Below are 56,096 nucleotides of genomic sequence, written 5' to 3' on the forward strand. Positions count from 1 at the left end.
GCAGTGGGCGGCGCCGCCCGCACCTCCGGCACCGCCGGTGCCGCCATGGCCACCACCGCCGCCGTCCCCACCCACTCCGGCGTTGGGGATGCCCCCGGCGCCCTCATGCCCGGCACCGCCACGACCGCCGTTTCCGCCGGCGCCGCCCACGCCGCCGTTGCCGGAATGGCTACCGCCGGCGCCGCCCGCACCCCCGGCACCGCCGTTACCGCCGTCAGCCCCGCCGACGCCGACAGTCAGACCGTTGGAGCCGTCTCCGCCGGCGCCGCCCGCGCCTCCGGCGCCGCCGTTGCCATCGGTGCCGCCGGTGCCGCCGTCGCCGCCGCGCCCCCCATTTCCGGCATGGCCCACAGCGGTCAGCGTGTCGAACCCGTCTCCACCCTTGCCGCCGTTGCCGCCGGAGGCGGTGGCACCGCCGGACCCGGCCTGGTGAGCGCCGTTGCCGTCCAGGCCGCCGGCCCCGGCCGACCCCGCGTTACCGCCGGAACCGCCGCGACCTCCATCGGCTTGCACCGATGAGATGCCGGAAGAGCCGTCACCGCCGTTGCCGCCGTCGCCGGCCGCGCCGCCGAACCCGCCGGCGCCGACCACACCGAGCACCGCCGCGCCGCCCTTGCCGCCGGCACCTCCGTTGCCGCCTTCGCCGCCGTTACCGCCGGCACCGATCGCGCCGCCACCGAGCACCCCGGAGCCGCCGTGGCCGCCGGCACCGCCCGCCCCGCCGGCACCACCGGCGCCGCCGTCGCTGAACCACGACGTGGTGGCCCCGCCGGCCCCGCCGTTTCCACCGTGACCGCCCGCCGTGCCGTGCTCACCGAGCGCGGCCAAGCCGTTGAAGCCATGGCCGCCGCGGCCCCCGGCGCCGCCTGCGCCGCCGTTGCCGAACAGCCAGCCCGCACCCGCGCCCCCGGCACCACCGTTGCCGCCGTCGGTTGCCGGCCGGCCGAGCACGATGTTGTCGTAGCCGTTGCCGCCGGCGCCGCCGTCACCGCCGTTGCCCATGACCGATCCGCCGGCGCCGCCGTTGCCCCCGGCGGTGCCGTTGACGCCGGTCAGCAGGCTGTCGTAGCCGTGACCGCCCGCCCCGCCGTCACCGAAGAGGCCGGCGTTGCCGCCGTTGCCGCCGGCCACCCCCGGCAGCAGGCTGTCGTAGCCGTCGCCGCCGTCACCGAGCCACAGCCCGCCGTTGAAGCCGTCCGGGTGCAGGGCGTTGCCGTCGGCACCGTCGCCGATCAGAAATTGGCCGGCCATGGTGTTGATGAAGCCGGCAGCGACGAGACCGAAGGGGCTGTTGATCCACGACTCGACGGCCTCGTGCAGTGGCGTGTAGACCCACTGGGCATAGAACCCCGCGAGGTCCGGCGGGTAGGACGCCGCCGCGATACCGAGCTCAGCCCAGTCCGGCTCGGCGCCGGCGGTCGGCGCGGGCGCCGGGCTGAACAGTTCTGCGAACCAGTCGAGGTCGAACGCGTCCGCGCGGGCGGTGGGCGTGCTCGTCACGGCCAGCAACGCCGCCACGGCCGCGCCACCGACCGAGCGGCGCCGCTTCGCGCTGTGTTTCCCGCCGGCCATGTGCCCTCCCGCCCGTCGCCGAATCTCCGCGACGTGGGACATTATCAAAGCCTGAGATGACTGAGCGAATTCTTGGCAATGTGGCAGACTCGATCAGGTTGTGCGCGGTCAGGCCGACTGCCGCCACAGCAAAAGCCCAGAAAATGCCTGATTGACGCTGCGGCTACGCCGCCAGCACCGCGTCCAGCGCGGAGTAGAACAGCCCCAGCCCGTCGTCGCTGGGACCCGTCAGGGCTTCGATGGCGTGTTCGGGGTGCGGCATCAGGCCCACGACCCGGCCGTTGGGCGAGCTCACCCCGGCGATGTCACGCAGCGAGCCGTTGACGTTGTCCAGGTAGCGGAACACCACCCGGCCCTCGCCCTCCAGCTCGTCGAGCACCTGCCGGGAGGCCACATAGCGACCCTCGCCGGACTTCAGCGGCACCAGCAGGTCGGCGTCGGCCTCGAACCGGGACGTCCAGGCCGTGGTGTTGGAAGCCACCCGCAGCCAGACGTCGCGGCAGACGAAGTGCAGACCGGCGTTGCGGGTCAGCGCGCCGGGCAACAGTCCGGCCTCGCACAACACCTGGAAACCATTGCAGATGCCCAGCACCGGCAGACCGCGGCCGGCCGCCGCGATGACCTCCCCCATCACCGGGGCGAATCGGGCGATCGCGCCGGCGCGCAGGTAGTCGCCGTAGGAGAAACCGCCGGGGACGACGACCGCGTCGACCCCCTTCAGGTCGGCGTCGGCGTGCCACAGGTTGACCGGTTCGGCACCGACGAACCGGACGGCGCGCACCGCGTCGACGTCGTCGAGGGTGCCGGGGAAGGTGATCACACCGACCCGGGCGCTCACGGCGTCTCCCGGCTGACGGTCCAATCCTCGATCACCGTGTTGGCCAGCAGTGTCTCGGCGATCTCGGCCAGCGCGGCGTCGTCGACCGAATCGTCGACCTCGAGTTCGAAGCGCTTGCCCTGCCGCACGTCCGACACGCCGGTGTGCCCGAGCCGGGAAAGCGCCCCGACAATCGCCTGCCCCTGCGGGTCGAGAATCTCGGCTTTGGGCATCACGTGCACAACCACCCGGGCCACGCGCGCTCCTACTGTCGACGGGGAATCGGTCGCGTCAACAATACCGATGCCCGTCCGCGGCGCCGGAGCGCACAATCGAAGGCATGCGACTGACCCACTTCGGCCACTCCTGCCTGCTCGCCGATTTCGTCGACACCACGGTGCTGTTCGACCCCGGCAACTTCTCGCACGGCTTCGAGGGCATCACCGGGTTGTCGGCCATCCTGATCACCCATCAGCACCCCGACCACGTCGATGTGGAGCGGCTGCCGGCCCTGCTCGACGCCAATCCGGACGCGGCGCTCTACGCCGACCCGCAGACCGCCGCCCAGCTGGGACCGCCGTGGCGAGCTGTGCACGCCGGGGACTCCTTCGACCTCGGCTCACTGCGGGTGCGCGGGGTCGGCGGCCAGCACGCGGTGATCCATCCGGAGATCCCGATGATCGACAACATCTCCTATCTCGTCGGCGACGCCGGGCACCCGGCCCGGTTGATGCACCCCGGCGATGCGCTGTTCGTGCCGGACGAGCCGGTGGATGTCCTGGCCGCCCCGGCCGCGGCGCCCTGGATGAAGATCTCCGAGGCGGTGGACTACCTGCGCGCCGTGGCGCCGCGCGCCGCGGTGCCGATCCACCAGGGCATCATCGCCGCCGACGCCCGCGGTATCTACCACGGCCGGCTGGCCGAGATGGGGCGCACCGACTTTCAGGTACTGCCCGCCGAGAGCGCCGTCGCCTTCTAGGTGCCTTCCTACCGCCGAACGTGAAGTTAGCTTCACGCTGAGGCGTCGAGCGTGAAGTTACCTTCACGCTCGGCGGGGGTGCGGCTGGCGCGGGCCCACGCTAAGCGATATCGGCGGCGGCGCCCCGGCCGGCGGCCCGCCCGGAGAAGATGCACCCACCCAGGAAGGTGCCCTCCAGCGCCCGGTAGCCGTGCACCCCGCCACCGCCGAAGCCGGCCACCTCGCCGGCCGCATACAGCCCGTCGATCGGCTTGCCGTCGCCGCCCAGCACCCGCGAGTCCAAATCGGTCTCCAAGCCGCCCAACGTTTTCCGGGTCAGGATGTGCAGCTTGACCGCGATCAGCGGCCCGGCGGCCGGATCGGTCAACCGGTGTGGGGCCACCACCCGGCCCAGCCGGTCACCCAAGTAGGCACGCGCACCACGGATCGCGGTGACCTGACCGTCCTTGCTGAACCGATTGGCCACCTCGCGGTCGCGGGCGGTGACCTGGGCGGCCACCGTCGCGTAGTCCAACGGAACCACGTCGGGCAGATCGTTCATGCGCAAGACCAGATCGCGCAGCGAATCGGCATGGACGAAGTCCACCCCGCGGTCGACGAACGCCTGCACCGGTGGCGGCGGCCCCGACCGTACCCGGGACGCGACCAGCTGACGCAGGCTACGTCCGGTCAGGTCCGGGTTCTGCTCCTGACCCGACAGCGCGAATTCCTTCTCGATGATCCTGCGGTTCAACACGAACCAGGTGTAGTCCTGCCCGGAGCGGGCGATGTGCTCCAAGGTGCCCAGGGTGTCGAAGCCGGGATACAGCGGCCCGGGCAGCCGGGCGCCGGTCGCGTCCAGCCACAGCGGCGACGGGCCGGGAATGATCCGGATACCGTGGCCCGGCCAGATCGGGTCGTAGTTGGTGATGCCCTCGGTGTAGTGCCACATCCGGTCCCGGTTGATCACCCGCCCGCCGGCCGCCTCGGTTATGCCGATCATCCGGCCGTCGACGTGGGCGGGCACGCCGGCCAGAAGCTGGGCGGGGACGCGGCCCATCCGCTCCGGCCAGTTCTGGCGCACCAGGTCGAGGTTGCCGCCAATGCCGCCACTGGTCACCAGCACGGCGGAAGCACGGAACTCGAACTCCCCCACGATGGTTCGCGACGACGCCACACCGCGTGGCGCGGACGACGGTTCCAGGACGCTGCCCCGCACGCCGGTCACCCGGCCCTCTTCGACGATCAGTTCGTCGACCCGGTGCCGGTGGGCGAAGCGGACTCGCGACCGGCCCCGCAGCCGGCCCGCGAAGATCTCGACCAGGGCGGGCCCGGTCCCCCAGGTGATGTGGAACCTAGGCACCGAATTGCCGTGCCCGATCGCCCCGTATCCGCCGCGCTCGGCCCAACCGACCAACGGGAAGACCTTCAGCCCGCGCGCGGTCAGCCAGCTGCGCTTCTCACCGGCGGCGAAGTCGACGTAGGCGTGCGCCCATTGGCGCGGCCAGTGGTCGCACGCACGGTCGAAGCCCGCGGTACCCAACCAATCCTGCAGTGCCAGTTCATGGCTGTCGCGGACGCCGAGCCGCCGCTGTTCGGGGCTGTCGACGAAGAACAGGCCCCCGAAGGACCAGAACGCCTGACCGCCCAGGTTCGCGCTGTTCTCCTGGTCGAGTATCAGCACCCGCTGGCCGCGTTCCACCAGTTCGCAGGCCGCCACCAGGCCGGCCAGACCCGCCCCGACGATGATCGCGTCGGCGTCCGCCTTACCGCTCATGGCGTTCCAGGGTAACGACTCAGGCACTCAGCCCGGAGGCCACATCGACCGCGACCGGCCACCGGTAGCGCTCCGGCCGGCAGCCGTGTCCCAGCGCCGCATCGACCGCATCCAGCATGGCCGCCACGACGGCCGGTTCGCTCAGCTGACGAGCGCCCACCGACAGCCGCACCACGCCGCCGCGGCGTGCGATGCGTTCACTGGTCGCCACCACCATCCGGCACCACCAGGGCGTGGTCAAAAACCCGGCCCCCACGCCGATGACCCGGGCCCGCACGGTGCGGTCCAACACCAGATCCGTCACCGTATGCAGCCCGGCGAGCAGGCGGAACCCGTTGCGCGGCAACGCCTGCACTGTTCCTGCTGACACGGTCCAGCCGGGCGCGGCGAACAGCCGGGTGCGCAACCCCAGGTGCTCGAGCACGCGGTCCGCGCCGAGCAGCCGCAGGTTGGCCTCGTGGGCGCCCAAGGTGGCGAACTCGCCGCGGCGCTTTTTGGTGGCGGCCTCGTCAAACCCGTGCAGGACGATGGCGGCCCCCTCGACCCGCCGGCGCACCAGCCAGTCGACGGTACGCGGGTCGCGGTCCAGCCGATAGTCGGCCCCCAACCGCGGCGCCACCAGCAGCGATACCGGTACCCCGCGGGCGTCCAGCTGCGCGCAGAACGCCTCGGTGTCGGCGCGGGTGCGTTCGCCGATCCCCGAGACGGAGACGATCAGCTCTCCGGTCACCTCACCAGTGTGGCCGGTGCAGGTGTCCGGGCGGTGACATAGAGGAAGACGTCAGCTAGCCCTACGGGGTCATCCGGCGACGGCTGTGGTTGGCCGGGTCGGTGCTGTTGGCGATCGCCTGCAGTCGCGCCAGGTCGCGGGCATGCAGGTCCGGCGCCTTGGCAAGGGATTCCAGCAGCAGGTCGGCCTGCTCCCGCAGTGCCGGAATGTGTTCGGTGCGGCCCTGTTCTTCGACGTGGACGACCAGCATCCGCAGCACCCGCAGGATTGTCGCCGCGACCAGGGGCTGAGACGGTGCGACCTGACGGAGCTGATCGAAGCCGTGGGCGATGTACTCCTTGGCGTTAAGACCCCACGGCCGCAGCAGTACCCGCCCCTCCGAACCGGCCACCGCCACCAACGGCAACGGCACGACCAGCAGTCGGCGCAGCAGGCTGCCGACGCGCAGGGTGGCCTCCACCGCGGTGGTCGGGTCGTTGATCGCCGAGCTCAGCGCGCGCAGGCCGATGTCGACGAGCTGCCGGAACGCGAAGTCGATGTCCTCCTGCATGGTGCGGCTGTCGCTGACGGCGATCGCGCGGGTCAGCTTCTGGCGCACCCGGTCCGGGTGAGCCGGCGGCGGCCAGATCGTGACCAGCGGCTGGCCGAGGTGGATGTAGGCGCCGACGCGGGTGTCCAACCGGATCGTGGTGTTCGGTGGAATGGCGGCCAACAGCCGCTGGGTGTCGACCCGGCTGATCCAGCCGTTGCCGGGCGAGGTCAGCCGCAGCGCCTCCGGCGGAGCCTCCATGTCGGTGTCGGGGGCCGGCTGCTCGTCGGCCGCGGCGGCCACCACGGTGTCGATCACCATCGAGCCCTCCGCGGCGATCTCGCGCACCACCTGACCGACCTCGAGCCGATGGGCCAGGTGGTCGACGTGGGCGATGATGGTGATCACGGTGACGATCGTCAGCACGACGGCGATGGTCACCGTCACCGGCGGAGCGGGCAGCGGCGAAGAACCGTCCAGATCCGGCAGGCTCAGCACGCAGTAGACGAATGTCGCGACCAGCAGGCCGATCACCACTTGACTGAGCCGGTCGCGGATGAACCAGCGCATCACCCGCGGCGAGAGCTGCGAACTCGCCAGCTGCAGGCTCACGATGGTCAGCGAGAAGATGACCCCGGCGGTGGTGATCGTTGCGCCGGCGATCGTGGACAGCAACGTGGTGGCCACTCCGCTGTCCATCTTCAGCAGAAAGCGGGGCGACGGGCCGATACGATGGTCGGCCGCACGGCAGAGAATGGCCAGCAGCATGCCGCCGAACACGATCAGCAGCGGCAGGAGGAACAGGCTCTCGCGGAACCTATAGGCCAGCGCCAACGCCCTAACACTCGGGAAGCGCTCCGAGCGGGTGCGCATCAGTTCGGCAGTACGGCCTCGATGGCGGCGATCACCTCGGGCGCGTCCGGCACCGTGGTGGGCCGGAACCGGTTGACCACCACGCCGGAGGGGGCGAGCAGAAACTTCTCGAAGTTCCATTGCACGTCACCGGCGGAACCGTCGGCGTCAGCGGTCTTGGTCAGCTCCGCGTACAGCGGGTGGCGGTCATCGCCGTTGACGTCGGTCTTGGCCAGCAGCGGAAAGGTCACCCCGTAGGTGGTGGAGCAGAAGGTCTGGATCTCCTCGGGCGTGCCGGGCTCTTGGCCCATGAACTGGTTGCAGGGCACGCCGAGCACCGTCAGCCCGCGGTCGGCGTAGTCGCGGGCCAGCTTCTCCAGGGCGCTGTACTGCGGGGTGAGCCCGCATTTGGAGGCGACGTTGACGACCAGCACCGCGCGGCCGGCGTAATCCGCCAGCGAGGTGGGGCGCCCGTCGAGGGTGGTCAGGGGGATATCAGCGAGGCTCATGGCCGCGAGGTTACCCGCAGCCGGCCGTCGCCAGCAGCCAGGCGTATTGGAACGCGATCTCCTTCCAGCGTTCGTAGCGCCCGGAGATGCCGCCGTGGCCGGCGTTCATCTGCGTCTTGAGCAGCACCGGATTGGCGTCGGTCTTGGTTTGCCGCAGCGCCGCAACCCACTTCGCCGGCTCGACGTAATACACCCGAGTGTCGTGCAGCGACGTCATCGCCAGGATCGGCGGGTAGTCCCGGGCGGTGATGTTCTCATAGGGCGAGTAGGACTTCATGTAGAAGTAGACGTCTTTGTCGTCCAACGGGTTTCCCCACTCGTCCCACTCGGTGACGGTCAACGGCAGCGACGGGTCCAGGATGGTGGTCAGCGGATCGACGAACGGAACTTGGGCCACCACGCCGGCGAACAGTTCCGGTGCCACGTTGGTAGCCGCGCCGACTAACAGCCCCCCGGCGCTGCCGCCCATCGCCACCAGATGCGCCGGCTTGCAGACGCCAGCCCCGATCAGATGCCGGCCCGCCGCCACGAAGTCGGTGAAGCTGTTCTTCTTCTCCAGCAGCTTGCCGTGCTCGTACCACGGCCGGCCCAGCTCGCCGCCGCCGCGGACATGCGCGACGGCGAACACCATGCCCCGGTCCAGCAGGGACAGTCGGGCGATCGAGAACTGCGGGTCCTCGCACATCTCATAGGCACCGTAGCCGTAAAGCAGTGCGGGAGCAGGCAATTCAATACCGGCCCGGTGCACGACCGACACCGGGACTCGGGTGCCATCCTCGGCATAGGCCCAGTCCCGGTACTCGACGTAGTCTTCTCGGCGGTATTCGCCGAGCACCGGCTGCTCCCGCAGCAAGGTGCGTTCGCCGGTCGCGAAGTCGATGTCATAGATCCGCACCGGGGTGATGAACGAGGTGGTGCCGACCCGGAGTTTCGGGCCATCCCAGTTCGGGTTGGCCCCCAGGCCCGACGAAGCCAGTTCGGTATCGAAGGTGATCTCCTGCGGCGGCAGGTACTCGCCGTCGCTGCCGATCGGCCACAGCTGAAGGCGCGGCAGCCCCTCGGCTCGGTAGCCGACGACGAGGTGGTGCGCGAAGGCGTCCACCGAATCGAGCCGCACATCATCACGTCCGGCGATCAGAATCTGCTGCGCAGACGGGTCGTCCACCGGGGCCTGCGCCAGGGTGAAGTTGATCGCACCATCGTTGTGCAGGATGAGAAACCGGTCCCGGCCGTCGAGGATGGCGTGCTCCACCGAGTACTCAACGCCTTCGCGGCGGGGCAGCACCACGGTGAACGGCGCCTGCGGGTCGGCCGCGTCGGCGTAGCGGACCTCGGAGGTGATCGACGATCCCGCCGCGATCAGCACATAGGCGTCGCTGCGGGTACGCCCCACCGACAGCCAGAACCGTTCGTCGGTCTCGTGGTAGACCTGCTCGGCGGGTTGGCCGGCGCCGATCCGGTAGCGCCACACGGTGTCCGGGCGCCAGGCCGCGTCGACGGTGACGTAGTAGACCGTGCGGTTATCGGTCGCCCAGGTGACTCCGGCGCCGATTCCGGTGATCTCGTCGGGCAACAGCTCACCGGTGCGCAGGTCGGAGAACCGCAGCGTGTACCGCTCGTCACCGACGACGTCGACGGAGTAGGCCAAGATGTTGCCGTCCGGGCTGACGCTGGCGGCGCCGAGCGCGAAGAAGTCATGGCCCTGCGCCTCGGCGTTCTGATCCAGCAGCACTTGCTCGCCGGGGATCTCGGTGGCCTCATCGAGCAGGGGCGGGTCCCAGTCGTCGGGAGACCGGACGGGACAGCGGCATTGGACGCCGTACTGCTTTCCCTCGAAGGTGCGCCCGTAGTACCACCAGTCGCCACGGCGGGCGGGCACCGACAGGTCGGTCTCCTTGGTGCGGGCCTTGATCTCGCCGAAGATGCTCTGCCGCAACGGTTCCAGGTGCGCTGTCGCCGCGTCGGTGTAAGCGTTCTCGGCTTCTAGGTGAGCGAGCACCGCCGGGTCGGACTTGTCACGCAGCCATTCATAGGGGTCGACGAAGACATCCCCATGGTGGGCACGGGTGGTTTCCACCCGCTTGGCCGAAGGGGGATCCGGCAGCGTCTGCGTGACGTCGGTCATGCCCCGGGGCCGACCCAGTCATCGAAGGACAGACCGGAGATTCGTTCATAGGCCTCGACATAACGGGCACGGGTGGCATCGATGACGTCGTCCGGCAGCGGCGGGGGCGGTTGGCTACCGGCCCGATCCCAGCCGGATTCCGGGCCGGTAAGCCAGTTGCGCACGAACTGCTTGTCGAAGCTCTCCTGCACGACCCCGGCCTGATAGTGGTCGGCCGGCCAGTACCGCGACGAGTCGGGGGTGAACACCTCATCGGCCAGCACCAGATTGTCGTGTTCGTCGAGGCCGAACTCGAACTTGGTGTCGGCGATGATGATTCCCTTCCTCAGGGCGTGGTCGGCCGCCTGCACATAGGTCTGCATGGTGCGGTCGCGCAGCTGGCCGGCCCGTACCGGTCCGACCAGCTCGATCACCTGCGCGAACGAGATGTTCTCGTCGTGTTCGCCGATCTCGGCCTTGGTGGCCGGGGTGAACAGCGGGTTGGCGAACTTGCTGGCCTCCACCAGGCCCGGCGGCAGCGGGATGCCGCATACCGAGCCGCTGCGCTGGTAGTCCAGCAGGCCCGAGCCGGTCAGGTAGCCGCGCGCCACGCACTCGATCGGCATCATCTGCAGCTGGCGCACCACCAGCGCCCGGCCCAGCACCTCCTCGGGGATACGCGGGTCATCGGGGGGGCCGGCCAGGTGGTTGGGCGCATCGACCAGGTCGAAGAAGAAGACGCTCATCGCGGTCAGGATGCGGCCCTTGTCCGGGATCTGGCTGTCCAGGATGTAGTCGAACGCCGAGATCCGGTCGGTGGCGACGAACAACAGGTGCTTGTCGTCGATCCGATACAGTTCGCGGACTTTGCCGCTGGCCAGGTGCTGGTAATCGGAGAGCGCGGGACGCGACATCTGGCCAGCCTAACCGCTGGTCGTGTGCTGGGATCAACGACATGACTTCCCGGTTGCTGCCCTACGCCACTACCCCCGGCCGCCTGTTGGCCCAACTGTTCAGCGACGCCGTCGTCGCGGCATGGACCTTCCTGTGGGTGCTGGTGGCCCTCGCGGTGCACGGGGCGGTGGCCGCCATCGCCGGAGTCGGGCGGCAGTTCGAGCGGGGCGCCAACGGGGTGGCCGAGAGCCTGGCCTCGGCCGGGCACAGCGCCGATCGCATACCGCTGGTGGGCGATGCGGTGAGCAAGCCACTCACGGCTGCCGGGGAAGCGGCGGTCGACATCGCCGGTGCCGGCCACAGCCTGGACACCACCGCCGGCTGGCTGGCCTACCTACTGGCGATCGCGGTCGCCGCACCGCCGATCCTGGCGGTGGCGATGCCCTGGCTGACCTTGCGGCTGCGGTTCTTTCTGCGCAAGCGGGCGGTGCTGACACTGGCCGCGACCCCGGCCGGTGAACAGCTGTTGGCGTTGCGGGCGCTGACCAACCGGCCGCTGGGTAACCTCACCGCGGTCAGTCCCGATCCGGTCGGGGCGTGGCGGCACGCCGACCCGGCCGTGATCGGCGGTCTGGCCGCCCTCGAGTTGCGCTCGGCGGGCCTGGCCCGGCGCGCCCCTGCGCGATAGCCGCGCGGGAGAGTTCGCGCCGGAACCGCAGCAGCCCGGCGACCACCACGATCACCCAGGCCGTCAACGCATTCCAGAAGAACACCAGCGCCACCGTGTTCAGCGCAGGCATCCGGAGTTCGGCGGACATCGCGCCGGTGGCCACCGAGTACATCCCCAACGGGAAGACCAGAGCCCACCACGCGCCGGTGAGTTGCAGCACCGCCGGACGCCGGTTGACCCGGTGCAGCACGAAGTAGATCAGCGGCGGAATCCATCCGCTGGCTGCCACCCACGTCACGATCGTGACCGCACGCACCGGCCCGCCCAGCCAATCCGCTGTCACCGCGTGGATGGTGTCGCCGGCCAGGGTGGCGATCGCCAACGCCCCCATCAGGATCCAGTCGTCGGGCGCGAACCCCTCGCGGTCCTGGCGTTCGACGGCGGTGCGCCACAAGATCAGCCAGGCCATCACGGCGTAGATCGCGATCGCCAGCAACCACGCCGCCACCGCCGCAGGCGCCCACCCGCGATCACCGGTGTGCCGGGCGACCTGCGCGGCGACGATAGCCAGCCCCGACGTCCCGACGCTGGCCAACTCCCAGGCCCCGTGGGCATGGCCGCGCAACGGGACCAGCCCGCGTGCAACCATGTTGCGGCCGGTCAGGATGGCCAGCGCCAGCCATGCCGTCAGCGCCACTACGCCCAGCCCGCGCGCCACCACCGGGTGGGCGACCAGCCGGGAATCCAGGACGGCGCACGCGGCCACGAAGGTGAACAGCCGCAGCGTCACGTCGGGGTCGCGAAGATCCCAGCGCGGGGCGGCGCGCACGGCGGCCGGCGTGAGGACCACCAGCACGACGGTGGCCAGCACCCCCAAAGTGTCCGAGAGCCAACGATAGTGGTGGTCACGCGCGGCGATCGAGAGTATGCCGGTGGCCATCACGACCGCGAACGCGTCCGGTGCCGGCAACCTGGTCACGGCCGCAGTTCCACCATCATGTGGCGCATGCCGGTGTGCCGGTTGCTCCGGGTCCATTCCACCGGTGCCACCACCGCCACCTCGCCGAACCGGCTCAGCAGCTCCTCGTAGAGCACCCGCATCTCCAGGCGGGCCAGATGCGCCCCCAGGCAGAAATGCGATCCATGACCGAACCCGATGTGGGGATTGGGTTTTCGGGTCACATCGAACTCATCGGCCCGGTCGAAGACGGCCGGATCGCGATTCGCCGAGCCCTCCCACACCAGTACCTTCTGGCCGGCTTGGATGATCTTGCCGCCCAGCACCGCCCGCCGGGTGGCCGTGCGCCGCTTCGACGGGGACGGTGAGGTCCAGCGGATGATCTCCTCGATGGCGGTGGGCAGCAGACCGAAATCGCCACGCAGCGCATGCCATTGGTCGGGGTGCTGAGCCAGCGCCAGCAGGCCGCCGGCGAGGGCGTTGCGGGTGGTCTCCGCGCCGGCGCTGAACAGCAGCTGGAAGAACAGATACACCTCCAGGTCGGTGAGCTGCGGGTCAGCAGAGTTGGCCACCACCGACAGCATGTCCTCGCTCGGCGCGGCCCGTTTGGCCGCGATGAGTTCTCGGCCGTAGGTGTAGACCGGGTTGTCGGCGTCCGAGCTCGACAGTCGGGGAACCACGGCCGCGCGCGAACCGCGGAAGTCGAAGCTGGGCTCGATCGCCTCGAACAACCAGTGCCGGTCGGCTTCGGGCACACCGAGCAGGATGCAGATCATCTGCATCGGCAGCTCGGCGGCGACCTCGACCAGGAAGTCGAACGGCACGCCCGGCTCAACCGCGTCCAGCAGCAGCCGCGCACGACACCGCAGATCCTCTTCCACGCGGCGGATCATCCGCGGCGTCAGACCCGAGCTGACCAGCCGGCGGACCTCGGCGTGCCCGGGGTCGTCCATCATGTTGAGCAGCCGGCCGGCGATCGGCAGGTCTTGCAGCACCGTGCCGCCGAATGGTCTGGAACCGCCGGTCACCGAGGAGTAGGTCTGGTTATCGCGCAGGACTTCGAGGGTTTGGGCGTGGCTGGCCACCGACCAGAAGCCCTGGGCGTCTGGGGTGTGCGCGGTGGGCTCGTGCCAGTACACCGGCGCGAATTGGCGGTGCAGCGCGAACAGCTCGTGCGGGAAGCCGCTCGCGAAGTTGTCCAGATCGGTGAAGTCGATCGTCGCGAGCTGCTGGACGCTCATCGCCGGTTAGAGAATCGCGCCCGGGGTGTAGGCGGCCGCCTCGGGATACCGCTCGGCCAGTTCGCTCACCGCGGCCGCGACCTGGTCGACCTGGTCGGCGGCCGCGCCGGTGAACGCCTGCCGGTCGGCGATGGCGGCCTCCAGCGCGGCCCGGTCCAGCGGCAGCCGCTCGTCGGCGGCCAGCCGGTCCAGCAGGTCGGGTTCGGCGCCGCGTTCGCGCATCGCCAGGGCGACGGCGACCGCATGTTCCTTGATCACCTCGTGGGCGGCTTCGCGGCCCATGCCGGCACGCACCGCGGCGATCAGCACCTTGGTGGTGGCCAAAAACGGCAGGTAGCGGTCCAGTTCGCGGGTGATCACCGCCGGGTAGGCGCCGAACTCGTCGAGCACGGTCAGAAACGTCTCGGTCTGTCCGTCGAGGGCGAAGAACGCATCCGGCAGCGCGACGCGGCGCACCACCGAGCAGAACACGTCGCCCTCGTTCCACTGGGCACCGGCCAGCTCGGCGGCCATCGACGCGTAGCCGCGCAGCACCACCTGCAGGCCGTTGACCCGTTCGCAGCTGCGGGTGTTCATCTTGTGCGGCATCGCCGAGGAGCCCACCTGGCCGGGTGCGAAGCCTTCGGTGACCAGTTCGTGTCCGGCCATCAAGCGGATGGTGTGGGCCAGCGAGGACGGGCCGGCGCCGAGTTGCACCAGGGCGGAGACGACGTCGTGGTCCAGCGAGCGGGGGTAGACCTGACCGACGCTGGTGAAAACATTTGAGAAGCCCAGAAATTCGGCGACCCGCCGTTCCAGCTCGGCCAGTTTGGCGGTGTCGCCGTCGAACAGGTCCAGCATGTCCTGAGCGGTGCCCATCGGCCCCTTGATGCCGCGCAGCGGGTAGCGGTCGATCAGTTCGCGCACCCTGCTCAGCGCCAGCAGCGTTTCCTCGGCGGCCGAGGCGAACCGCTTGCCCAGCGTGGTGGCCTGCGCGGCGACGTTGTGGCTGCGTCCGGCCATCACCAGCTCGCGGTAGGCCACCGCGTGCCGGGCCAGGCGGGCCGCCACCGCCACCCCGTGGTCGTGCACCAGCTGCAGCGACTGGCGGATCTGCAGCTGTTCGACGTTCTCGGTCAGGTCGCGGCTGGTCATCCCCTTGTGCACGTGCTCGTGGCCGGCCAGCGCATTGAACTCCTCGATGCGGGCCTTCACGTCGTGGCGGGTGACCCGCTCACGCGCGGCGATCGACGCCAGGTCGACGTCTTCGAGGACGGCTTCGTAGTCGGCGATCGCCTGTGCGGGCACGGGCACACCCAGTTCGGCCTGGGCGCGCAGCACCGCCAGCCACAGCCGGCGTTCGGCGACGATCTTGGCTTCGGGCGACCAGATGTCGGTCATCGCGGTGCTGGCGTAGCGAGTCGCCAGGACGTTGGGGATGCTCACGGGCAATCAGCCTAGAGCGCGTGCAGGATGTCCTCGACCCGGTCCTTGGCGTCGCCGAACAACATGGCCGAGTTCTGCCGGAAGAACAGCGGGTTCTGCACGCCGGCGTAGCCGGATGCCATGGAGCGCTTGAAGACGATCACGTTGTCGGCTTCCCAGACGGTCAGCACCGGCATACCCGCGATCGGGCTGGACGGGTCTTCGGCGGCAGCGGGGTTGACGGTGTCGTTGGCGCCGATCACCAGGACGACGGACGTGTCGTCGAAGTCATCGTTGATCTCGTCCATCTCCAGCACGATGTCGTAGGGCACCTTGGCCTCGGCCAGCAGCACATTCATGTGGCCGGGCAACCGGCCGGCGACCGGGTGGATGCCGAAGCGCACGTTGATGCCGCGCTCGCGCAGTTTGCGGGTGAGTTCGGCGACACCGTACTGGGCCTGCGCGACGGCCATCCCGTAGCCCGGGGTGATGATCACCGAGTCGGCGCCGGCCAGCAGCTCGGCGACCCCTTCGGCGGTGATCTCGCGGTGCTCGCCGTAGTCCTTGTCGTCCGAGGGGCCGGCCTCGATCCCGAACCCGCCGGCGATCACCGAGATGAACGACCGGTTCATCGCCTTGCACATGATGTAGGACAGGTAGGCACCCGAGGAGCCGACCAGCGCGCCGGTGATGATCAGCAGGTCGTTGGAGAGCAGGAAGCCCGACGCCGCCGCGGCCCAACCGGAGTAGCTGTTGAGCATCGAGACCACCACCGGCATGTCGCCGCCGCCGATGGAGGCCACCAGGTGCCAGCCCAGCGCCAGCGCCAGCACGGTGACCACGATCAGCAGCCACAGCTGCGGTGAGTACACGAACCACACCGTCAGCGCGACGAACGCCACCACGGCGCCGACGTTGAGGAAGTTCTTGCCGGGCAGCATCAGCGGGTTGGACTTCATCCGCGCCGACAGCTTGAGGTTGGCCACGATCGAACCGGTGAAGGTGACCGCACCGATGAACACCCCGATGAACACCTCGGCGGAGTGGATGCCGAACATCCCCGAGGCGGCCAGTTCCCGGGCCGCCGAACCACACGGGCGGTTCTCGACGTGCAGGTAGCCGTTCCAGCCGACCAGCACGGCGGCCAGACCGACGAAGGAGTGCAGCAGTGCGATCAGCTCGGGCATGCCGGTCATCTCGACCACCTTCGCCCGCCACAGCCCGATCGCCGCGCCCACCACGGTGGCCCCGATCAACAATGCCAGCCCGACCGTCCCGATGCCGTGATGCACGGCCAAGGCAATCGTCGCTGCCAGCGCCACCGCCATGCCAACGATGCCGAAACTGTTGCCGGCCTTGGATGTTTCGTGCTTGCTCAGCCCGGCCAGCGCCAGGATGAACAACAGCGCCGCGACGATGTATGCCGCCGAGGCGGCGGTGTCAACAGAGAACATAAGCGGGGTCTACTCCAACTTTTCAGGCGTCTTGGGCAGGCTCTAGCTGCGGGAGAACATGGCCAGCATGCGGCGGGTCACCGCGAAACCACCGAAGATGTTGATGCTGGCCAGCAGGATCGCCGCGGCCGCCAGCGCCGTGATCGCCGGGTCGTCGTGGCCGATCTGCAGCAGCGCACCGACCACGATGATTCCCGAGATGGCATTGGTCACCGACATCAGCGGCGTGTGCAGCGCGTGGTGCACATGCCCGATCACGTAGTAGCCGATCACAATCGCCAGCGCGAACACCGTCAGGTGCACCTGCAACGCCGCGGGCGCCAATGCCACCAGCGCGAACAACACCGCCGCCGCCGAGACCACCAATCCCAGCCGGCGCGCGGGCGACATCGGCGCCTTCGACGCCGGCGCGGCCACCGGGACCTCGGCGGCCTTGGCCGGCGCGGCCGAGACCTGCACCGGCGGGGGCGGCCACGTCGATTCACCGTCGCGCACCACAGTCATCGACCGCTGCACCACGTCGTCGAAGTCGAGCACCAGCTGGCCGTCCTTGCCCGGCGTCATCAACTTCATCAGGTTGACCAGGTTGGTGCCGTAGAGCTGCGAGGCCTGCGCGGGCAGCCGCCCGGCGAGATCGGTGTAGCCGATGATCGTCACCCCGTTGTCGGTGACGATCGCCTGGTCGGCGACCGTGCCCTCGACGTTGCCGCCGTTGGCCGCGGCCATGTCCACGATCACGCTGCCCGGCTTCATCGACGCCACCATCTCGGCAGTGATGATCCGCGGCGCGGGCTTACCCGGAATGAGCGCGGTGGTGATGATGATGTCGACGTCTTTGCACTGCTCGGAATAGAGCTCCGCTTCCCGAGCCTTGTAGTCGTCGCCCATCTCCTTGGCGTAGCCGGTCGCCGAGACCTCCGCCTCGGGGTCCTCGATCGACAGGTATTCCCCGCCGAGCGATTTGACCTGGTCGGCCACCTCCGGACGCGGGTCGGTGGCGCGCACGATCGCCCCCAGGCTGCCGGCCGCACCGATCGCGGCCAGCCCGGCCACCCCGGCACCGACCACCAGCACCTTGGCCGGCGGCACCTTGCCGGCGGCGGTCACCTGACCGGTGAAGAAGCGGCCGAAGACATGGGCGGCCTCCACCACGGCGCGGTAGCCGGCGATGTTGGCCATCGAGCTCAGCACGTCCAGTGACTGCGCCCGCGAAATCCGGGGCACCGCGTCCATCGACAGCGCCGTGATCGGCCGGCGGGCCAGATCCTCCACCCGGTCCGGGTTGAGCGCCGGCGCCAGCAGGCTGATCAGCGTCGCGCCCGGCTTCATCCCGTCCAGCTGCTCGGTCGAGGGTGCGTTGACCCCGAAGACGATGTCAGCGGCGCGGGCGTCGCCGATGGTCGCGCCGGCGTCGACATACGCTTGGTCGGTGAACGACGACGCCTCACCGGCGCCGGCATCGACCACCACGTCGTAACCGAGCTTGGTCAACTGCGCGACCGTCGCCGGCGTCGCCGACACACGCGTCTCCCCGGGCTGCGCCTCGGATAGGACACCGATATTCATGCCGTAGCTCTCCGCATTCGCTTCTCGTAGGCGTTTCTAGGCGTGTTGACACCCTCGGTTACCCGCCAGTAGCAAACTGGCGACAAAGGGGTCGCCGCAGCATACCGTGTGAGCTTCTCAGGCTGACACGGCGCGTTGGTCCAACGGCGCGAGCAGGTCGATGACATCGATGACCGCCGCGCGGGCAACGGTCCGCGGGCCCTGGCGATCATCGACCAGGGCCGCCATCACCGCCCCGTCGACGAGGCAGACCAGGGCGTATGCCATCTCCACCCGGGCGACCCGCCCGGAACGTTCGACGGCTTCGGTGACGGCGTCGGACCGCTGGTGCAGGATGCGGCGCTGGATTTCGCGCAGGGCGGGCTGCCGGGCGCAGATGATGGACCGCTCATACCGGGAGATGAGCTGCTCGGTGAGTTGCGGGCCGTTGCCCGGGTTCTCTTGCGACCCCACCAACAGATCCACCAGCATGTCAGCGGTGGTCTCGGCGCTACGCCGCCGCCGCGACAGCCCGGCGATGCGGGCGCGCAACTGGGCGACCTCCAACATCCCGATATGTTCGACCGCACTGGCGATCAGGTCGTCCAGGGAGGAGAAGTAGTAGGTAGTCGACGCCAAGGGGAGACCTGCGCGCTGCGCCACCGCGCGGTGCCGCACCGCCTCGAACCCGCCCTCACGTAAGAGCTCGGCGGCCGCGCTGATCAGCGCATACCGCCGGCGCTCCCCCTTGGGCGTGACCGCTGTCATCACGCCTAGAGATGCTGCCAGCACAGCTATCGCCGCATCATGGGTTTCCGCCTTTTCGCACAAACGGCCCCCGCTGGCATGATGACCGCCATGCCGGAGTTGAGCCGACGGGCGGCGCTGCGCCTCGGGGCGGCGGTGGGGGCTTTCTCTTCCTGGGGAGCGGGCGAGCTGCTCAGCGCTCGGCCCGCGCGGGCCACCCCGGCGCTTCCAACGATGACAACCGGCTCATTCCCGTCTGCGGCGCGCGGCGGCATCACCACCAACTGGGCGATCGCCCGTCCACCGGGACAGACCGAGCCACTGCGTCCGCTGATCGCGTTGCACGGCAAAGGCAGCGACGCCGCGACGGTGATGGCCGGCGGCGTGGAGCAGGGACTGGCCGAGGCGGTCGCGGCCGGGCTGCCGCCGTTCGCGGTGGTGGCCGTCGACGGCGGCGGCAGCTACTGGCACCGGCGCGCCACCGGGGAGGACTCCGGCGCGATGGTGACCGACGAGTTGCTGCCGCTGCTGGCCGACCAGGGCCTGGACACGTCCCGGGTAGCGTTCATCGGCTGGTCGATGGGCGGATATGGCGCACTGCTGCTCGGGGGCCGCCTCGGTGCACGCCGGACGGCGGCGATCTGCGCAGTAAGCCCGGCACTGTGGCTGTCGCCCGGCGCCACCGCACCCGGGGCGTTCGACGGCGCGACGGACTTCGCAGCTAACTCGGTCTTCGGGATGCCGGCTCACGCGTCGATCCCGATCCGGGTGGACTGTGGAACCTCTGATCCGTTCTCGTCGGCGACCCAGGCCTTCATCGATCAGCTGCCCCATCCTCCGGCAGGCGGGTTCTCCCCCGGCGGCCACGATGGGTCGTTCTGGAGTGCCCAACTTCCGGCCGAGTTGACCTGGATCGCCCCACTCCTGGCGGCCTGAGCCCCGAGTCCACCTGAATTGGGCATTTCTCAGGTTACGGAGTCAAGAACGCCTGTCGGGGTTCCGTAATCCAGTCGAACCGTCCCGTGAATTCGCCAATCAGTCCGCAATTCCGCCGCATTTTCCGGTCTTTTGGAGTCATTTGGCCGGTTTACTGGTGGCAAATCCCTTGTGTGACGAAGAACACTCGGCGTAAATTCGCAAGCGTACTCATAAGTAACTCACCTGTTTCTGGGCCCGGCACGAACAGATTGGAAGACTGTGATGACGAATCGACGGATGCAGGCGGTCGCTGTTGCCGCCACCGCGGGTGGCGGACTCCTGACTGCAGCATTCCTGCAAGCCGCAGTCGCTACCGCCGCGCCCGGTGCGGACGCCTTCACCATCGACGGCACCACCTTCGACCCCTTCACCACCGACAGCACCGGCACCCAGACCGAGGGCTTCGACCTGGTGGGACCACTCAACCTGGCTCCGCCGCTGCTGGGGCTCGGTGGCGGCAAGGCTCTCGGCATCCTGAACCTCGCCCCGCAGAGCTTCGATCTCTACAACGGAACCACGTCGCTCGGCACCGTCGACACCAACGAGACCGTCTCGACCCTGCTTGGCCTGCACAACACCGCGTTCACCGTGCTGAGCAGCACCGCCGCCGACGGCGTCGACGCCTCGCAGCTACCGGTGGAGGGAACGGTCTACGACGTGCTCAACCTGGGCGGCGGCTTCTACAACGTCTACGTCGCGACCCCCGGCGAGCACGGAACCGTCACCGACACGCTGGTGACCCCGTTCGGCAACACCGATCTGAGCGCGCTGTTCGCCGGCATGAACGCCGCCAACCCGCTGCAGCCCGGCGACGCCTTCGCCGCGCTGCAGGCCGGCGACAGCAGCATCGGCGACGACGCCTTCACTATCGGCGGCTTCACCTTCAACCCGTTCAGCACCGGGACCGACGGCACCGTGACCGACGGTTTCACCCCGGTGGACTCCCTCGCCAGCATCCCGCCGCTGTTGAACCTCGGCGGCGGCCAATTGACCCTCAGTACGTCGTTCCCCGAGGCCCAGCCGCAAGCCTTCGCTCCCCAAGACTTCGAGGTCTACAGCGGCACCGGATCGGAGGCCACCGAGCTCGGCAGCGTCAAGACGGCGGTGGACGTGACGAACCTGTTGGGCATGACCAACACGCAGTTCATCGTCCAGGGTGTCACCGCGGCCGACGGGGTGGACGCCGAAAAGCTGCCGGTGCTGGGATCGGTCTACGACGCGTTCAACCTCGGCAACGGCTGGGCCAACGTCTACACCGCCACCCCGGACGTCGTCGCCGAAGACGGCACCGTCACGCACGGCACCGTTCACGACACCCTGGTGACCCCGTTCGGCAACATCGACCTGAGTTCGCTGTTCGGCGGCTTCAACGCCGCCAACCCGCTCGACCCGGGCGACGCCTTCACCGGCCTGCATGTGGCCGACAGCAGCCTGGGCGACGACGCCTTCAGCCTGGGAGGCTACGTCTTCGACCCGTTCACCGGGTCGGGTGACACCATGACCGAGGGCTTCCACGTCATCCCGGCGCTGCTCGGCGCCGCGCCGCTGCTGAGCCTCGGCGGCGCCACCGTCGGTCTCGGTGACTCCACGCCGATCAACTTTGCGCCGCAAGACTTCACCATCTACGGCGGGACCGACGACGCCGACCTCGGAACCATCAGGGCCAGCGTGAACGTCTCGAATCTGGTGGGGTTTGCCAACACCGAGTTCACCGTCCAAAGCATCACGGCCGCAGGCGGTGTGGAGGACGCGTTGCTGCCGGCGAAGGGAACGGTCTACGACGTCCTCAACTTCGGCGGCGGTTGGCAGAACATCTACATCGCCACCCCCGGCGAAGACGGCACCATCACCGACACCCTGGTCACCCCGTTCGGCAACGTCGACCTGAGTTCGCTGTTCGACATGTTCAACGCAGCCAACCCGCTCGACCCGGGCGACGCCTTCACCGGTCTCGACGAGGCAATGTCAACGGCCGCAGGCAGTTTCGACCTCTTCGACCCGAGCAGCTGGTTCTGACGTTCGGTCCCCGCTAACAGATTGAAAGGTATGTGTCGATGAATCGACGTGTCCAAGCGGCCGCCGTTGCCGCCACAGCCGGTGGCGGGCTGCTGACCGCAGCGTTTCTGCACGCGGCGGTCGCGGTCGCTGACAGCGGATCCAACGCCGGCTTCACCATCGGCGATATCAGCTTCACCGACCCGGTGGCGATCGACGCGCTGACCGGCACGCAGACCGACGGGTATGAAGCCCTCACCCCGATGTTCGCCAACGCCCCGCTGCTCTCGCTCGGCAGCGACAGCCTGCTGGGTCTCTTCAGCCTCGGGTCGCAGCAGTTCACCATCGAGGACAGCAGCGGTGAAACGCTCGGCACCTTGCTGACCTCGACCAACGTTCAGAATCTCCTGGGCATCGTCACCGCGCAGTTCACCGTCACCAGCAGCACTGCGGCCGACGGCCTGACCGCCGCTCAAGCCGCCGAGCTGCCCACCGACGGCACGGTGTACAGCATCACCAACTTCGGCGGCGGATTCGCGAACGTCTACGTGGCCGTGCCCAACGCCGACGGCACGGCCGCGTCCAGCATCACCAACACGTTCGTGACTCCGTTCGGCAACTTCGACCTACCGACCCCCTATGACGCCATCGCACCGCTGGACCCGGGCGCCCCCCTGGAGGCCCTCGGCAACACGTCGGGCGTCAGCGGGCTCAGCGACAACGCGTTCACCATCGGCGGCACCACCTTCGACCCGGGCGGCGACGGCATCGACCTCCCGACACGGCTGTCCTTGTCCAGCTTTGCGCCGCTGCTGAGTTTGCAAGCCAGCGCCATCAATATCTCCGGTGGCGGCCTGGAAGGTACCCAAGCGGATCAGGAATTCACGGTGTACGCCAACGGCGCCGACGCCGGCACCATCCACAGCTTTCTCTGGTACTCCGACGTGCTGGGGATCGACAGCACACAGTTCACCGTCGGCGCCATCGCCCCGGCCAGCTCCGCACTCGAAAGCGCCCTGGCCGCCAACCTCGACTTCAGCGGTGCCGATTTCACCGCAGAAGACCTGGCGAATGCCTTAGCCGCCAACAGCGCGGTCCTGCACTACGGCACCGGCGAGATCACCAGCAATGACGTTCTCGTCTCTCTTCTGCCCAGCGACCTCAACCTCGCCGGCAGCGGCATCACCAACGATGAAATCGCCAGCGTGCTCAACAACATCAGCCTTGCCGACCTGCCCACCGTCGGGACGGTCTACAGCGTCACCGACCTCGGCGGTGGCTTCGCCAACGTCTACGAAGCCGCCCCGGGAACCGACGGCGCGCCGGCCACCATCACCGACACCTTGGTCACCCCGTTCGGCAACCTCAATATTCCGACGACCTTTGACGCGACCGCACCGCTGGATCCGGCTGCGCCGCTGGGGGCACTCGCCGCGACGTCTGACAGCGCCGCCCTGAGCGACAACGCGTTCACCATCGGCGGCACCACCTTCGACCCGGGCGCCGACGGGTTCAGCACCGATGCCAGCTATCCGCTGTTCGGTATCGCACCGCTGCTGCAGATTGCCGGCGTCAACGCACTGGGGGCATTCCTGCCTACCCAGGACGGCATCTCGGTGTACGACGACAGCGGTGCCGCCCTGGGCACGGTCAGTTTCGGCGAGAACATGTCGAACATTCTTGGGATCGAGACCACTCAGTTCACCGTCACCTCGGTCGACGCCGCCTCCGGTCTGAGCGACGCGCAGCTTGCCGACCTGCCGACGCTGGGCACGGTCTACAGCGTCACCGACCTCTGGGGCTTCACCAACGTCTACGAGGCCATCCCGAACGCCGACGGCACGGGCGCAGCGAGCATCACCGACACGTTGATCACGCCGTTCGGCAACATCGACCTGTCGAGCATGTTCAGCATGTTCGATGCCGTCGCACCGCTTGACGCGGGCGATGCGGTGTCGGGCATCGACGTCGCCGGCGCCGCCGCGGCCAGCTTCGACCTCTTCGACCCGGGCACCTGGTTCTGACCGGGACGCCCGGGGCGGTTACTGGCAGAGCTTGCCCAGTTCCGCGATCCGCGCGTCGAGATCGCGCCCCAGCTGCTCCCGATCCGAATTAGGTTGCCCGACAAGGTAACTGAGGTTCAGGTGCTCAAGTTCGCTGGCCATCGCGCGGGCAGCGTTCACGACCTCGTGCGGAGCGGCCGGGTTGGCTTCCAGCCGGCCCCGCAGGTATGCGGCACCCGCAGTCAGCGACAACCGCGCGTTGGCGGCCACCGCGAGTTGGGCAACCGGGTTCTGGGGGTCCGGGTTCTTCAGGTGCATATTGTTGGCCACCGCCTGACGCGCGAGGACTGCTGCGGCGCACACGTCCTTTGTCGCCTCGTGGGCATGCTGGCCGGACTTGGCCGACGTTCCGGTTCCCGGGTGCCACCAGGTGGCCACCGCCGCACCGCCGAGGGCCCCGGCGACCAGCGCCACCGCCGCCGCCGTCGCCAACGGCCGCCAGCCCGATCTCACCGGCGCCTTGTCCGATGGTCTTTTCGCTTTGCCCGCCGGGCTTTTCGCAACTTCCGCGTGGTCGGTCGAGGTTTCCTGGGGGGCCGACTCCACGGAGTCCGGCTGGCTTTCGTCAGACATACTGAGCAATCCTACCGTCGGCGTGGCCGTCACGGCCGGGGTCGGTGTGGCCGGTTAGATCCGAATCTTGCCTTCGGCGGCGGCCAATCCGATATCGGTGCGGAAGTGGCTTCCTGGCAAGCGAATCGAGCCGAGCGTCCGGTAGGCGGCCGCGCGAGCCGCGGCCAGGTCGTCGCCGGTGCCCACCACCGACAGCACCCGGCCGCCGGAGGACACCACCGCCCCGTCGTCGCGGTGGGTGGTCCCGGCGTGCAACACGTCGTCGCCGTCGGCGCCCACGATCACGTCGCCGACCCGAGGCCGGCCCGGATAGTTCTCGGCGGCCAGCACGACGGTGACCGCCGCGCCGTCTCGCCAGCGCAGCGCACCGAATTCACCGAGTCCGCCGGTGGCCGCGGCGTACAGCAACTGCCCCAGCGGCGACTCCAACAGGGCCAGCACCGCCTGGGTCTCCGGGTCGCCGAAGCGACAGTTGAATTCCACCACCGCCGGCCCGGTCGACGTCATCGCCAGACCGGCGTACAGCAGCCCGGCGAACCGGCTGCCCCGGCGCACCAGTTCGGCCGCGACCGGCTTGACGATGTCGGCGACGATGCCCGCCGCGGCCTCCCGGGACAGCCACGGCAGCGGGGCATAGGCCCCCATACCGCCGGTGTTGGGGCCGCTGTCGCCGTCGCCGACGCGTTTGAAGTCCTGTGCCGGCAACAACGGCACCACGGTCTCGCCGTCGACAACGCAGAACAGCGAGAGTTCGGGCCCATCGAGAAATGATTCCAGCAGCACCGGGTGCCCGGCATCGAGCAGCCCGGCAGCGTGGGCGCGTGCCGCAGCCCGATCGGGAGTCACCACCACGCCCTTGCCGGCGGCCAGCCCGTCGTCCTTGACCACCCAGGCCGCCTCGCCGGCGTCCGGGCCGAACCGGCTCAGCGCGGCATCCAGGTCGGCGGGGTTGTCGACGATCTCCGAGCGGGCAGTGCGCACGCCCGCTGCGGCCATCACGTCCTTGGCGAACGCCTTGGAGCCTTCGATGCGGGCGGCGTCTTTCGACGGCCCGAAACAGGCGATGCCGGCGGCACGTACCGCGTCGGCGACGCCCAGCACCAGCGGCACTTCCGGCCCGATCACCACCAGGTCGGCCTCGACCTCGCGGGCCAGGGCGGTGACCGCCGGACCGGAGGTGATGTCGACGTCACGCTGCTCGGCCACCGCCGCGGTGCCGGCGTTGCCGGGGGCGATCACCAGGTGGTCGACCTTCGGATCATTGCGAAGGGCCCGCAGCAAGGCGTGCTCGCGCGCACCGGAACCGATCACCAGAACGCGCACAGGCTCCGCTCCTCACTCGTCATCTTCGCCGCTGACCACGGAGCCTAGTTCAGGCGCATCACCGTCGAGGATGCGGCGGACCTGGTCGGCTTCGGCAGGTAGCCGGTGCACCAGCGCGTTCCAGATGATCTCGTAGTCGATTTGCTCGTACCGGTGGGCGATATTGCGGGTGTACGCTGCGATGTTGGGTTGCGCGACGCCGGAGCGCAGCGCTAACTCGTCCTGGGTCAGTCCCGCCGCAGGGCCTATGTCTCGCACCTCGGCCGTGTCGTCCGTCATATCGTTTGATATGTGTCGGCTACTGGTCTTTCCGCTTACCCGCCACCATGGCGTGCAGGTCGGTGATGGACCACGGCGAAGAGCCGTGGTGATCGCGGTAGCCCAGCACCGCGGGAACGGGACGGTCGAATCGGCCGACGAAGCCCCCGGAGGCCAGGAACACCGATCCGGTCACGCCGGCTGCCAGGTCACTGGCCAGGTAGGCATACAGCGGGGCCACATAGCCGGCCGGCGCCGGGTCCAGCGACGCGGCCATGGTGAACTCGTCCAGCAGGCCCCGGGCGTGCAGGTCGCGGATGTGTTGTTCGTAGTCGGCGCCGGTCGACAGTCGGGTCTTCGCACCGGGGCAGATGACGTTGGCTCGTACGCCGTACTCGGCGAGCTCGGCCGCGATCGCCAGCGTCAACGCGTTGATCGCCCCTTTGCCGGCCGGGTATCCGGTGCCGCCGTAGTCGCCCAGGAAGGCAGCCGAACCGCTGTTGACGATCGACCCGCGTCGCTGCTCAGCCATGATCGGGGCGGCGGCCCGGCAGGTGTGGAAGACCGTGCCGAGGTGAGCGTCGAGCAGTTCGGAGAATTCCGCGCCGGATATCGACAGGATCGAGGAGCCGGGGGGTTCGGCGACCCCGGCGCAATTGATGAGAACGTCGACGCTGCCGTACTCGTCGCGGCAGGCCGCCATGAGCGCCGCGGCGGTCGCCTCGTCGCCGGCGGCGCCGGCCACGCCGATGGCTCGTCCGCCCGAGCCGGTGATCGCCTCGACGGCGCTGTCCACCGCAGCCGGGTCCCGCCCGTTGACCACCACTCCGGCGCCGCACGCCGCCAGAGCTTCGGCGACAGCCCGGCCGATGCCCCGACTGCCCCCGACCACGACGGCTCCCCTTGCGGCGAGCAAGGTTTCGTCGGTCACGGCGTCGAGGTGAAGGCCGCCAGCGCTTCGGCGTTGGCGCCGGCGCCCATGAGCTCGGCGAAGAAGGCGTTCTCCCGCTCGCGGGCGGCCGCCACGTCGGGAAGCGTCGGTGCGGTGATGGCCTGTTTGACCGCCATCAGGCTGGCCAGCGGGCGCGCCGCGAGGATCTCGGCGTGCCGCAGCGCCTGCGGCATCAGGTCTTCAGGCTCGCAGACCTTCCAGACCAGTCCCATCTCGAGGGCCTGCTGGGCGGTGATCCACTCCGAGGACATCAGCAGCCATGCGGCGTTCTGGCGACCCACCAATTGCGGCAGCAGATACGACGACGCCGCCTCGGGCGCGACACCGAGGCTGGTGAACGGGCACATCAGCCGCGCGGTCGCGGACATGAATGCCAAGTCGGCGTATCCGAGAATCGTGGCGCCGATCCCGATGCCGAGTCCGTTGACCGCACAGATCAACGGTTTGGGGAACGCGGCGAGCGCGTCGATCAGCCCCAGGAAGCCGTGTCGGCCCGGGGTGAAATCCGTTGCGGTGACGCGCGCCTGCATCTCCTTGAGGTCGGTGCCGGCGCTGAAGGCCCGCCCGGTGCCGGTGAGCACCACGACCGCCACCTCGGGATCCGCGGCTGCTTGCAGCAGCGCCTCGGTGGTGGCGTCGTAGAGCGCCTCGTTGAAGGCGTTGAGCGCATCGGGCCGGGCCAGCGTCAAGGTCCGCACTCGCCCGGCGGTGGTGATCTCCAGTGTCATGCTGCTCTGGTGCCTCTCACGCGGTGCCGTGTTTGCCGAGCGCGGCGTCGACGTTGGCCTTCTTGTCTTCGGGCTTGCCCGCGGCGGCCGCCTTGCGGCGCTTGGCGATCACCTGTTCGACCACGCCGTTGAGCACCGAACCGAGCGGGAAGCCGACGTAGTGGGTCAAAAAGATCGGCAGCTCGCGCAGCTCGTCCTCGGTCAGTTCGGAGTTGTGCAGCGCGGCATTGACCTGGATCTCGGCCAGGTCTTTGAGTCCGAGGGCGGTCACCACCGACAAGGTCATCAATCGCTTGTCGCGCATGGAGAGTCCGGGTCGGGTCCAGATCCGGCCGAACAGGTGGTCGGCGGTGAGCGCGAAGTAGTCGCCGGGCATGTCCGGCATCTCCCAGGCGTAGACCTCGTTCATCTTGGCCAGGCCGGTGCGGCGCAGTTCGTCCATCAGATCTCTCCTAGTCGTCGGTATGCGGCACGCCCAGGCCGGCGGCGAGTTCGGCCAGCGCCACCTGGGCAAGCGGAAGGTCCACGCCGGTGGCCCGCCCCAGCCCCAGTGCCAGGCTGAGGTCTTTCTCCCCGAGCCCGCGGGTGTGGGTGAACGCGTCGCGCAGGAAGTGGTCTTCGGCCAGGGGTGCCGTCGAGTCGAGCAGCATGATCGCCCCCGGCCCGCCGGTGAGCGCATCGGTGTGCCGCACCACGCGGCCCAGCGCCTGCAGATCCAGCCCGGCTGCTTCGGCCAGTTTCATGGCCTCTCCGGCCGCGGCGTAGCCGGTGAAGGTCAACATGTTGCGCGCCAGCTTCATTCGGGTACCGGCACCGGGCTCACCGGCGTGGATGACCAGCGACGCCCAGCACTTGAACGCCGGCTTGACCTGTTCGTAGACGCTGCGCTCGGCCCCGACCATGGTGGCCAACTGGCCCTGGTCGGCGGCTCCGGCGCCACCGCTGACCGGTGCGTCGATGACGTGGAGACCCTGCGGCTTGAGCTGCTCGGCCAGCTCGGCGGCCGTGGTGTCGGCGATCGTGGAGTGGATCGCGATGACGGTGCCGGGTTTGGCATGAGCCGCCAGTTCGGCGACCACCTCGCGGACCTGGGCGTCGTCGAGCACCGTGACGCTGATGATGTCGGCGCTCGCCCCGACGTCGGCGACGCTGTGGGCGGCGCCAGCCCCGGCCTCGGCGAGCGGCGTCATCGCCTCGGCCCTCAGGTCGAATACCGTTACGCCGCCGGGCCAATCGAGAAGACGCTTGGCCATCGGTGCGCCCATGTTCCCCAGCCCGATGTAGCCGAGGCGGGGTTGCGCATCAGTTGTGTTCATGACCGGATGATCTGTCCGCCGTCGACATTGAAGATCTGCCCGGTGATCCACGATGCCGAATCCGACAGCAGGAACAGGCACATCGGAACCAGGTCTTCGGGCGTGCCCATCCGGGCCAGCGGCAGCTGCTGCACCATCTGCTTGACGATGGCCTGCGGGGTGGTGGTCCGGTTGGCCTCGGTGTCGATCGGGCCGGGCGCGATCGCGTTGATCCGGATGTTGCGCCAGCCCAGTTCGCGGGAGAGCTGCTGGGTCAAGCCGTTGATGCCCACCTTGGCCAGCCCGTAGAAATTCGAGTAGACCCATGCGGCGGTGGAGGACTGGTTGACGATGGCACCGCCACCGCGCTTGGTCATGTGCTCGTAGACCGCGCGGGTACAGATCAGCGCGCCGTCCAGATTCACCCGCATGAACTTCTCGTAGTAGTCCCACGGCACGGTCAGCAGACCGTCGAGCTTCATGCCGCCGAAGATCGCGGCGTTGTTGACCAGATAGTCGATCCCGCCGAACTCGGCCACCGCGGCATCCGCCATGGCCTGCGCCGACTCGGGATCGGAGACGTCGACGCGCACCGCGATCGCCTTGCCGCCGTCGGCGACGATCTGCTTGGCCACGCTCTGCGCACCGTCAGTATTGATGTCGGCGACCACCACCGCGGCCCCCTGCGCGGCCAACGCCTGGGCATATGCCTGGCCGATCCCGCCACCGGAACCGGTGACGATGGCCACCTTGTCGTCGAATTGCCCCATCTGCTGCATCTCCCTTGTTGCTCGTCAGTTCGCCGCTGTCGCAATGGCTTTGATTTCCAGGTACTCCTCGAACCCGGCCACACCCATCTCCCGGCCGTTGCCGGACTGCTTGTATCCGCCGAACGGCATGTCCGCGGAGTACCAGACCCCGCCGTTGACGTTGACGGTGCCGGCACGAAGCCGGGCCGCTACCCGGGCGGCCCGGTCGGCGTCTGCACCGTAGACCGTTGCCGACAACCCGTAGGGCGAGTCGTTGGCGATGCGCACCGCGTCGTCGTCGCCGTCGTGGGCGATCACGGTGAGCACCGGGCCGAAGATCTCTTCGCGGGCCACCCGAGCGTCGTTGGTCAGCCCGGCGATCACGGTGGGTTCGATGAAGAAGCCGGCGGGCTGGTCGGCCGGGCGCCCACCACCGCAGGCGAATTCACCGCCCTCGGCCAGCGCCAGATCCAGGTAGCTTTGCACCCGGTCACGCTGGCGCGCCGAGATGACCGGGCCGCAGACCGTTCCGGGCTTGGTGGGATCACCCGGCTTGATCGAGCCCATGGTGCCGGCGGCGATGGCGACCGCCTCGTCGTAGCGGGCCCGCGGCACCACCAGCCGGGTGGTGATCGCGCAGCCCTGCCCGGCGTGCAGGCAGACCGAGAACCCGGCCACCGAGCAGGCCCCGGCCAGATCGGCATCGTCGAGCACCACGAAGGCGGATTTGCCGCCCAGCTCCAAGAAGACCTTCTTGATGGTCGCGGCCGCATCCGCCATCACGCTGCGGCCGGTGGCCGTTGACCCGGTGAACGAGACCATGTCCACCCGAGGGTCTCCTGCGAGCATCGCACCCAGGGTGTGGTCGGTGGAGGTGACGATGTTGACCACGCCGGGCGGGATGTCGGTGTGCTCGGCGATCAAGTCTCCGAGCACCGCGGCGACCCACGGGGTATCCGGTGCGGGCTTGAGCACTATCGTGTTGCCGGCGGCCAGCGCCGGGCCGAGCTTGGCCAGGTTGATCTGGTGCGGGAAGTTCCACGGGGTGATGGCGCCGACGACGCCGACCGCCTCGCGCACCACCGAGCGCCGGGTGGGAATGCCCAGCGGGGTGGCATGGCCGAGATCCTGGGTCCATTCGTAGCTTTCGGCGGTGTCCGCGGCGAACCCGAGGTCAGCGATCGGGCCTTCGAGCTGCGCGCCGGCGGTGAGCATCCGCGGGGCACCGACCTCGGCGATGGTCAGCTCCCGGAGCTCTTCGACGTGCTCGCGCAGCACGTCACGCAGCTGGCGTATGCAGCGCACCCGCAGCTCGGTGTTGGTCGACCAGTCGGTGTCGTCGAAAGCCCGCCGTGCCGCGTCGATGGCGCGGTCCATGTCGGCGGCGTCCGCGTTGGCCGCCTCGCCGAGCACCTCCTCGGTGGCCGGGTTGACCGTGGCGAAGCCGCCGGCCCCGCCGGAGGTCAGCTTTCCGTCGATGAGCAGTCGGCTCGTGCCGTCAATCAGCGCCATCAGTCACTCCCACGCTTGGTGCCCCGGCCAAATTGGACACTTGTCCGTTATCGCTGGGTGGAACCCTAACCGCAGACTTGCCGGGACCGCAACCCGGAAGGCGAGAAACCGTTCTCCCCCAGCGGACTTGCCTAACCAAACCACCTTCAGTTACGTTGGACAGGTGTCCAGTGAATCGGTGGCAGCCGTCACATCGATGAACGGCGCGCCCCGCAATCGTCGCCAGGAGGAGACCTTCCGCAAAGTGCTGACCGCCGGCGTCGAGATGTTGCGGGAGAAGTCATATGCGGACTTGACCGTCCGCGCGGTCGCCGCACGGGCCAAGGTCGCTCCGGCAACCGCCTACACCTACTTCTCGTCGAAGAACCACCTGATCGCCGAGGTCTACCTGGATCTGGTCCGTCAGGTGCCCTACTTCACCGACGTCAACGAGCCGATGCCGAGTCGGGTCAACCAGGCGCTGCGGCACCTGGCGCTGGTGGTCGCCGACGAGCCCGAGGTCGCCGCGGCCTGCACGGCGGCGCTGCTCAGCGGCAGCGGCGACCCAGCGGTCCGCACGGTGCGCGACCGGATCGGCGCGGAGATCCACCGTCGCATCACCTCGGCGATCGGCCCGGGCGCAGATCCGCGGACCGTCTCGGCTTTGGAGATGACGTTCTTCGGCGCCCTGGTCAATGCCGGCAGCGGCGCCGTCACCTACCACCAGATCACCGATCGGCTGGCCTACGTGGTCAGCCTGATCCTCGAAGCAGGAGCATCGCGATGAGTCTTCAGACCGCGCCGCCGGTCCTCAACCCCTACGACTACGACTTCCATGAGGACCCGTTCCCGTACTACCGGCGGCTACGCGACGAAGCCCCGGTGTATCACAACGAAGAGCTGAACTTCTGGGCGATCTCGCGGCACACCGATGTGCTGCACGGGTTCCGCAACAGCGAGGCGCTGTCCAACCGCGACGGTGTCTCACTGGACCCGGTCTCCCGCGGCCCACATGCCCAGCTGGTGATGTCGTTTCTGGCGATGGACGATCCGCAGCATCTGCGGCTTCGCACCCTGGTGTCCAAGGGCTTCACCCCGCGCCGGATCCGCGAGCTCGAACCGCAGGTGGTGCGGCTGGCGCGTCAGCATCTCGACGCCGCGATCCAGCCCGGCTCCGACGGCACCTGTTCGTTCGACTTCATCAACGATTTCGCCGGCAAGCTGCCGATGGACGTCATCTCCGAGCTGATGGGGGTTCCCGAGGCCGACCGGGCGCGGATCCGGGAACTCGCCGATGGGGTGCTGCACCGCGAGGACGGGGTGACCGACGTCCCGCCGTCGGCGATTCAGGCGTCGGTGGATCTGATGACCTACTACACCGAGATGATCGCCGACTTCAAGAAGAACCCGGCCGACAATCTGACCTCGGCGCTGCTGGAGACCGAGGTCGACGGGGACCGCTTGGGCGACCAGGAGATCCTGGCGTTCCTGTTCCTGATGGTGATCGCCGGCAACGAGACCACCACCAAGCTGCTGGGCAGCTCGGTCTACTGGGGCCACCGCAACCGCGACCAGCTGGCTTTGGTGTTCGCCGACCGCTCCCGGATCCCGCTGTGGGTGGAGGAGACGCTGCGCTATGACACGCCCAGCCAGATCCTGGCACGCACCGCCGCGCAGGATTACACCCTGCACGGCACCACCATCCCCGCTGATTCGGTGGTACTGCTGTTGCCCGGCTCCGGAAACCGCGACGAACGGGTCTTCGACGACCCCGACGAATTCCGGATCGGCCGCGACATCGGCTCCAAGCTGCTCAGTTTCGGCAGCGGCGCCCACTTCTGCCTCGGAGCGCACCTGGCCCGGATGGAGGCCCGGGTGGCGCTCGAGGAACTGCTCAACCGGATCAGTGACTACCAGGTCGATGAGGCCAACGCCGTGCGGGTGCATTCCTCCAACGTGCGGGGCTTCGCCGACCTCCCGATCACCATCAAGGAGGCGTAAATGCCACGTTTCGATCCACCTCCGGCCCGCCGGCCCGCCATCGTCGCCGGCGCGTCTTCCGGTATCGGTGCGGCCACCGCGGAAGAGCTGGCGAGCCGCGGATTCCCGGTGGCGCTCGGTGCCCGACGCACCGACAAACTCGCCGATCTGGTCGCCAAGATCCGCGACGACGGCGGTGAAGCGGTTGCGTTCCCGCTGGATGTCACCGACGCCGATTCCGTCAAATCGTTTGTGGCGCAGAGTATCGAGGCTCTCGGTGAGATCGAGCTGCTGGTCTCGGGCGCCGGCGACATGTTCCCGGGCCGTATCCACGAGATGAGCACCGAGGCGTTCAACGACCAGATCCAGGTTCACCTGATCGGCGCCAACCGGCTCGCCACCGCAGTGGTGCCCGACATGGTGGCCCGCCGCCGCGGCGACGTGATCTTCGTCGGCTCCGATGTCGCACTGCAGCAGCGCCCACACATGGGCGCCTACGGCGCTGCCAAATCCGCGCTGGTTGCCATGGTGAACAACATGCGGATGGAGTTGGAGGGCACCGGGGTTCGGGCTTCAATCGTGCACCCCGGTCCGACTCTGACCGAGATGGGCTGGAAGCTGTCGGCCGAGCAGGTGGGGCCGATGCTGGAGGACTGGGCCAAGTGGGGACAGGCTCGGCACAGCTACTTTCTTCGGCCACAAGACCTGGCTCGCGCCATCGCGTTCGTCGCCGAAACTCCTCGCGGCGCACACATCGTCGACATGGAGGTGCAGCCGGAGGCCCCGCTGCACGACACCGCCTCCGACCGCCAGCACCTGCAATTGGGCGAGGAAGGAATGCCGAAATCATGACCGTCACGACTAAGGTTCCGCGGGTCTCCGGTGGTGAAGCCGAGCACGGCCACCTCGAAGAGTTCCGCACCGACCCGATCGGCTTGATGCAGCGGGTCCGCGACGAATGCGGAGATGTCGGCTGGTTCGATCTGGCCGGCCGCAAAGTGGTGCTGCTCACCGGCGCCGAAGCCAACGAGTTCTTCTTTCGATCCACCGACGACGAACTCGACCAGGCCGCCGCCTACCCGTTCATGACGCCGATCTTCGGCAACGGCGTGGTATTCGACGCGCCACCGGAACGGCGCGCGGAGATGCTGCACAACACCGCCCTTCGCGGCGACCACATGAAGAGCCACGCCAGCACCATCGAGCACGAAGTGCGCCAGATGATCGCCGACTGGGGCGACGAAGGCGAGATCGACTTACTGGAGTTCTTCGCCGAGCTGACCATCTACACCTCGACGGCCTGCCTGATCGGGCGAAAGTTCCGCGAGGAACTCGACCACCGGTTCGCCGAGCTGTACTACGAACTCGAACGCGGTACCGACCCGCTGTGCTACGTCGACCCGTACCTGCCGATCGAGAGCTTCCGGCGCCGTGACGAGGCCCGCGTCAAGCTGGTCGAACTGGTGCAGGGCATCATGAACGGCCGGATCGCCAATCCGGAGACCGACAAGAAGCGCCGCGACATGATCGATGTCATGGTCTCGATCCCCGACGAGGACGGCAACCCGCGGTTCTCCGCCGATGAGATCACCGGGATCATCATCTCGATCATGTTCGCCGGGCACCACACCAGCTCCGGAACCTCGGCGTGGACACTGATCGAGATGCTGCGCCACCCCGACGCCCTCGCCGCGGTGCAAAAGGAGCTCGACGAGCTCTACGCCGACGGCGGTGAGGTGAGTTTCCATGCCCTGCGCCAGATTCCGAATCTGGAGAACGTGCTCAAGGAGACTCTGCGACTGCACCCGCCGCTGATCATCCTGATGCGCATGGCCAAAGGCGAGTTCGAGGTCTGCGGCTACCCGATCCACTCCGGCGACATGGTGGCGGCCTCACCGGCGGTCTCCAACCGGATCCCGGAATCGTTCCCGGAGCCGAACGAGTTCGTGCCGGAACGCTACAACGAGCCGCGTGAGGAAGACGTCATCCACCGCTGGACCTGGATTCCGTTCGGGGCCGGCCGGCACCGTTGTGTGGGCGCGGCGTTCGCCACCATGCAGATCAAGGCGATCTTCTCGGTTCTGCTGCGCGAGTATGACTTCGAGATGTCGCAGCCACCGGAGACCTACCGCAACGACCATTCCAAGATGGTGGTGCAGCTGGCCCGGCCGGCCAAGGTGCGCTACCGCCGCCGTAGCGCATAAGGAGGCCGGTGCCCATGACATTTCACGTCAAAGTCGACTTGGATCTGTGCCAGGGCCACGCGATGTGCGAGCTGGAGGCACCCGACTATTTCCGGGTGCCCAAACGCGGCAAGGTCGAGATCCTCAACGGCGAACCGCCGGATGACGACCGCCGCCAGGTCGAAGAGGCCGTACGGGCCTGCCCCACCAGAGCGTTGTCCATTCACGAGAAGAAGGATTGAGAGATGCCGTCGTTCCCCCGCGAAGAACTCGAAGATGTCGTCGAACGCTGGTTGCAGGCCAACCGCGAAGCCGAAAAGGCCGGCGACTGGCGCAATCTGGCCGCCTTCTACACCGATGACGCGACCTACGGCTGGAACATCGGCCCCAAGGAAGACGTCATGTGCGTCGGCATCGACGAGATCCGCGACATCGCCCTGGGCCAGGAGATGGACGGACTGCACGGCTGGACCTACCCCTACCAGAAGGTGATCATCGACGACCGGCAGGGCGAGGTGGTCGGCTTCTGGAAGCAGGTCGCCAAAATAGGTGAAGCAGCCGACGACGTGCGCGAGATCTACGGGATCGGCGGCAGCTGGTTCCGTTACGCCGGCAACGGCAAGTTCAACTGGCAGCGCGACTTCTTCGACTTCGGCCACGTCTCAGCGCTCTACATGGAACTGATCAAGGCGGGCAAGCTGTCGGCGGGCATGCAGAAGCGCATCGAACGCAGTATGGCCGGCGAGAAGATTCCCGGCTACTACCCGCTGGGCCAGTCGCCCGTTCCGCTCTGGTAGCCCACCGCGGACACCCAGGAGAACACGTGGCCATACGCGTCGCTCTGATCGGCACCGGTAATGCGGGGCGCATCGCCCTGCGGAGCCTGATCAGCAATCCCGCCTACGAGCTCACCGGGGTGTGGGTCTCAACGGCCGCCAAGGTGGGCCGAGACGCCGGTGACCTGGCCGGCCTCGAGGTGCACACCGGAATCGCCGCCACCGACGACTTCGATGCGATCATCGCCGCCAAACCCGACGCCGCGGTCTACTGCGCCATGGGTGATACCCGGCTGCCCGGTGCGCTGCGGGACGTCTGCCGGCTGCTCGCCGCCGGGGTCAACGTCATCGGGACGGCTCCCGGTGTCCTGCAGTATCCCTGGGGCGTCATCCCGGACAAGTTCATCGGCCCCGTCGAAGACGCCGCCCGGCAAGGCAATTCGAGTGTCTACGTCAACGGGGTAGATCCCGGCTTCATCAATGACCTGGTGCCCTTGGCGTTCGCCAGCACGTGCCAGCGCGTGGAGCAGATCCGCTGCCTGGAGATCGCCGACTACGCGACCTACGACGGCGCCGAGGTCATGTTCGACGTGATGGGCTTCGGGAGTTCACTCGACGACGTCCCGATGCTGCTCCAGCCCGGCATCTTGAGCATCGCGTGGGGCGCCGCGATCCGCGAACTCGCCACCGGGTTGGGCGTCACCCTGGATGCCATCACCGACTCGTGCGAGCGGGAGCCGGCGCCGGAGGCATTCGACATCGCCGCCGGGCATATCCCCAAGGGCGGCGTCGCCGCACTCAAATTCGAGATCCGCGGCATCGTCGACGGGCACCCGCTGATCGTGGTGGAGCACGTCACCCGGCTGCGCAGCGACCTGCGGCCGGACTGGGCGCAGCCTTCCCAACCGGGTGGCTGCTATCGGGTGGAGATCACCGGCGAGCCGTCGTATGCGGTCGACATCCGCCCGACCAGCCGCCACGGCGACCACAACTACGCGGCGATCGCCGCCGGGGTGGGCCGGGTCGTCAACGCCGTGCCCGCCGTAGTCGCGGCGCCGGCCGGCATCGTCACCACACTTGATCTACCGCTGGCCGCCCGTGGCGTGCAGCTAACCACCGAATCACCGAAAGGCTGAGCACAACTATGGGACGTGTGGACGGAAAAGTCGTTCTGATCAGTGGCGGCGCGCGCGGGATGGGCGCGTCCCACGCCCGGATGCTGGTCGACGAAGGCGCCAAAGTGGTCATCGGCGACGTACTCGATGACGAGGGCGCCGCGCTGGCCGGCGAACTCGGCGACGCCGCGGCCTACGTACACCTCGACGTCCGCGACCCCGAGCAGTGGGCCGCCGCCGTGGCGGCCGCGGTCAGCGGGTTCGGCAAGCTGAACGTATTGGTCAATAATGCCGGGACCGTCGCGTTGGGGTCGCTGCGCAAGTTCGATCTGGACCAGTGGCACAACGTGATCGACGTCAACCTCAACGGCACCTTTCTGGGCATGCGCGCGGTGATCGACTCGATGATCGCGGCGGGCGGCGGATCCATCATCAACGTATCCTCGATCGAGGGCCTGCGCGGGGCACCGATGGTGCACCCCTACGTGGCGTCGAAGTGGGCGGTGCGCGGGCTGTCCAAATCCGCCGCACTTGAACTGGCGCGTCACAACATTCGGGTCAATTCACTGCATCCCGGGTTCATCCGCACCCCGATGACCGAGCACCTGCCCGAAGACATGGTCACGATCCCGCTCGGCCGACCCGGCGAATCCGAGGAGGTCTCCACCTTCGTGGTGTTTCTGGCCAGCGACGAATCCTCCTACGCCACCGGCTCGGAGTTCGTCATGGACGGCGGTCTGGTCACCGACGTTCCGCACAAGACCGGTTGACACTAGGTCATACACATGGACATGATGTGTATGCCCGGCGCCGGCTCGGCGCCCCGCGACAATCAGAGGTGTTCGTCTTGACATCAACGCAATCAGGCTGTCCGTTCGGCCCGGGTTTCGACTTCACCGACCCGGATGTCCTGCTGCACGGCATGCCGATCGCCGAGTTCGCCCAACTGCGTAAGACCGCGCCGGTCTGGTGGAACGAACAACCCGCGCACAGCAACATCTTCGATGACGGCGGCTACTGGGTCGTCAGCAAACACCAACACATCAAAGAGATCTCGCGCGACAATGAGGTGTGGTCGACCAACGCCAAGGGCGCGGTGATGCGGCTGCCCGACGGCATCACCGCCGACCAGCTGGAGCTGACCAAGGCGCTGCTGATCAACCATGACCCACCCGAGCACACCCGGCTGCGCAAGCTGGTGTCACGGTTGTTCACCCCGCGATCGGTCGGCGCGCTGGAGGACAAGCTCGCGCGTTCGGCCCGCGACATCGTTGCCGCCGCCGCCGAGAAGGACAGCGGCAACTTCGTCGACGACATCGCGATGAAGCTGCCGCTGTTGGCGATCGCCGACTTGATCGGGGTTCCCGAGGCCGACCGGGAGAAGCTGTTTGCATGGACCAACTCGATCATGAACACCGACGACCCGGATTTCGACTCCGATCCGGCGATGGCCAACGCCGAGTTGATGGGCTACGCCTACACCATGGCCGAGGAGCGGCGGCGCTGTCCGGCTGACGACATCGTCACGCGCTTGGTGCAGGCCGACATCGACGGCGAATCCCTCGGCGAGACCGAGTTCGCGTTCTTCGTGATCCTGTTGGCGGTGGCGGGCAACGAGACCACCCGCAACGCCATCACCCACGGCATCAACGCGTTCGCGGAGAACCCGGACCAGTGGGAGCTCTACAAGCGCGAACGCCCGGAGACCGCCGTCGACGAGATCGTCCGGTGGGCCACCCCGGTGCACTGCTTCCAGCGCACCGCGAAGGTCGACACCGAGGTCGGCGGCGTGGCCATCGCGCGGGGACAGCGGGTCGGCCTGTTCTACAGCTCGGCCAACTACGACGAAGAGGTCTTCGACCGGCCGTTCGACTTCGACATCCGGCGCGACCCCAATCCGCATCTGGCGTTCGGCGGGCAGGGCACGCACTACTGCATCGGCGCCAACCTGGCCCGCATGGAGATCCGGTTGATGTTCGACGAGATCGCCACCCAGCTGCCCGATATTGCCAAACTGGCCGAGCCGCAACGACTCCGCTCCGGCTGGATCAACGGTGTCAAAGAACTGCAGGTCTCCTACCACGGCTGACGGCGGCGATGCGCGCGATTCGAACAGAACCTTCCCGCGAGGTGGTGGTCGGCTATAGGCTGCCACGAGTGGGCTGCCCGACGTCCCGAGCCAGGCCCGGGGCCGTTCTCTAGCCGGATATCGAAAGATGAAAGCAGGTTCTTAGGTGAAGACAAAGGGTGCGTTGCTCTGGGAGTTCAACAAGCCGTGGTCGGTCGAGGAGATCGAGATCGGCGACCCCCAGAAAGACGAGGTCAAGATCCAGCTGGAGGCGGCCGGCATGTGCCACTCCGACCACCACCTGATGACCGGCGGCATCCCGATGGCCGGCTTCCCCGTCCTGGGCGGCCACGAAGGCGCCGGCATCGTCACCGAAGTCGGTCCCGGCGTCGAGGACATCGCGCCCGGCGACCACGTCGTGCTGTCCTTCATCCCGTCCTGTGGCCGGTGTCCGACCTGTCAGGCCGGGATGCGTAACCTGTGCGACCTGGGCGCCGGGCTGCTCAACGGCGTGGCGGTCAGCGACGGCACCTTCCGGATCACCGCCCGCGGCCAGGGCGTCTACCCGATGACACTGCTGGGCACGTTCTCGCCGTGGATGGTGGTGCACAAGACGTCGGTGGTGAAGATCGACCCGTCGATCCCGTTCGAGGTGGCCTGCCTGGTGGGCTGCGGCGTCACCACCGGCTACGGCTCGGCGGTGCGCACCGCTGATATCCGACCCGGCGAGGACGTCGCGATCGTCGGCGTCGGGGGGGTCGGCATGTCGACCCTGCAAGGTGCGGTCAATGCCGGCGCCCGCAACGTCTTCGTCATCGACCCGGTGGACTGGAAGCGTGATCAGGCACTGAAGTTCGGTGCCACCCATGTGTATCCGGACATCATGGCCGCGATGGGCGGGATGATGGAGGTCACCGCCGGGCTGATGGCCAAGAAGGTGATCGTCACCGTCGGCGAGGTGCACGGCGCCGACATCGACAACTACATGATCCTGACCGCCAAGGGCGGCACCTGCGTGCTGACCGCCATGGGCAGCATGCTCGACAACCAGGTCACGCTCAACCTGTCGATGCTGACCCTGCTGCAAAAGAACCTGCAGGGCACCATCTTCGGCGGCGGCAATCCGCAGTACGACATCCCGCAGCTGTTGTCGATGTACAAGGCCGGCAAGCTCAATCTCGACGACATGGTGACCCGCCAGTACAAGCTGGAGCAGATCAACGACGGCTACCAGGACATGCTGGACGGCAAGAACATTCGCGGCATCATCCGCTACACCGACGACGATCGGTAATTCCGATTGACTCTGCGTTGAGGGCGGAGAAGCGCGAGAAGCGCCCGCCCTCAGCGCAGAGTCAACGCCGGGTTAGGCCTTCCGGAACACCAGGCTGGCCCGCAGCCTGGTTCGGTTGCCGACCATGCCCAAGAAGTTGCCCTCCACGGCGAACTGCTTGCGGGTCACGGTCGTCTCGGTGGTCAGCCGCACCGCCCCGTTACCGAGCGGGGTGATGTCGACCTTGAGCGGTAACGGTCCGGTGATGCCCTTGACGGTCAGTTCGGCGTCCAGGCGGGCGGCGTCACCACCGGCCGGCTCCCCGCTGGTGACCACGACGGTGATGTCGGGGAAGCGGTCGGTGTCGAAGAAGTTCGACCGGCGCAGGTCATGGTCGCGGGTGCCCAGGCCGGTGTTGATCGAGGCGGCCTTGATGTCGACACGCCCGGATACCGTCTTGGCGTCCTTGATCTCGCCGCTGCCCGAAAAATCGGTGAAAGCGCCACGCACCTTCAGCGCACCCCACATCGTGCCGTTCTCGAACCGGATACTGGACTCCCCGGCATCCAGGTTCCAGGTGCCGACCGCCTCGGGGCTGCCGAGAAATGTTGTGACAGCTGACATCTCATCTCCTCTACCGGTGGCGTGGCGAGCCCGGACCGGGGGCACCAGCTCGTTGTCGATAATACGCAGCAGCGGCCGCTAAATCCGCGACTCGACGCATATGCTGAAGCTCATGAGCACCGTCTTCACCAAGATCATCAACCGGGAACTGCCGGGCCGGTTCGTCTACGAGGATGACGACGTCGTCGGTTTCCTGACCATCGAGCCGATGACCCAAGGCCACACGCTGGTGGTGCCCCGCGCCGAGATCGACCAGTGGCAGGACGTCGACGGCGCCGTCTTCGCCCAGGTGATGGCCGTGGCGCAGCGCATCGGCAAGGCGGTGTGCCGGGCGTTCGACACCGAGCGTGCCGGCCTGATCATCGCCGGTCTGGAGGTGCCCCACCTGCACGTCCACGTCTTCCCGACCCGGAGCCTGGCCGACTTCGGCTTCGCCGGCGTGGACCGCAATCCCACACCGGAATCCCTGGACGAGGCGCAAGCCAAGATCAGGGCTGCGCTCGCCGAACTGTCCTGAGGCTCAGCGGATCTCGGCGGGAATCTCGGCTCTTTCGGCCGACGTGTCGGCGAGTCGCGGCACCGCGACCCGGAACGTGCAGCCCTGACCGGGCGGGGAACTCACCGTGACGGTGCCGCCATGCGCCCGGGTCAGCGAGTCGACGATCGAGAGCCCCAGCCCGGTGCCGCCGCTGGCCCGCGCCCGCGACGAGTCGGTGCGGAAGAACCGCTCGAAGGCCCGCTGCACGTCCTGTTCGCTCATCCCGGGCCCCTGGTCGACGACCTCGAGGATCGCGTCGTCGCCCTCGGTGCCGACCCGCACCGTGATGGCGGCGTCCTCCGGGGTGTGCTGCAGCGCGTTGGACACCAGATTGCTCAGCACCTGACGCAGCCGGGCTTCGTCACCGAGCACCTCCGGGGTGCCCGGGCCGTCGAAGACCTCCAGTTCGATGGTCCGATTCGGCGCGATGGCCCGCGCATCGTGCACCGCGTCGGTGGCCAGCACCAGCAGGTCGACCCAGGTGCGTTCCAGCGGCCGCTGGGCGTCCATCCGGGCCAGCAGCAGCAGATCCTCGACGAGCAGGCCCATCCGACTGGCTTCGCTTTCGATCCGCGACATCAGCAACTCGACGTCGCGGGCCGCGCCCTGGCGGTACAACTCGGCGAAGCCACGGATCGTGGTCAGCGGTGTGCGTAGCTCGTGGCTGGCATCGGTGATGAACCGCCGCATCCTCTCCTCGGAGACCCGCGCGTTGTCCGCCGAGGCCGCCGAGGACGCCACCGCCTGCTGAATCTGCGCCAGCATGCCGTTGAGCGCCAGCGAGAGCCGCCCGACCTCGGTACGCGGATCACGCTCGGGCACCCGGCGATCCAACTGGCCGGCGGCGATCGCCGCGGCGGTCCGCTCGACCTCGGCCAGCGGACGCAGGCTGCGGTTGACCACCACATAGCCGGCGGCACCGAGCACCAGCAGCACCCCCATGCCGATCGCCACCCGCGACCAGGCCAGGTAGCGCAGCGTGGCCCGCGGATCGGACAAGTCCCGGGCGACCGTGATCAGCCTGCCGTTCTCACCGTGCACCGACAGCGCCCGCCACTGCACCCCCGAGCCGTCGACCGACCCGATCGTCACCGGCACCGATCCCACGTCGTTGTCCGGCGGCAACAGCGGCTCGGCGTTCTGGTCGTTGACGACCGTCCAGATGCTGCCATCCGGGTCGACGTCGCGGACATAGAAGCTTGTCGGCGGCCGGCCGGGATTCGGGTCCTCGTCCTCCTGCAATGGCGCCCGGCCACGTTGTTCCAGCGCCCAGCCGTGCGCGGCGTCGATGAGCGTCGCGTCGATCCGGCTGATCAGCCGGTGCCGCAGGATGGTGGTGACGGCATACCCCTGCGCCAGCAAGCCGATGGCCACCATGGCCAAGGTGGCGGCGACCAGACTGACCCGGAGTGGCAGGACGCCGCGGGGGACCACTACCTTGCCCCTGACCGAAGAGCGTCGGTCACCGCGGCTCGCGCAGCACATAGCCCACCCCGCGCAGCGTGTGCAGCAGGCGCTTCTCGCCGGTATCGATCTTGCGGCGCAGATAGGACACGTAGGACTCCACCACGTTGACGTCGCCACCGAAGTCGTAGCGCCAGACGTGGTCGAGGATCTTGGGCTTGCTCAACACGGTGCCGGCGTTGATCACGAAATAGCGCAGCAAGGTGAACTCGGTCGGCGACAGCGATACCGGCTGGCCGGCCTTCCACACCTCGTGGGTGTCCTCGTCGAGTTCGATGTCGGCGAAGGTCAGCCGGGAGTTGCGCGGCTCCCCGGCACCCTTGCCGGCCCGGCGCAGGATGACCCGCAGCCGGGCCACCACCTCCTCCAGGCTGAACGGCTTGGTCACGTAGTCGTCGCCGCCGAGAGTGAGGCCGGTGATCTTGTCCTGCAGCGAGTCGCGCGCGGTCAAGAACAACGCCGGGGCGTCGATGCCGTCGGCGCGCAGCCGGCGCAGCACCCCGAACCCGTCCATCCCGGGCATCATCACGTCCAGGATCACCGCATCCGGTCGCACCTCGCGCGCACGGTCCAACGCCGCCGGCCCGCTGGAGGCGGTGTAGACCTCGAATCCCTGGAATTTGAGGCTGACCGACAGCAACTCGACGATGTTCGTCTCGTCATCGACGACCAGGACACGGGCCTCCGGCGCAGCGTCATGCGCAGCTGTTGCTCCCATAGGGTCAATTCCCTCGTGGTCGGGTGAAAATGAACTGGATATCAGCTGTGTGTTTGTTGTCAATCAAACTACCTGATATCGGTCCCGGATCGCCCCTACACTGGCCGGATGAGCCTGGCCAAACAGCTGATCGCCGTATCGACCGCTCCGGCGCGGATCGGTCTGTCGATCGCCGACGCCGGGCTCGGGGTCGCCACGGCCGCCCTCGGGCTGGCCCGCCAGACGCTCGGGGAATCCCCCACCCAGGGGCCGGCCAACTCGATGGCGCAGATGCTGGGCCTGGAGGACACCATCGCCCGGGCCAATCGGCTGGCCAAGCTGATGGACGACGACGCCCCGCTGGGGCGCGCGCTGGCGCCGGGCGGCCCGGTGGACCGGCTGCTGAGCCCGGGCGGGCTGGTCGACCAGCTGACCGGGCCGGGCGGCGTGCTCGACCGGCTCACCGCCGAGGGCGGCGGATTGCAGCGAGCGCTGCAGCCGGGCGGGCTGGTGGATCAACTGACCGATGAGGACGGGTTGATCGAGCGCCTGCTCTCCGAGGACGGCCTGGCCGACCGGCTGCTGGCCGAGGGCGGGCTGGTCGACAAGCTCACCGCGCGCAACGGCCCGCTGGAGCAACTCGCGAACGTCGCCGACACGTTGAGCCGGCTGGCACCGGGGATGGAGGCGCTGGAGCCGGCCATCGAGACGCTGCAAGAGGCCGTTATCGCGCTGACGTTGGTGGTCAACCCGCTGAGCAATATCGCCGAGCGGATCCCGCTGCTGCCCCGCCGGTCCGGCCGGCGCTCCTCGTCGCGGCCGGTGCGCTCCCAGCGGGTGATCGAGTCCGATCCCGCCGACGTCGAGTGACGGGCCAGGCATGGAGCCGCGTGAGAGACTCGAACTCTCGACATCCGCTTTACAAGAGCGACGCTCTACCAACTGAGCTAACGCGGCCGGGGCTGGCTCGATGAGCCATGGCGATTGTACGACGGGGTGGTGCCGGCGGGCCGCCCGCTCCCGCGAGGGCAAGTAGACGCCGTCAGCGGCGCAGGAAGTCCAGCACCACCGACTCGAAGGCGTCCTTGGCCTCGATCATGGCCCAGTGCCCGCAGTTGGGGAACACATGAAACTCCGCATTGGGCATGGTGCGCATCGGGATCAGCGCCATGTCCAGCGGGCTGACCCGGTCGTCGCGGCCCCAGGTGACCAGGGTCGGGCACTGCACCCGGTGCAGCATCGCCCACGGCATCGGCCCCTTGGACGCGGCCATCATCTGCATCATCGCGGTGTAGGCCTTCTTGCCGTACATCCGTCGGGCACTGGCCAGCGTCTCCGGGTCGGTGGCCAGCGCCCAGCGCTCCTCGATGAGCTCCTCGGTCACCACGGCCGGGTCGTAGACCATCGACTCCAGCCAGCGCACCAGCGATTCGCGGCTCGGGTTGTCGGTGAAGTCCTGCAGCAGCCGGACACCCTCGGTGGGACCCGGCGTCAGCAGATTGGTGCCGATGCCACCGATCGTCACCAGCTTGCGCACCTTGTCGGGGTTGGCGGTCGCGTAGTTGACGCCGACGCCGCCGCCCATCGAGTTGCCGACGATGCTCACCTGCTCCAAGCCGAGCGCGTCGACGAACGCCGGCACCGCGCCGAATGCGCTGACCATCGGGTGCCCGCCGAAGTCGTCGCTGACGCCGAACCCGGGGAACTCCAGCACCAGGCAGCGGAAGTGCTCGGCGAAGGCCGGCAGCACGCCGCGGTAGTTGCGCCACCCGGTCACGCCCGGCCCGGACCCGTGCAGCAGCAGCAGCGTCGGGCCGTCACCGGCCTCGTGGTAGCGCAGCACCCCCTGCTCGGTGGTGACCTCACGCAGGGTCTCGTCGTGGCTCAGCTCTGCCGGCATGATGTCTCCTCACAAGGTCCCGAAACTCTTAGACAGGCTAACGCCGGACGACGCCGGTCACGGTGTCGGGGTCGGGACCCTGCCCGCGCTGGCCCCGCCGTCGACGGCCAGTTCGGCCCCGGTGACGTACGCCGACGCGTCCGAGGCCAGGAACGCGACGACGTCGGCGACTTCAGATGGCAGGCCGATCCGGGCCAGCGGCGCTCCGGGATGACCGCCCGGGCCGTGCTGGACGCCCAGGTGCGCCACCATCGGGGTGTCGATCAGTCCGGGATGCACCGAATTGACCCGGATCGCGTACGGCCCGAGTTCGATCGCGGCGACCTTGGTCAAGCCGCGCAGCCCCCACTTCGATGCCCCGTAGGCGCTGTAGCCGGACAGGCCCTGCAACCCGGCCTGCGACGACACGTTGATCACCGAGCCGCCGCCCGCGGCGCGCATCGGCTCCACCACGGCTTTGATGCCGAGGAACGCGCCGATCAGGTTGACCCGCAGCATCGTCTCGAAGTCGTCGGCGGACTGTTCGACCAGCGGAATCGACCGGCAGATCGCGGCATTGTTGACCAGCACGTCCAGGCGCCCGAACGCGCTGACCGCGGTGTCGACGACGGCCGCCCAGCCGGCCTCGTCGCCGACGTCATGAGGCACGAAACGGGCCCCGATCTCGGCGGCAACAGCGGCCCCCTCGTCGGCCAGCACGTCGGTCAGCACCACCTGAGCGCCCAGCGCGGTGAACAGCCGGGCCTCCGCCGCCCCCTGGCCGCGGGCCGCCCCGGTGATGACGGCGACCTTGCCGGTCAGGTCGGTCAGCGCCATCGTGCCTAGTCCCCGTCCTGGTCGATGCCGGTCAGCATGATCTCCGAGACCCGGCGCGGGAACTCGGTGAACTTGGCCATCAGCGTGATGCTGCGCGGCAGGATGACATGTCGGCGGTTGCGGTCGATTGCGTCCGCGATCGCGGTGGCGACGACGTCGGGCTCCATCGCGGGCGCGGTCATGCGCAGCTTCTCCGCCCGCTCGATGGTGCGCCGCGCCGGCCCGAACGCCCGGATCTGGTCGATCATGTCGGTCTTGACCTCACCGAGCTGCACCAGCGTGGTGTTCACCGGCTTGCCACGCAGCTCGGATCGGATGCCGGCGGTGAAATGACTCAGCCCGGCCTTCGAGGCGCCGTACAAGGTGACGCCGGGCCCGGTCGAGATCGCCCCGAACGACGAGACGTTGACGATATGGCCGCGGCCGCGGGCCACCATGCGCGGCATCAACTGCCGACACAGCTCCATCGGGGCGGCGAGGTTGACCTGCAGTAGGTCGCGCACCTGCTGGGCGCTGGCCTCCGGGAACCGACCGACCCGGTCGATGCCGGCGTTGTTGATCAGCACATCCACCGGACCGTCGGCCTCGACCCGGTCGATCAGCGCCTCCACGGCCGCCGGGTCGCACAGGTCGGTCGGGTAGGCCTTGCCCTCAATCTCCTTGGCCAGGATCTCCAACGCCGCAGCATCGCGCGCCACCAGCGCCACGGCGGCGCCACGCGCGGCCGCCACCTCGGCGATGCTCTTGCCGAGACCGCGGCTGGCACCGGTGACCAGGACCCGAGCGTTCCTCAGTTGCATGCCGATCCTTCCGGTAGGGCCGCGCGGAGCACCGCGCAGACGTCGTCGCTGGCCCGGGCGGCCAACGGCAGATGATCCGCCAGGTTGAAGAAGCCGTGGAAGCCATGCTGGTAGCGCTGCACGCTGGCCGGGACGCCCGCGGATTGCAGGCGCCGCGCATACTCCTCCCCCTCCTCGCAGAGCGGGTCCAGCGAGCCGGTGACGACGTGAGCCGGTGGCAGACCGGCGAGTTCGCCCAGGATCGGGGAGGCCAGCGGGTTGCTGCGGTCGCCGTCACGGCCGAGGTACTGCTCGGTGAACCACTGCATGTGGGCCGCGGTGAGCGTCCCGCTCGGGCCGCGCCGGCCACGGGACGCCGACGCCTGCTTACGGCGCTGATCAACGACGGGATAGATCAGCAGCTGGAATGCGATCGGCGGGCCGCCACGATCCCGGGCCAGCATCGCCACCACGGCAGCGAGGTTGCCCCCGGCGCTGTCGCCGGCGACCACCAGCCGCGACGGATCACCGCCCAGTTCGGCCAGCTGGCCGGCCACCCACTGGGTGGCCGCCCAGGCGTCTTCGATCGCGGCGGGAAACGGCGACTCGGGCGCCAGCCGGTAATCGACCGACACCACGATCGCCCCGGCACCGTTGGCCAGCCGGCGGCAGCAGGAGTCGTGCGAATCCAGGTCGCACAGCACGAAGCCGCCGCCGTGGAAGTAGACCAGCACCGGCAGTTGATCGCGGGACGGGCCCGGGTCGAGCGGGAAGTAGATGCGCACCGGAAGCGGGCCGGCGGGCCCGGGAATGTGGCACTCGTCGACCCAACCGACCGGGACGGGTCTGGCCGGCCGCCGGGTGGCTTTCAGACTGGCCCGCACCTGGACCGCGTTGCCGACCCCGGCCGCGACGGACGCGAAGGCCGCGCTCATCCGGTCGGCGAGCTCGGACTGCATCGAGGCGATTTCGGTCACGCAGCGCAAGGTAGAGCGGCAACCGCCACGGCAAATCCCGAAGTCTCACTGGCCGAGACAACGTGTCGGCCCGCGCACAGCAACGGCCTACAAGTGAACCAGGCCACATCTGATCGGTGAGCGGAGGGCCAATGCGGCGTTTGACCGGCGAGGACAACAGCTTTCTGGCGTGGGAGAACGCCGCCCAACCGCAACACACCATCAAGGTGCTGGTGCTCGACCCGATCCGCGGCCCGCGGCCGCTGACCTTCGAGGCCGTCAAGGCGCTGGTCCCGGACCTGGTCGCCCGGGTCGAACCGCTGCAGTGGCAGTTGCTGGCGCCGCGGCTGCGGTTCGGCCGGCCTTGGTGGATCGCCCGGCCCCACGTCGACGTCGACCGCCACCTGCGGCGGATCACCCTGGCCGCGCCCGGCGGCGATCCCGAACTCGCGGCGGCAATCGAGGCGATCTTCCACGACCGGCTCGACCGTGGTCGCCCAGCTTGGCAGTTGTGCTACGTCGACGGGCTGGCCGACGGCCGGATCGCGCTGATCTGGAAGATTCACCACGCCGTCGCCGACGGCACCGCCTCACTGCGCATCCTGGAAGCGCTGTGCAGCAATGGAAATCCCCCCTCCACACCGCCGCGCGACGAGCGCCGGCCGGCGCTGTGGCGCTGGCTGCCGATGGTGGCCCGCCACCAGCTCGCCGCGTTGATCGGCCTACCGCGGCTGATCGCCCGCACCGGGGCGGTCACCCGCACCATCCTGCGCCGCCGCAAGGCCGGCAAACCGGGCTACGCCGAAGCGTTCGCCGCACCCGGTGCCCGCTTCAACGCGCCGCTGACAGCCCAGCGCCGCTTCGCCTTCCGCGGCTGCGATATGGACACCATCAAACGGGTCGCCCGGGCTTTCGGCGTGACGGTCAACGACGTGTTCCTCGCGGTCTGCAGCGGTGCGCTGCGCGCCTACCTGGACCGGCACGGGGAGCTGGCCGACGAGTCGCTGACCGCGGTGGTGCCGGTGTCGATGCGCCCGCCCGACGGCGATCCCTGGGGCAACAAGGTGGCACGGTGGAACGTGGCGCTGGCCACCGACGTGGCCGATCCGGTCGACCGGCTGGCGGCCATCGCGGCGGCGACCCGCACCGCCCGGGAGGTGCAGGCCGAACGCGACCTGTGGCTGCAGCACGACTGGATGGAGTACTGGCCGCTGTTCTGGTTCTACTCCCGCGCCCTGCCGCTGATCGGCGAACGCACCACGCACCGGCCGACATTCAGTCTGATCGCCTCGAATATGCGCGGGCCCCAACAGCTTTGCTTCGAGGGCGCACCGGTCGAACGGTTGATCTCGTCGGGTCCGCTGGTGTTCCCGATGGGGCTGAACTTCACCGGCTGGAGCTACGAGGGCAAGCTGACGATCGGGGTGCTGGCCTGCGGTGACCACGTGGCCGACGCATGGGAGATCGCCGATCAACTGCCGGTTGCCCTCGCCGAGCTGGCAGCGTCAGTCGAGGGCGTCGAGCAACTCACATGTGAGCCGGCACCCGGTGTGAACGTCGCGCCACAAGCTCGCGACCGGGTCTGAGGCGTCCAGCGCGTGGCCGCGGCTACTGCTCAGCACGCGGTCGGCGGCGGCGCGCGCCCGGGCAGCGGCCTGGCGCTGAGCCCGCGCCGCTGACCGCGGGTGCTGCGACAACGACGCCCGGATCTGCAGGGTCGCGGCGTCGATGTCGGACGCGGCCAGCGCGACCTGCCGGGTCGACACCGTCAGATCCCCGACTTCCGCGCTGCCGTAGGAGGCGGCCAACCGCTGGCGGACCTGGGCGACGTGCGCTTGCCACAGCCCGTCGGCGGCGCCGGCCACCGCGGCCGCCGCGGCGGCGCCGCCGACCACCGCGGCGCCGTCGTCCCGCGCCGCAAAGACCCGCTCGGCATCAACCGGCAGCTCAACGACCTGCACGTCGGCGATTCCGGCATCGGGCAGTCCGGTCGGTGCGGTGCGAGGCGACACCGCCACGTCGGCGCGTGCCACCAGCACCAGACGGTCGCCGTCAGCGGCCAGCAACAGCCAGTCGGCGACGTCGGCGCCGGTGACCTCAGACCAGTGCCCGCTCAACCGCCGGCCGTCCACCAGCCGGCCACCCGGGCCAAGGCCCACCGCGACCCGGGCGCCCGGATCGGCACCCCAGATGACGGCGCCGGCGTGATCAGGCAGTGCGCCCGCCCGGTGGGCGGCAGCGTTGGCCATCGCGCAACGCCAACCCGAGGACCCGTCGCGGGCGGCCAAGGCGGCCACCGCAGAGACGAACTCGTCGGCGGGCAACGCCTCGCCGCCGAATCGCCTGGGCTGCAACATCTGCCAGGCACCCATCGATATCTCCTCGCGGACTCCGGCCCAGCGCCACAATGAATGCTATCGGCGACACGAAAGGGCGGTGAGCATGCGTGTGTTGGCGGCGATTCGGCCGTTGTTGCCGGCTATTGCCGCGGCCGCCGACACCGTCGACCGCAACGCGGCGGTGGCACCGGATACCGTTGCGAGCCTGCGGGAGGCGGGCGTCTTCGCACTGTTGCAGCCAGCGGACTTCGGCGGCCGGCAGTCCGACCCCGGGAGCTATCTGGCGGTGGTGCGAGAGATCTCGTCGGCGTGCACCTCGACCGGGTGGCTGGCCGCGGCGCTGGGCGTCAACGCCTGGCACCTGGCCCTGTTCGACATTGCCGCCCAGCACGATGTCTGGGGTGGCGACCCCGGTGCGCTGATCTGCTCGGCCTATGCCCCGACCGGTCGGCTCGAACGCGCCGGTGACGGTTTCCGCCTGTCGGGGCGGTGGAGCCGCTGCGCCGGGGTGCAGCACGCCTCGTGGCTGATCGCCGGGGCGTTGGTGGTGGGGGCCGATGGCGCCGCTGAAGACTTCACCGTGGCGCTGGTGCCCCGCGAGCACTACGCCGTCGAGGCGACCTGGAATGGCCTGGGGCTGCGTGGGATCGGAGCGGACGACGTCGTGGTGTCCGGCGCTCCGGTGCCCGCCTATCGCTGTTTCGGCTGGGTCAGTGATGCGCAGCGGGCCGCCCTGCCCCCGCTGTACCGCCTGCCGCAACCCACGCTCTACACCCACGCCGGCACCGCCCCACTGCTCGGCGCGGCGCACGGGATCCTGGACCGCGCCCGGCCGGCCGATCCGCTGAGCGCCGTCGCCATGGCGGCGGCGGGACTGGAGGTCTCGGCACTGCAGATCAGCCGTAACCTGGCCGACCTCAGCGCGTGCGCCCGAACCGGCGCCGTGCCCGACGCCGAGCTGATGTTGCGGGCCCGCCGCGATCAGGTGCTGGCCTTCGAGCGGGCGATGCAGGCGGTCGGGTTGTGTGTCGAGCAAGCCGGCGCCGGCGCGCACCCCCGGCTGGAGCGCGTCTGGCGCGACATGCAGACGGCGCGATTGCACGCCGCCAACGACGTGGAGCGGGTACTGACGGCGGTGGGACAGTTCGCGTTCGGGCTGCCGGTCGATGACTTGATCCTGTAACGGCTCAGACCCACGCGTCGGCGGAGATGGTGCGCAGCACCCGGGACAGCATGCTGTCGGTCTCGGCGTCCCGCTCAGCTCCATCGGCCGGCATGAAGCCGCTGAGGTCGTGGGAGATCCGGCCCGCGGCGCGCATCACGAACGGCGCGGTGCGTTGCAGCCGGTGCATCGGGACCGCGCCGGTCAGGGACAGCCCGGCGATCTGGCCGTCGCGGCCCCCGATGGGGGCGGCCACACTCGACAATCCGACCGCCAGTTCCTCGGTGTCGTAGGCCAGCCCGTGCCGGCTGCGGATCCGGGCCAGCTCCCGGTGCAGGGTGGCGCGATCACCGATGGTGGCCCGGGTGCGCTTCGGCAGGACGTCGCCGACGAGCGCATCCACCTCCTCGGCGGGCAGCCGCGCCAGCAGCGCCTTCCCCAACGCGCTGGCATGCGCGGGGGTGCGGCCGGCCACCCGGGTCGGCACCAGCGCACCGCCGTCCCCGGCGACCTTGTCGAGGTAGACGACGTCACCGCCGAGGAGCACCCCCAGGTGCACCACCAGCCGGGTGTCGGAGTGCAGCCGCGCCAGGGTTGTCGAGGCCACTCCGCGCAGTTCGGCGTGGTCGACGATCTGCGCGACGGGCAGCGGCGAGGCGGCCATGCCGTAACCGTCGGGCCGGTGCTGCACCAGGCCGGCCGAGTCCAGTTGGGTCAGGATCCGGTGCACCGAGGAGCGCGGCAGCCCGGTGCGGGCCACCACCTGGTCGAGCCGCAGTCGCTTGCCGGGTTCGTCGAACTGGTTGATGATCAGCGCCACCCGCGCCACCATCGACGTCGCCTCCATACCGGGTGATTATTCCCGCGCCGTCACTGCCCCAGTACGTATTTCACGGTCGGCCCGGTGGTCCAGCCGCCGTCGACGGCGATCTCCGCGCCGGTGACGTAGGCGGCGTCGTCGGACAACAGGAAACTGACGGCCCCGGCGATCTCCTCGGGCACGCCGACCCGGCCCATCGGGGTATTCGGGAAGCCGCCGTCTCCGGGCTCGATACCGATCTCGGCGGTCATCGGGGTGTAAGTCATGCCCGGATGCACGGAGTTGACCCGGACCTTCTCCCCGGCCAGTTCGACGGCCGCGATCTTGGTCAGCCCCCGCACGCCCCACTTGGACGCTCCGTAGCCGGCGGTCAACGCCAGGCCCATCAATCCGGCGGCCGACGAGATGTTGACGATCGAGCCGCCGCCGGCCTCCCGCATGGGCGCGATCACGGCCTGAATTCCGTTGAACACCCCGACCAGGTTGATCTCCAGCACGCTGCGGAAGTGCTCGACGGGTTCGTGCTCGATGAACTGCCCGGTCGCCACCCCGGCGTTGTTGACCAGCCCGGTCAGCCCGCCGAATTCGGTGAGCGCGACCTGCACCGCGGCCGCCCAACCGGCCGGCTCGGTGACGTCGAGGTGCACGTAGCGCGCGGAGTCGCCGATCTCGGCGGCCAGGCGGGCGCCCTCATCGTCGAGGATGTCGCCGATCACCACCCGCCCGCCGCCGGCGACGAGATGACGGGCGAACGCGGCGCCCAGGCCGCGGGCACCGCCGGTGATCAGGATGACTTTGCCGGCCAAGCGGGCGGTTTCGGTGAGCATGGCCACAGCATCGACTCGGGCGACCCGCACGTCACCGGGAGTCTCACACAGCGGGACAATCGCTGGGTGGGCGCGACCGGCTGCTCGTAGCGTCGCGCGTCATGGAGACCGATGTGGATGTGGTGGTGATCGGGGCGGGTTTCGCCGGCCTCTACGCGCTGCACCGCCTGCGCGGCGACGGGCTGACCGTGCGGGTGTTCGAGGCGGCCGACGGGGTCGGCGGCGTCTGGTACTGGAACCGCTATCCGGGCGCGCGCTGCGACGTCGAAAGCGTCGACTACTCCTACTCCTTCGACGCCCAGCTGCAGCAGGACTGGGACTGGAGCGAGAAGTACGCCACCCAGCCGGAGATCCTGCGCTACCTCAACCATGTCGCCGATCGCTTCGACCTGCGCCGCGACATCTCGTTCGGGACGCGGGTGACGGGCCTGGTCCTCGACGAGGCCACCTTGAGCTGGCAAGTCCGCACCGACGCCGGCGAGGTGGTGACCGCACGGTTCTGCGTGCTCGCGGTCGGTCCGCTGTCCAATGCCAATGTCCCGGCGATCGAGGGGTTGGCGTCCTTCGCCGGCGAGACGTATCACACGGCGCACTGGCCGCACCGCGGTGTGGACTTCACCGGCAAGCGGGTCGGCGTGATCGGCACCGGCTCCTCGGGCATTCAGGTGATCCCGCCGATCGCCAACGAGGCGGCACACCTGACGGTATTCCAGCGCACCGCCAACTACAGCATCCCGGCCGGCAACGCGCCACTGGACGAGGCGACCCGGCGCAAACACAAGGCGGGATATGCCGAACGCCGCCGTCGCTCGATGGCCAGTGGTGGCGGCTCGCCGCACGAGCCGCACCCCTGCTCGGCGCTGGAGGTGTCCGACGACGAGCGGGAGGCCGCCTACGAACGACGGTGGCAACTGGGCGGGGTGCTGTTCTCCAAGACCTTCCCGGATCAACTGGTCACCCTCGCGGCCAACGACACCGCCCGGAGGTTCTGGGAGAAGAAGATCCGCGCGATAGTCGACGATCCGGCTACCGCGCAGCTGCTGATCCCGCGTGACCATCCGATCGGAGCGAAGCGGATCTGCACCGACGACAACTACTTCGCGACGTTCAACCGCGACCACGTACAGCTGGTGGACCTGCGCGCCACCCCGATCGAGCGGATCGATGCGCGCGGCATCTGCACCACCGCGGCGCACCATGACCTGGACGTCCTGGTCCTGGCGACCGGATTCGACGCCATGACCGGGTCGGTCGCCAAGATCGACATCGTCGGCCGCGGCGGCGCGACGCTCAACGAGACCTGGGCCGGCGGGCCGGTCACCTACCTGGGGTTGAGCATCCCGGGATTCCCGAACCTGTTCAACATGACCGGGCCGGGCAGTCCCTCGGTGCTCGCCAACATGGTGCTGCACTCCGAGCTGCACGTCGACTGGGTCGCCGACGCGATCGGATACCTCGACGCGCACGGCGCGGCCGCCTTGGAGGCGCGCAGTGACGCGGCCGCCGAGTGGGGCGCCGAATGCACCCGGCGCGCAGCGGAGACCCTGATGCCGCAGGCCAATTCGTGGTATTTGGGGGCCAATATCGCCGGGCGTCCGCGCGTGTTCATGCCGTTCGTCGGCGGCTTCGGCACCTACGGCCGCATCATCGCCGAGGTGGCGGCCGCCGGCTACAAGGGCTTCGACGTCCTGGAGAACGACCTCATCCGCATCAGATAGCGCCCCACCTGCCGCACCGGCACGGCGGTCGGCCAGTCGTCGGCGCGGAAGTAGGCGTCCGAACCGCCGTCGACGAAGATCACGCTGCCGCAGAGGAAGTCGGCGGCGTCGGAGAGCATGAACAGCATCCAGTCGGCCAGTTGGCCGGGGTCGCCGAAACCCCCTACCGGCACCGGGAAGCTGCGCACGGCCTTGTCCTGGCCCGGGGTGGCAAGCTGTTTCTCCAGCAGCGGCGTCATGATCGCGCCCGGCGCCAGGGCGTTGAGCCGGATACCCTCGCCCGCCCAGGACGGCTCGACCGCCCGCCGGCGCACCCAGCGCGACACCGCGATCTTGGAAGCCGCGTACGCCAACGACGGCGCACCCGGCCCGAACGGGCGCAGCCAGCGCAGCGCCTTGGCCGCATCCCCGGCGAGCAGGGCCCGCACCGCCAACCGCGGCACCGCCGGCACCGTGGTGGTCGAATTACTGGCGATCACCACGACTTTGGCGCGCTCAGCGGCCGCCAGCGCCGGGCGCCACGCCTGCAGCAGGTCGACCACCCCGAAGAAATTGACCTGCAGGATCAGCGGCGTCGCCCGCGGGGTGGGTCCGACGCCGGCCGCCAGCACGGCACCGTCCAACCGGCCCCCGGCCAAGGTCAGCACCCGCTCGGCCGCCGCCGCCCGACCGTGCGGTCCGGACAGATCAGCGACGACATCGGCGACGCGCAGGTCCACCCCGATCACGGTGTGGCCGGCCGCCTGCAGCTTCTCCGCCGCCTGTCGGCCCATACCGGAGGCCGCCCCGGTGACCGCATAGACGCCCACGGCTACTCCGCGACGACGCCGCGCAAGCCGTCCGCGCCGAACGCCGGCTCCAGCATTGCGGTGAAGTCCGGACCGCGGCGCAGCAT

Annotated in this window: 56 protein-coding genes and 1 tRNA gene (1 of these 57 running past the window's edge); 20 read left to right on the forward strand and 37 right to left on the reverse strand. The window is 68.9% G+C overall.

Features of this window, described 5'->3' with window-relative positions:
* The 3 genes from A5694_RS25005 to purS form a co-directional block, all read right to left on the reverse strand.
* On the reverse strand, nt 1–1,572 hold a 1,572-nt coding region (locus tag A5694_RS25005), incomplete at its 3' end, for a PGRS repeat-containing protein (protein WP_342710578.1).
* Nucleotides 1,573–1,735: 163 nt separating this feature from the next.
* Nucleotides 1,736–2,410 carry a phosphoribosylformylglycinamidine synthase subunit PurQ gene (purQ, locus tag A5694_RS20020; protein WP_064924056.1) on the reverse strand — a complete coding sequence of 225 codons (675 nt, stop codon included), beginning with the start codon at nt 2,408–2,410 and terminating at the stop codon, nt 1,736–1,738.
* A complete protein-coding gene (gene purS / locus A5694_RS20025; RefSeq protein WP_019737534.1) occupies nt 2,407–2,646 on the reverse strand; it encodes a phosphoribosylformylglycinamidine synthase subunit PurS in 240 nt (79 codons plus the stop codon). The genes purQ and purS overlap by 4 nt, the downstream gene beginning before the upstream one ends.
* A gap of 83 nt (nt 2,647–2,729) precedes the next feature.
* Between purS and A5694_RS20030 the strand changes: the two genes are divergently transcribed.
* Nucleotides 2,730–3,368 (forward strand): MBL fold metallo-hydrolase, encoded by a 639-nt coding sequence (locus tag A5694_RS20030; protein WP_064924057.1) that lies wholly within the window; start codon nt 2,730–2,732, stop codon nt 3,366–3,368.
* A 100-nt stretch (nt 3,369–3,468) separates the two neighbouring features.
* Here A5694_RS20030 and A5694_RS20035 read toward each other — a convergent pair whose 3' ends face one another.
* From A5694_RS20035 to A5694_RS20060, 6 genes are all read right to left on the reverse strand, one after another.
* Nucleotides 3,469–5,124, reverse strand: a complete 1,656-nt coding sequence (locus A5694_RS20035) for an FAD-binding dehydrogenase (RefSeq protein ID WP_064924058.1) — start codon at nt 5,122–5,124, stop codon at nt 3,469–3,471.
* A gap of 19 nt (nt 5,125–5,143) precedes the next feature.
* Nucleotides 5,144–5,854: a DUF2334 domain-containing protein gene (locus tag A5694_RS20040; protein ID WP_064924059.1), complete on the reverse strand. Its 711-nt coding sequence runs from the start codon at nt 5,852–5,854 to the stop codon at nt 5,144–5,146.
* Nucleotides 5,855–5,915: 61 nt separating this feature from the next.
* Entirely contained in the window at nt 5,916–7,256 is a 1,341-nt protein-coding gene (locus A5694_RS20045; protein ID WP_064924060.1) for a DUF2254 domain-containing protein, read from the reverse strand.
* Entirely contained in the window at nt 7,256–7,744 is a 489-nt protein-coding gene (locus A5694_RS20050) for a glutathione peroxidase (RefSeq protein ID WP_064924061.1), read from the reverse strand. Before A5694_RS20050 ends, A5694_RS20045 begins: the two co-directional genes overlap by 1 nt.
* A gap of 10 nt (nt 7,745–7,754) precedes the next feature.
* Nucleotides 7,755–9,869 carry a S9 family peptidase gene (locus A5694_RS20055; RefSeq protein WP_064924062.1) on the reverse strand — a complete coding sequence of 705 codons (2,115 nt, stop codon included), beginning with the start codon at nt 9,867–9,869 and terminating at the stop codon, nt 7,755–7,757.
* Nucleotides 9,866–10,762 (reverse strand): phosphoribosylaminoimidazolesuccinocarboxamide synthase, encoded by an 897-nt coding sequence (locus A5694_RS20060; RefSeq protein ID WP_064924063.1) that lies wholly within the window; start codon nt 10,760–10,762, stop codon nt 9,866–9,868. The genes A5694_RS20055 and A5694_RS20060 overlap by 4 nt, the downstream gene beginning before the upstream one ends.
* Before the next feature lie 41 nt (nt 10,763–10,803).
* On the opposite strand from A5694_RS20060, the gene A5694_RS20065 reads away from it, so the two are divergent.
* On the forward strand, nt 10,804–11,430 hold the full coding sequence (locus A5694_RS20065) for a hypothetical protein (protein ID WP_064924064.1): 627 nt from the start codon (nt 10,804–10,806) through the stop codon (nt 11,428–11,430).
* Here the strand turns inward: A5694_RS20065 and A5694_RS20070 are convergent.
* The 6 genes from A5694_RS20070 to A5694_RS20095 all read right to left on the reverse strand — a co-directional run bounded on the left by A5694_RS20070 (nt 11,318) and on the right by A5694_RS20095 (nt 18,782).
* Nucleotides 11,318–12,391 carry a tellurite resistance/C4-dicarboxylate transporter family protein gene (locus tag A5694_RS20070; RefSeq protein WP_267887759.1) on the reverse strand — a complete coding sequence of 358 codons (1,074 nt, stop codon included), beginning with the start codon at nt 12,389–12,391 and terminating at the stop codon, nt 11,318–11,320. The genes A5694_RS20065 and A5694_RS20070 overlap by 113 nt on opposite strands.
* A complete protein-coding gene (locus tag A5694_RS20075; RefSeq protein WP_064924065.1) occupies nt 12,388–13,611 on the reverse strand; it encodes a cytochrome P450 in 1,224 nt (407 codons plus the stop codon). Before A5694_RS20075 ends, A5694_RS20070 begins: the two co-directional genes overlap by 4 nt.
* A 6-nt stretch (nt 13,612–13,617) precedes the next feature.
* Complete coding sequence (gene purB / locus A5694_RS20080; protein WP_064924066.1) at nt 13,618–15,036, reverse strand: adenylosuccinate lyase; 1,419 nt, start codon at nt 15,034–15,036, stop codon at nt 13,618–13,620.
* An 11-nt stretch (nt 15,037–15,047) separates the two neighbouring features.
* Nucleotides 15,048–16,469: a Re/Si-specific NAD(P)(+) transhydrogenase subunit beta gene (gene pntB / locus A5694_RS20085; protein ID WP_064924067.1), complete on the reverse strand. Its 1,422-nt coding sequence runs from the start codon at nt 16,467–16,469 to the stop codon at nt 15,048–15,050.
* Nucleotides 16,470–16,511: 42 nt separating this feature from the next.
* Entirely contained in the window at nt 16,512–18,035 is a 1,524-nt protein-coding gene (locus tag A5694_RS20090; RefSeq protein ID WP_064924068.1) for a Re/Si-specific NAD(P)(+) transhydrogenase subunit alpha, read from the reverse strand.
* Nucleotides 18,036–18,152: 117 nt separating this feature from the next.
* Complete coding sequence (locus A5694_RS20095) at nt 18,153–18,782, reverse strand: TetR/AcrR family transcriptional regulator (RefSeq protein ID WP_064924069.1); 630 nt, start codon at nt 18,780–18,782, stop codon at nt 18,153–18,155.
* A gap of 78 nt (nt 18,783–18,860) precedes the next feature.
* Here A5694_RS20095 and A5694_RS20100 point away from each other — a divergent pair, with 78 nt between their 5' ends.
* The 3 genes from A5694_RS20100 to A5694_RS20110 all read left to right on the forward strand — a co-directional run bounded on the left by A5694_RS20100 (nt 18,861) and on the right by A5694_RS20110 (nt 23,758).
* Entirely contained in the window at nt 18,861–19,697 is an 837-nt protein-coding gene (locus A5694_RS20100) for an alpha/beta hydrolase-fold protein (RefSeq protein WP_064924070.1), read from the forward strand.
* A 264-nt stretch (nt 19,698–19,961) separates the two neighbouring features.
* Nucleotides 19,962–21,755, forward strand: a complete 1,794-nt coding sequence (locus tag A5694_RS20105) for a hypothetical protein (RefSeq protein ID WP_125224806.1) — start codon at nt 19,962–19,964, stop codon at nt 21,753–21,755.
* Nucleotides 21,756–21,793: 38 nt separating this feature from the next.
* A complete protein-coding gene (locus A5694_RS20110) occupies nt 21,794–23,758 on the forward strand; it encodes a hypothetical protein (RefSeq protein WP_064924072.1) in 1,965 nt (654 codons plus the stop codon).
* Between the two features lie 18 nt (nt 23,759–23,776).
* Here the strand turns inward: A5694_RS20110 and A5694_RS20115 are convergent, their stop codons facing one another.
* The 9 genes from A5694_RS20115 to A5694_RS20155 are packed head-to-tail and all read right to left on the reverse strand — an operon-like array spanning nt 23,777 to nt 31,187.
* Complete coding sequence (locus A5694_RS20115; RefSeq protein WP_125224805.1) at nt 23,777–24,370, reverse strand: hypothetical protein; 594 nt, start codon at nt 24,368–24,370, stop codon at nt 23,777–23,779.
* 54 nt (nt 24,371–24,424) lie between these two features.
* The gene (gene purD / locus A5694_RS20120) at nt 24,425–25,693 is read right to left on the reverse strand and encodes a phosphoribosylamine--glycine ligase (protein ID WP_064924074.1); all 1,269 of its coding nucleotides are present in this window, start codon (nt 25,691–25,693) and stop codon (nt 24,425–24,427) included.
* A gap of 12 nt (nt 25,694–25,705) precedes the next feature.
* Nucleotides 25,706–25,972: a HepT-like ribonuclease domain-containing protein gene (locus tag A5694_RS20125; RefSeq protein WP_064924075.1), complete on the reverse strand. Its 267-nt coding sequence runs from the start codon at nt 25,970–25,972 to the stop codon at nt 25,706–25,708.
* 19 nt (nt 25,973–25,991) lie between these two features.
* Nucleotides 25,992–26,882 carry an SDR family NAD(P)-dependent oxidoreductase gene (locus A5694_RS20130; RefSeq protein ID WP_064924076.1) on the reverse strand — a complete coding sequence of 297 codons (891 nt, stop codon included), beginning with the start codon at nt 26,880–26,882 and terminating at the stop codon, nt 25,992–25,994.
* Nucleotides 26,879–27,631: an enoyl-CoA hydratase/isomerase family protein gene (locus tag A5694_RS20135; protein WP_064924077.1), complete on the reverse strand. Its 753-nt coding sequence runs from the start codon at nt 27,629–27,631 to the stop codon at nt 26,879–26,881. Before A5694_RS20135 ends, A5694_RS20130 begins: the two co-directional genes overlap by 4 nt.
* 16 nt (nt 27,632–27,647) lie before the next feature.
* Nucleotides 27,648–28,073 (reverse strand): carboxymuconolactone decarboxylase family protein, encoded by a 426-nt coding sequence (locus A5694_RS20140; protein ID WP_064924078.1) that lies wholly within the window; start codon nt 28,071–28,073, stop codon nt 27,648–27,650.
* 10 nt (nt 28,074–28,083) lie between these two features.
* Nucleotides 28,084–28,947 (reverse strand): NAD(P)-dependent oxidoreductase, encoded by an 864-nt coding sequence (locus tag A5694_RS20145; RefSeq protein WP_064924079.1) that lies wholly within the window; start codon nt 28,945–28,947, stop codon nt 28,084–28,086.
* Nucleotides 28,944–29,696, reverse strand: coding sequence for an SDR family oxidoreductase (locus A5694_RS20150; RefSeq protein WP_109535776.1), 753 nt, complete (start codon nt 29,694–29,696; stop codon nt 28,944–28,946). The genes A5694_RS20145 and A5694_RS20150 overlap by 4 nt, the downstream gene beginning before the upstream one ends.
* 24 nt (nt 29,697–29,720) lie before the next feature.
* Complete coding sequence (locus tag A5694_RS20155) at nt 29,721–31,187, reverse strand: aldehyde dehydrogenase (RefSeq protein WP_064924081.1); 1,467 nt, start codon at nt 31,185–31,187, stop codon at nt 29,721–29,723.
* Between the two features lie 196 nt (nt 31,188–31,383).
* Here A5694_RS20155 and A5694_RS20160 point away from each other — a divergent pair, with 196 nt between their 5' ends.
* From A5694_RS20160 to A5694_RS20205, 10 genes are all read left to right on the forward strand, one after another.
* Entirely contained in the window at nt 31,384–31,953 is a 570-nt protein-coding gene (locus tag A5694_RS20160; RefSeq protein WP_419179718.1) for a TetR family transcriptional regulator, read from the forward strand.
* Nucleotides 31,950–33,167, forward strand: a complete 1,218-nt coding sequence (locus tag A5694_RS20165; protein WP_064924083.1) for a cytochrome P450 — start codon at nt 31,950–31,952, stop codon at nt 33,165–33,167. The genes A5694_RS20160 and A5694_RS20165 overlap by 4 nt, the downstream gene beginning before the upstream one ends.
* Nucleotides 33,168–33,998: an SDR family oxidoreductase gene (locus A5694_RS20170; protein ID WP_064924084.1), complete on the forward strand. Its 831-nt coding sequence runs from the start codon at nt 33,168–33,170 to the stop codon at nt 33,996–33,998. It abuts the gene before it with no gap.
* On the forward strand, nt 33,995–35,350 hold the full coding sequence (locus tag A5694_RS20175) for a cytochrome P450 (protein ID WP_064924085.1): 1,356 nt from the start codon (nt 33,995–33,997) through the stop codon (nt 35,348–35,350). The genes A5694_RS20170 and A5694_RS20175 overlap by 4 nt, the downstream gene beginning before the upstream one ends.
* Nucleotides 35,351–35,364: 14 nt before the next feature.
* The gene (locus tag A5694_RS20180) at nt 35,365–35,571 is read left to right on the forward strand and encodes a ferredoxin (RefSeq protein WP_064924086.1); all 207 of its coding nucleotides are present in this window, start codon (nt 35,365–35,367) and stop codon (nt 35,569–35,571) included.
* Between the two features lie 3 nt (nt 35,572–35,574).
* Complete coding sequence (locus A5694_RS20185; RefSeq protein ID WP_064924087.1) at nt 35,575–36,126, forward strand: hypothetical protein; 552 nt, start codon at nt 35,575–35,577, stop codon at nt 36,124–36,126.
* A gap of 26 nt (nt 36,127–36,152) precedes the next feature.
* Nucleotides 36,153–37,241: an NAD(P)H-dependent amine dehydrogenase family protein gene (locus tag A5694_RS20190; RefSeq protein ID WP_064924088.1), complete on the forward strand. Its 1,089-nt coding sequence runs from the start codon at nt 36,153–36,155 to the stop codon at nt 37,239–37,241.
* An 8-nt stretch (nt 37,242–37,249) separates the two neighbouring features.
* A complete protein-coding gene (locus A5694_RS20195) occupies nt 37,250–37,990 on the forward strand; it encodes a glucose 1-dehydrogenase (protein ID WP_064924089.1) in 741 nt (246 codons plus the stop codon).
* 68 nt (nt 37,991–38,058) lie between these two features.
* On the forward strand, nt 38,059–39,309 hold the full coding sequence (locus tag A5694_RS20200) for a cytochrome P450 (RefSeq protein WP_419179716.1): 1,251 nt from the start codon (nt 38,059–38,061) through the stop codon (nt 39,307–39,309).
* 145 nt (nt 39,310–39,454) lie between these two features.
* Complete coding sequence (locus A5694_RS20205; protein ID WP_064924090.1) at nt 39,455–40,582, forward strand: NDMA-dependent alcohol dehydrogenase; 1,128 nt, start codon at nt 39,455–39,457, stop codon at nt 40,580–40,582.
* A 72-nt stretch (nt 40,583–40,654) separates the two neighbouring features.
* On the opposite strand, the gene A5694_RS20210 is transcribed toward A5694_RS20205, so the two are convergent.
* Nucleotides 40,655–41,185 carry a YceI family protein gene (locus tag A5694_RS20210; RefSeq protein ID WP_064924091.1) on the reverse strand — a complete coding sequence of 177 codons (531 nt, stop codon included), beginning with the start codon at nt 41,183–41,185 and terminating at the stop codon, nt 40,655–40,657.
* Nucleotides 41,186–41,297: 112 nt separating this feature from the next.
* Here A5694_RS20210 and A5694_RS20215 point away from each other — a divergent pair, with 112 nt between their 5' ends.
* Entirely contained in the window at nt 41,298–41,702 is a 405-nt protein-coding gene (locus tag A5694_RS20215; protein WP_064924124.1) for an HIT family protein, read from the forward strand.
* A gap of 3 nt (nt 41,703–41,705) precedes the next feature.
* Here the strand turns inward: A5694_RS20215 and A5694_RS20220 are convergent, their stop codons facing one another.
* Both A5694_RS20220 and A5694_RS20225 read right to left on the reverse strand, forming a co-directional pair.
* Nucleotides 41,706–43,208, reverse strand: a complete 1,503-nt coding sequence (locus A5694_RS20220) for a sensor histidine kinase (protein WP_064924092.1) — start codon at nt 43,206–43,208, stop codon at nt 41,706–41,708.
* Nucleotides 43,186–43,905, reverse strand: coding sequence for a response regulator transcription factor (locus tag A5694_RS20225; RefSeq protein WP_064924093.1), 720 nt, complete (start codon nt 43,903–43,905; stop codon nt 43,186–43,188). Before A5694_RS20225 ends, A5694_RS20220 begins: the two co-directional genes overlap by 23 nt.
* 108 nt (nt 43,906–44,013) lie before the next feature.
* On the opposite strand from A5694_RS20225, the gene A5694_RS20230 reads away from it, so the two are divergent.
* Nucleotides 44,014–44,754: a hypothetical protein gene (locus tag A5694_RS20230; protein ID WP_064924094.1), complete on the forward strand. Its 741-nt coding sequence runs from the start codon at nt 44,014–44,016 to the stop codon at nt 44,752–44,754.
* A gap of 11 nt (nt 44,755–44,765) precedes the next feature.
* Here the strand turns inward: A5694_RS20230 and A5694_RS20235 are convergent.
* The 5 genes from A5694_RS20235 to A5694_RS20255 form a co-directional block, all read right to left on the reverse strand.
* A tRNA-Thr gene (locus A5694_RS20235) sits at nt 44,766–44,841 on the reverse strand.
* Nucleotides 44,842–44,926: 85 nt separating this feature from the next.
* Nucleotides 44,927–45,784, reverse strand: coding sequence for an alpha/beta fold hydrolase (locus A5694_RS20240; protein ID WP_064924095.1), 858 nt, complete (start codon nt 45,782–45,784; stop codon nt 44,927–44,929).
* A gap of 57 nt (nt 45,785–45,841) precedes the next feature.
* Nucleotides 45,842–46,600 (reverse strand): glucose 1-dehydrogenase, encoded by a 759-nt coding sequence (locus A5694_RS20245; protein ID WP_064924096.1) that lies wholly within the window; start codon nt 46,598–46,600, stop codon nt 45,842–45,844.
* A 5-nt stretch (nt 46,601–46,605) separates the two neighbouring features.
* Nucleotides 46,606–47,400 carry an SDR family NAD(P)-dependent oxidoreductase gene (locus tag A5694_RS20250; RefSeq protein WP_064924097.1) on the reverse strand — a complete coding sequence of 265 codons (795 nt, stop codon included), beginning with the start codon at nt 47,398–47,400 and terminating at the stop codon, nt 46,606–46,608.
* Nucleotides 47,391–48,356: an alpha/beta hydrolase gene (locus A5694_RS20255; protein WP_234787946.1), complete on the reverse strand. Its 966-nt coding sequence runs from the start codon at nt 48,354–48,356 to the stop codon at nt 47,391–47,393. Before A5694_RS20255 ends, A5694_RS20250 begins: the two co-directional genes overlap by 10 nt.
* A gap of 131 nt (nt 48,357–48,487) precedes the next feature.
* Here A5694_RS20255 and A5694_RS20260 point away from each other — a divergent pair, with 131 nt between their 5' ends.
* Nucleotides 48,488–49,921: a wax ester/triacylglycerol synthase family O-acyltransferase gene (locus A5694_RS20260; RefSeq protein ID WP_064924098.1), complete on the forward strand. Its 1,434-nt coding sequence runs from the start codon at nt 48,488–48,490 to the stop codon at nt 49,919–49,921.
* Here the strand turns inward: A5694_RS20260 and A5694_RS20265 are convergent.
* Entirely contained in the window at nt 49,841–50,707 is an 867-nt protein-coding gene (locus tag A5694_RS20265; protein WP_064924099.1) for a hypothetical protein, read from the reverse strand. The genes A5694_RS20260 and A5694_RS20265 overlap by 81 nt on opposite strands.
* A 70-nt stretch (nt 50,708–50,777) precedes the next feature.
* Here A5694_RS20265 and A5694_RS20270 point away from each other — a divergent pair, with 70 nt between their 5' ends.
* Complete coding sequence (locus A5694_RS20270; protein WP_064924100.1) at nt 50,778–51,857, forward strand: acyl-CoA dehydrogenase family protein; 1,080 nt, start codon at nt 50,778–50,780, stop codon at nt 51,855–51,857.
* A 4-nt stretch (nt 51,858–51,861) separates the two neighbouring features.
* On the opposite strand, the gene A5694_RS20275 is transcribed toward A5694_RS20270, so the two are convergent.
* Nucleotides 51,862–52,683: an IclR family transcriptional regulator gene (locus tag A5694_RS20275; protein ID WP_234786499.1), complete on the reverse strand. Its 822-nt coding sequence runs from the start codon at nt 52,681–52,683 to the stop codon at nt 51,862–51,864.
* Between the two features lie 23 nt (nt 52,684–52,706).
* A complete protein-coding gene (locus A5694_RS20280; protein ID WP_064924127.1) occupies nt 52,707–53,483 on the reverse strand; it encodes a glucose 1-dehydrogenase in 777 nt (258 codons plus the stop codon).
* 101 nt (nt 53,484–53,584) lie between these two features.
* Between A5694_RS20280 and A5694_RS20285 the strand changes: the two genes are divergently transcribed.
* The gene (locus tag A5694_RS20285; protein WP_064924101.1) at nt 53,585–55,201 is read left to right on the forward strand and encodes a flavin-containing monooxygenase; all 1,617 of its coding nucleotides are present in this window, start codon (nt 53,585–53,587) and stop codon (nt 55,199–55,201) included.
* Here A5694_RS20285 and A5694_RS20290 read toward each other — a convergent pair.
* The gene (locus A5694_RS20290) at nt 55,153–56,010 is read right to left on the reverse strand and encodes an SDR family oxidoreductase (RefSeq protein ID WP_064924102.1); all 858 of its coding nucleotides are present in this window, start codon (nt 56,008–56,010) and stop codon (nt 55,153–55,155) included. The two genes, A5694_RS20285 and A5694_RS20290, sit on opposite strands and share 49 nt — an antisense overlap.
* Before the next feature lie 2 nt (nt 56,011–56,012).
* Nucleotides 56,013–56,096, reverse strand: partial view of an SDR family oxidoreductase gene (locus A5694_RS20295; protein WP_064924103.1) — the 3' end only. Its footprint extends 732 nt past the window's final position; the window shows 84 of its 816 coding nt (coding positions 733–816); its start codon lies off the right edge, out of view; it ends in the stop codon at nt 56,013–56,015.

The organism is Mycolicibacter sinensis (genome assembly GCF_001667945.1).
GTDB lineage: Bacteria > Actinomycetota > Actinomycetes > Mycobacteriales > Mycobacteriaceae > Mycobacterium > Mycobacterium sinense_B.

What these genes read in the sequence shown, in the direction of transcription:
- A5694_RS20240 (WP_064924095.1), bottom strand. Translation starts at nt 45,784, where the DNA reads ATGCCGGCAGAGCTGAGCCACGACGAGACCCTGCGTGAGGTCACCACC.
- A5694_RS20105 (WP_125224806.1), top strand. Translation starts at nt 19,962, where the DNA reads ATGACGAATCGACGGATGCAGGCGGTCGCTGTTGCCGCCACCGCGGGT.
- A5694_RS20150 (WP_109535776.1), bottom strand. Translation starts at nt 29,696, where the DNA reads ATGGGGCAATTCGACGACAAGGTGGCCATCGTCACCGGTTCCGGTGGC.
- A5694_RS20265 (WP_064924099.1), bottom strand. Translation starts at nt 50,707, where the DNA reads ATGGGTGCCTGGCAGATGTTGCAGCCCAGGCGATTCGGCGGCGAGGCG.
- A5694_RS20035 (WP_064924058.1), bottom strand. Translation starts at nt 5,124, where the DNA reads ATGAGCGGTAAGGCGGACGCCGACGCGATCATCGTCGGGGCGGGTCTG.
- A5694_RS20045 (WP_064924060.1), bottom strand. Translation starts at nt 7,256, where the DNA reads ATGCGCACCCGCTCGGAGCGCTTCCCGAGTGTTAGGGCGTTGGCGCTG.
- A5694_RS20095 (WP_064924069.1), bottom strand. Translation starts at nt 18,782, where the DNA reads ATGACAGCGGTCACGCCCAAGGGGGAGCGCCGGCGGTATGCGCTGATC.
- A5694_RS20195 (WP_064924089.1), top strand. Translation starts at nt 37,250, where the DNA reads ATGGGACGTGTGGACGGAAAAGTCGTTCTGATCAGTGGCGGCGCGCGC.
- A5694_RS20230 (WP_064924094.1), top strand. Translation starts at nt 44,014, where the DNA reads ATGAGCCTGGCCAAACAGCTGATCGCCGTATCGACCGCTCCGGCGCGG.
- A5694_RS20275 (WP_234786499.1), bottom strand. Translation starts at nt 52,683, where the DNA reads ATGGAGGCGACGTCGATGGTGGCGCGGGTGGCGCTGATCATCAACCAG.
- A5694_RS20125 (WP_064924075.1), bottom strand. Translation starts at nt 25,972, where the DNA reads ATGACGGACGACACGGCCGAGGTGCGAGACATAGGCCCTGCGGCGGGA.
- A5694_RS20165 (WP_064924083.1), top strand. Translation starts at nt 31,950, where the DNA reads ATGAGTCTTCAGACCGCGCCGCCGGTCCTCAACCCCTACGACTACGAC.
- A5694_RS20210 (WP_064924091.1), bottom strand. Translation starts at nt 41,185, where the DNA reads ATGTCAGCTGTCACAACATTTCTCGGCAGCCCCGAGGCGGTCGGCACC.
- A5694_RS20260 (WP_064924098.1), top strand. Translation starts at nt 48,488, where the DNA reads ATGCGGCGTTTGACCGGCGAGGACAACAGCTTTCTGGCGTGGGAGAAC.
- A5694_RS20145 (WP_064924079.1), bottom strand. Translation starts at nt 28,947, where the DNA reads ATGAACACAACTGATGCGCAACCCCGCCTCGGCTACATCGGGCTGGGG.
- A5694_RS20060 (WP_064924063.1), bottom strand. Translation starts at nt 10,762, where the DNA reads ATGTCGCGTCCCGCGCTCTCCGATTACCAGCACCTGGCCAGCGGCAAA.
- A5694_RS20115 (WP_125224805.1), bottom strand. Translation starts at nt 24,370, where the DNA reads ATGTCTGACGAAAGCCAGCCGGACTCCGTGGAGTCGGCCCCCCAGGAA.
- A5694_RS20135 (WP_064924077.1), bottom strand. Translation starts at nt 27,631, where the DNA reads ATGACACTGGAGATCACCACCGCCGGGCGAGTGCGGACCTTGACGCTG.
- A5694_RS20110 (WP_064924072.1), top strand. Translation starts at nt 21,794, where the DNA reads ATGAATCGACGTGTCCAAGCGGCCGCCGTTGCCGCCACAGCCGGTGGC.
- A5694_RS20050 (WP_064924061.1), bottom strand. Translation starts at nt 7,744, where the DNA reads ATGAGCCTCGCTGATATCCCCCTGACCACCCTCGACGGGCGCCCCACC.
- A5694_RS20285 (WP_064924101.1), top strand. Translation starts at nt 53,585, where the DNA reads ATGGAGACCGATGTGGATGTGGTGGTGATCGGGGCGGGTTTCGCCGGC.
- A5694_RS20160 (WP_419179718.1), top strand. Translation starts at nt 31,384, where the DNA reads ATGAACGGCGCGCCCCGCAATCGTCGCCAGGAGGAGACCTTCCGCAAA.
- A5694_RS20090 (WP_064924068.1), bottom strand. Translation starts at nt 18,035, where the DNA reads ATGAATATCGGTGTCCTATCCGAGGCGCAGCCCGGGGAGACGCGTGTG.
- A5694_RS20175 (WP_064924085.1), top strand. Translation starts at nt 33,995, where the DNA reads ATGACCGTCACGACTAAGGTTCCGCGGGTCTCCGGTGGTGAAGCCGAG.
- A5694_RS20250 (WP_064924097.1), bottom strand. Translation starts at nt 47,400, where the DNA reads ATGCAACTGAGGAACGCTCGGGTCCTGGTCACCGGTGCCAGCCGCGGT.
- A5694_RS20245 (WP_064924096.1), bottom strand. Translation starts at nt 46,600, where the DNA reads ATGGCGCTGACCGACCTGACCGGCAAGGTCGCCGTCATCACCGGGGCG.
- A5694_RS20180 (WP_064924086.1), top strand. Translation starts at nt 35,365, where the DNA reads ATGACATTTCACGTCAAAGTCGACTTGGATCTGTGCCAGGGCCACGCG.
- A5694_RS20225 (WP_064924093.1), bottom strand. Translation starts at nt 43,905, where the DNA reads ATGGGAGCAACAGCTGCGCATGACGCTGCGCCGGAGGCCCGTGTCCTG.
- A5694_RS20280 (WP_064924127.1), bottom strand. Translation starts at nt 53,483, where the DNA reads ATGCTCACCGAAACCGCCCGCTTGGCCGGCAAAGTCATCCTGATCACC.
- A5694_RS20155 (WP_064924081.1), bottom strand. Translation starts at nt 31,187, where the DNA reads ATGGCGCTGATTGACGGCACGAGCCGACTGCTCATCGACGGAAAGCTG.
- A5694_RS20055 (WP_064924062.1), bottom strand. Translation starts at nt 9,869, where the DNA reads ATGACCGACGTCACGCAGACGCTGCCGGATCCCCCTTCGGCCAAGCGG.
- A5694_RS20185 (WP_064924087.1), top strand. Translation starts at nt 35,575, where the DNA reads ATGCCGTCGTTCCCCCGCGAAGAACTCGAAGATGTCGTCGAACGCTGG.
- A5694_RS20065 (WP_064924064.1), top strand. Translation starts at nt 10,804, where the DNA reads ATGACTTCCCGGTTGCTGCCCTACGCCACTACCCCCGGCCGCCTGTTG.
- A5694_RS20140 (WP_064924078.1), bottom strand. Translation starts at nt 28,073, where the DNA reads ATGGACGAACTGCGCCGCACCGGCCTGGCCAAGATGAACGAGGTCTAC.
- A5694_RS20030 (WP_064924057.1), top strand. Translation starts at nt 2,730, where the DNA reads ATGCGACTGACCCACTTCGGCCACTCCTGCCTGCTCGCCGATTTCGTC.
- A5694_RS20270 (WP_064924100.1), top strand. Translation starts at nt 50,778, where the DNA reads ATGCGTGTGTTGGCGGCGATTCGGCCGTTGTTGCCGGCTATTGCCGCG.
- A5694_RS20220 (WP_064924092.1), bottom strand. Translation starts at nt 43,208, where the DNA reads ATGTGCTGCGCGAGCCGCGGTGACCGACGCTCTTCGGTCAGGGGCAAG.
- A5694_RS20170 (WP_064924084.1), top strand. Translation starts at nt 33,168, where the DNA reads ATGCCACGTTTCGATCCACCTCCGGCCCGCCGGCCCGCCATCGTCGCC.
- A5694_RS20075 (WP_064924065.1), bottom strand. Translation starts at nt 13,611, where the DNA reads ATGAGCGTCCAGCAGCTCGCGACGATCGACTTCACCGATCTGGACAAC.
- A5694_RS20215 (WP_064924124.1), top strand. Translation starts at nt 41,298, where the DNA reads ATGAGCACCGTCTTCACCAAGATCATCAACCGGGAACTGCCGGGCCGG.
- A5694_RS20100 (WP_064924070.1), top strand. Translation starts at nt 18,861, where the DNA reads ATGATGACCGCCATGCCGGAGTTGAGCCGACGGGCGGCGCTGCGCCTC.
- pntB (WP_064924067.1), bottom strand. Translation starts at nt 16,469, where the DNA reads ATGTTCTCTGTTGACACCGCCGCCTCGGCGGCATACATCGTCGCGGCG.